Raw genomic sequence first — 57671 nt, 5'->3', positions numbered from 1 at the left:
CGTTTTTCTTCTTTTCCTAAATCATCCAAAAATACGTTCCAAACTGTATATGTAACACCATCACCTATATTTTTATAATCATTCGCTTCATCAACAACAAAATCATTAAAATTTTCGTAACCCTTACCCGCATTAAATTTTTGAATTTCATATAAATAATCCTGATATGCCTGTTCCAACAACATCACATCAGGATTAAAATTCATTATGTGTTTATGTTTACTTTTGTTTTCCAAATAAATCAGCCGCCTTTTTACAAGAACTTAAAAATTCTGTTGAAACCTTATTTTTATTAAATTCGTGTATGAATTTTTTCGTATTATCATTTTTAATTATTTCTATTTTATTAATAGGTTTTGTTAATACCATATCACCAACCTCCTTTTCATTTGAACTATCTTTTTTCTGTGTATTCATTATATCATTCCCTTATAAGAAATTGCAAGCTATTCTATAAATATTATATCGTTATTATAGGAGTAAATCTGAGTATAATAAACAAATTTATTGATGAACTATACACTTGTATTATTCTGTACCATAGAGTACAAAAACGAGTATACAAACGTACGATTTATACTTAGATATTCATTTATACATATTATGTTCTTACTCAATAATTATTTATAAAAAATAGTGATTTTATGCAACTTGTCCTAAAAATTGAAGACACACTAAATACTGAAAAAAGCAGCCTTCTGACCACATCAAAAGACCGCTTTTTACAAATTTATTCAGTTCTTATACACCGATATTTCCAATACTTTATTCATCACCCATTTTCGCCAATTTGGCTGCCTGGTCTGCCGCGATGCAGGCATCGATGATTTCCTGGATATCGCCGTCCATAATCTTGTCCAGCTTATACAGCGTCAGACCGATTCTGTGGTCGGTTACACGTCCCTGTGGGAAGTTGTAAGTACGAATCTTTTCAGAACGGTCACCTGTACCAATCTGGCTTCTTCTCGCATCTGCTTCCGCATCATGTGCCTTCTGAATCTCTAAATCATAGAGTTTTGCACGCAGGAGAGCAAATGCCTTTTCTTTATTCTGAATCTGTGACTTTTCTGTCTGTGAATAAATAACAATGCCTGTCGGATAGTGGGTCAGTCGTACAGCGGAATCCGTTGTATTGACACACTGTCCGCCGTTTCCGGAAGCACGCATAACATCGATACGGATATCTTTTTCATCAATCTGGATATCTACTTCTTCTGCTTCCGGCATAACTGCAACCGAAGCCGTAGAAGTATGGATACGTCCGCCGGATTCTGTTTCCGGCACACGCTGTACACGGTGTACACCGCTTTCATATTTTAAAACAGAGTATGCACCCTGTCCCTTTACCATGAATTCGATTTCCTTCATACCACCAATGCCTGTTTCATCCGCGTTGACAACTTCGACCTTCCATCCCTTTGATTCTACATAATGGGTATACATACGGAACAGCTCTGCCGCAAAAAGTGCCGCTTCATCACCGCCCGCACCCGCACGGATTTCAACGATAATATCCTTGTCATCATTCGGATCCTTTGGCAGAAGTAAAATTTTAATTTCATTTTCCAGTTCTTCTACGCGTTTTTTCGCTTCATTTAATTCTTCTTTTGCCAGTTCCTTTAATTCTTCATCGGATTCTTCATCTAAAAGCTGTAAACTGTCTTCAATTGTCTGCTTACAGTTTTTGTATTCTGTATACGTAGCAATTAACGGAGCCAGACTGCTCTGCTCTTTCATCAGCTTTCTAAAACGGTTCTGGTCATTAACCACATCCGGATTTCCCAGTTCTGCCGTAATATCCTCATAACGGTTTACGGTATCTTCCAATCTGTCAAACATATCCATAATCTATTTTATCCTTTCTTTCCGGTTCTCTGTCTTTCTTTATTTATAATCTGCCCATAACGACTCTGTCAAGTCCCGCCAAATCTTTTACGGTTGACACCTGTGTATAGCCTTCTTTACAAAGCAGTGCTTCGACTGCCGCAGACTGGTCATAACCGATTTCATAAAACAGCCGGCCGCCGGGCTTTAAAAAGCTTTTCGCCTGCTTTGTAATCTTTCTGTAAAAATATAATCCGTCCTCATGTCCGTCCAATGCCAGCACCGGGTCATGCAGGCGCACTTCCTCCGATAAACTGTCAATCACCTCTGTACAGATATACGGCGGATTGGAAACCACAATATCCACGGACTGTTCCATAAGATACTTTCCTGCGTTTTCAAATAAATCGCTCTGAATCAGTGTCACATTTTCCGGTGCAAGGGCTTCTTGATTAGCCTTTGCAACCGCAAGTGCCTTCCCGGAAATATCCACACCGATACCCTTTGAAAGCTTTCGTTCCAGTGCAACAGACAGCAGAATGCAGCCTGAACCGGTACACATATCTACAACTGTCATACCGTCCGTACAGACCTTTAACACCTGCTCCACAAGCACTTCCGTATCCGGTCTTGGAATCAGTACATCGGGACTGACCTTAAATTCATGTCCGTAAAAAAATGCCCTGCCTAAAATGTGCTGCAACGGCTCATGACTGCTTCTACGTTCAATATAGTCAAAAAAACGTTCCTGTTCTACACGGGTAAGCAGCTTTGATCCATTCATCAGATAATATGTCCTGTCCATGCCGTTGATTTCAGACAACAGGGCATAGCTGTCGTAGTCTGCATTTTCAATGCCGCACTGTTTCAGTCTTTTTGCACCCTCACGCACCGCGTCGGATATGGTCAGATTTTCCTGTATCATCATATCCCTGCACATCACTTTTTATCCACTCTCTCTTTGAAAAGAGGAAGTTCCTCTGCGTAATCTTCGTCTTCTTCATCCTCGATAAATTCAAAGCCGTCACCTTCTTCAAGCCCCTTATCGCTTTCTACTGACAGATTACTTTCGGATGCCTGCTGTGCTGCCGTGTCCACAGATTCCTGCGGGTCTTCTATAATTTCAAAGCCCTCCGGCAGTTCATCATCGTCCTCATCATCTTCTCCGGCTTCTGATTCCTGTGATTCTGACTGCTGTTTTATATCTGCATTTTCACTTTCCGGCTCAGACTTTTCTTTATTTTCTACCGGACTGCCGGTTTCGGACTGCTGTTCTGAATTTTCAGTGCTGTCCGGATTCTTTTCCTGCTCTTTTGCACCCTCTGCGTCCGTAATCTGACCGCCTTCTAATATATCCGTATCATCCGGTGCAATATATTCTTTTTCAGGCTGTGTCGTCTGCTGTGTATTTTCCTGTACAACTTCATCCGGATTTAAGGAACGTGTATTCCGATCCGCACCTGTCGTAATGGTCGATGTAATCGCAAGAGAAGCTTCGTTGGCTGCCATTTCCGCTACCGGCTGTTCGGTATCCTTATAATAATCCAATAAAAATGCTTCCCAGTCAAAGACTTCTTCTACTGCTTTAATCGCCACTTCAATCATATCCATATCCGGTTCTTTGGTCGTGAGCTTCTGAAGCCACAGCCCCGGCTTGCTGAGTGCTGTGATAAATACATTTTCGCTTCTGCCCGCCCAGCGGATTAATTCATATGAAACACCCGCAATGACCGGAATCAGCAGGATTCTTAAAACGAGCTGCACCGCCGTATTTTCGATTCTGATAAATATAAAAAATATCACACTGACAAACATCACCAGAAACAAAAAGCTTGTTCCGCAGCGCTTGTGATAACGCGAGCTGTTTTTTACATTTTCCGGTGTCAGTCTTGCGCCATGCTCAATGCAGTTGATACACTTATGCTCTGCACCGTGGTACATAAATGTTCTTTTAATATCCTTCATCTGTGAAATTGCCAGTATGTATAAAATAAATAAGACAACTCTCACAATACCTTCTATAAAATTCAACAAAAATTGAGAAGAAACATAAGGTGTCAGCAGTCTGGATACAAAATACGGAATAAGCATAAACAGTGCTACTGCAAATACAACAGATAAAATAACCGTAAACGCCATTAAAACCGCTTCTAATTTATCTTTAAAAACAGCCCTTCCGATTTCATCGGCTTTTGTACTCTTCTGCTCTGCCGGATCATCATAAAACGAAGCCGAATAATTGATTGTGGAAATTCCCGTTACTAAAGAATCCACAAAGCTGTATACTCCCCGGATTATCGGATAATTCAGCCACGGATGTTTCTTTTGCAGCTGATTACAATCTCTGACTGTTACTTCTATTTCATTATCTGGCTTACGGACTGCAATGGAATACTGATCCTTATTGCGCATCATAATTCCTTCAATAACAGCCTGTCCGCCGATTCCTGATGGTTTCATCGCACACCTCTAAGCATATTTTTTACCATAATAACAAAAAAGTTGAGGTCTGGTCAACCTCAACCTTATGTTCTGATTAATTGTTCTGTACGCCGTACTTCTTGTTGAACTTATCAATACGTCCGCGAACAGATGATGCCTTCTGCTGTCCTGTATAGAAAGGATGGCACTTTGAGCAAATTTCAACATGGATTTCTTCCTTTGTTGAACCTGTAACAAATTCATTACCACAGTTGCAAACAACCTTTGCCTGATGGTACTCTGGATGGATTCCTTCTCTCATGATTTTCACCTCTTTAATATTTAAATAAGTATTGTCATTGTGAGACGAATCTCACAAAGTGATCTCTTTATCTGTGATAAACAGCTTTCTTATTGTATCATAAGGATATTATGAATGCAAGCATTATTTTTAAAATTTTTTTCTGATTTTAACAGACCGGTCCGTCCTTTCATAAACCTCCGGTTTCTATATATAACGGTTCTTGCGGACGGTCTGTACAAATTCTGCATTATTTCTTGTCTTTGCAAATAAGTCTAAGATGCGTTCTGCTGCTTCATCTGTCTTTAGTCCGTTTAACGCCTTCCGCATAATATCTACCGCTTCCTGTTCTTCGCGGCTTAACAGCAAATCTTCACGTCGTGTACTGGACTTTGCAATATCAATCGCCGGGAACACTCTCTTTTCAGACAGCTTTCTGTCAAGTACCAGTTCCATGTTACCCGTTCCCTTAAATTCTTCAAATACAACATCATCCATCTTACTGCCCGTTTCAACCAATGCCGTTGCCAGAATGGTAAGGCTTCCGCCTTCTCTCATATTTCTTGCCGCACCAAAGAAACGCTTTGGCATATGCAGTGCCGCCGGGTCCAGACCACCGGATAAGGTTCGTCCGCTTGCCTGTACAGTAAGATTATAGGCTCTTGCCAGTCTTGTAATACTGTCTAATAAAATAATAACATCCTGTTTCTGCTCCACCAGACGCTTTGCACGCTCGATAACCATTTCAGATACACGTCTGTGACGTTCCGGCAGTTCATCAAATGTAGAATAAATAACTTCCACATTATCCCCTGTAATGGACTCTTTAATATCCGTAACTTCTTCCGGACGTTCATCAATTAACAGAATCATCAGGTGCATTTCCGGGTTGTTCTTGGTTACGGCTGTCGCAATCTGCTTTAACAGGGTTGTCTTACCGGACTTTGGCTGTGATACAATCATGCCTCGCTGTCCCTTGCCAATCGGAGAAATCAAATCTACCATGCGCATTGCCACGGTATTTGTATTTTTCTCTAAATGAATTCTCTCATTCGGGAAAATCGGTGTCAGTTTTTCAAATGCCGGTCTTTTGGTTGCAAGCATCGGATCTAATCCGTTGACAGACTCAAGATATAAAAGCGCTGAAAATTTTTCATTCTGTGTACGGATACGCTTCGGTCCTTTGATAATATCACCTGTCTTTAAATTAAAGCGGCGGATCTGTGTCGGCGATACATACACATCATTTTCACCCGGCAGGAAATTCTCACAGCGGATAAATCCATATCCCTCTGCAAGGACTTCAAGGATTCCGTTTGCATCGGGTTCATCGGATTTCATATCACTTCTGTAGTCCTGACGGTCATTCCTGTATTCCGTTCTGTCGTTTTTATAATCCTGTCTGCCTTCATAGTGGCGGTATTCACGGCGTTCTTCATAATGCGGACGCTCATTGCTTCTCTGTGCATTATCGTTTCTTGTGTAACGCGGTGTTTCTTCACTTCTTCCGGTACGTGCTGCCGGTGCTGCCGTACTTTGAACCTCCTGGTGTTCTTCCTGTCTTTGTGTACTCTGTGCTTCGGTATTCTGTTTTTCCGATGCTTCTGCCTGTGCTTCTTCTCCACCTGAAGCTTCAATAATTGCATCAATCAGCTCTGCCTTGCGCATCGCTGTAATTCCTTTGATTTTTTTATCCTTTGCAAACTCGCGTAATACAACTAAAGATAATGTCTGAAGTTTTTCTCTCATATCTTAATACTCTCCTAAAATAAATTCCATTCCTATAAATAAATATAACAAATATAAACAGGGAATCCGGTTACTGAATCAGCACCACTTATGAAAATCTCATTACTGTTCCTCTATTATACACCTTTTTGTCATAATTTCAAACCTTTCTTTTTCTAAAAATATATTGCCGTCAGATTTTGTATATGGTATGATTTAAAGTATCTTTGGATTTTTAAGAAAGGCAGGTATTATTTATAATGACAAATGCAGAAAAGGCTTTACAGCTTCATGAGGAATGGAACGGAAAATTTGAAACAACACCAAAGATGGATATTGCAACAAGGGAAGACCTTGCGTTAGCTTATACTCCGGGTGTTGCTGAACCATGTAAGGTCATCGCAAAGGATAAGGAAGCAGCTTACAAGTACACCATTAAGGCAAACACTGTTGCCGTTGTATCAGACGGCAGTGCTGTTTTAGGACTGGGCAACATCGGCGCTCACGCAGCCATGCCTGTTATGGAAGGAAAGGCTGTTCTTTTCAAATCCTTCGGCGGTGTCAATGCTGTGCCGATTTGTCTGGACACACAGGATACAGAGGAAATTATCAAGACTGTTGTCAATATTGCACCTGCCTTTGGCGGAATTAATCTTGAAGATATTTCCGCGCCGCGATGCTTTGAAATCGAGTCCCGTTTAAAGGAACTCTTAGACATTCCTGTTTTCCACGATGACCAGCACGGTACCGCAATTGTTGTACTTGCCGGTATTATCAATGGTTTAAAGGTTACAGGAAAGACAAAAGAAGACTGTCAGGTTGTTGTAAACGGTGCCGGTTCTGCCGGCGTTGCCATTACAAAGCTGCTCCTTACATATGGATTTAAGCATGTTACCATGTGCGACAAGTCCGGTATCCTTTCTAAAGGAAGCGAAGGTTTAAACTGGATGCAGGAATCCATGATGGATGTTACGAATCTTGAACATAAGACCGGTTCACTGGCGGATGCTTTAAAGGGTGCTGATATTTTTGTCGGTGTTTCCGCTCCGAATATTGTAACTCCTGAAATGGTTCAGTCCATGAACAAAGATGCGATTATCTTTGCCATGGCAAATCCGGTTCCTGAAATTATGCCGGACGTTGCAAAGGCTGCAGGTGCAAAAGTGGTCGGTACAGGCCGTTCTGACTTTCCGAACCAGGTCAACAACGTTATCGCATTTCCGGGTATCTTTAAAGGCGCACTCGAAGGCCGTGCAACACAGATTACCGAAGAAATGAAGCTGGCTGCTGCACTTGCCATTGCTAATTTAGTTCCTGAGGATGAAGTCAGCGATGTCAACATTTTACCGGAAGCTTTTGATGAACGCGTTGCTGATGTCGTAAGTCAGGCTGTAAAAGACCATATTACCAGATAGTCCATGAAACCTTACTACTATTCACTAAGCGAATATTTAAAGGAAACGTATGGCTGTAAAATGTACAAGCTTTCTTTAAGCGGCGGCATGACCTGTCCCAACCGTGACGGACGGATTGACACACGTGGCTGTATTTTTTGCAGTGCAGGCGGTTCCGGTGATTTTTCAGGAGAGGCACTGATTGGAAACAGTGCCTCTTTACTTGCCGGAGGCATTGTGACACCGCAGCATACTAAAATTCCAGGCATTGCTGCACAGATTGAAGCCGAAAAAGCACTTATCAGCCGTAAATATAACGGCGGTCAGTATATCGCTTATTTTCAGTCATACACCAATACGTATGCACCGGCCGATTATTTAAGACAGATTTTTACCGAAGCAATCCGGCACGATGACGTCCGGATTCTTTCTATTGCAACAAGACCGGACTGCATTACACCAGCGATTGTTACACTGCTTTCTGAATTAAATGCCATAAAACCGGTCTGGGTTGAACTAGGACTTCAGACAATCCATGAAAGCAGCGCCCGCTATATCCGCCGCGGCTACAGTCTTTCTGTATTTGATGATGCCATGAAAATGCTGTCTGATGCCGGAATTGAAACAATTGTGCATATGATTCTCGGACTGCCCTCTGAATCGCAGGAAATGATGTTACAGACCGCAGATTATATCGGACACAGCGGAGCCTCCGGCATTAAACTCCAGCTGTTACATATTCTTTCCGGCACAGACCTTGCACGCGATTATGAAGAAAAGCTTTTTACCGTCATGACGGAAGACGAATATCTTGATTGCCTTGGGAAAATTTTAGAGATTCTTCCGCCGGATATGGTAATTCACCGGCTGACGGGTGACGGTGCAAAAAAACTGCTGAAAGCTCCTTTATGGAGTGCCAACAAAAAACAGGTAATGAACCGGATGAACCGGTATTTTAAAGAGAATAACATTTGTCAAGGACGGTTATATCAATGAATACAGAAGCAACTACTTTATACAAATTGATGGTTTTATATATGTTAAGTAAAGTGAATTTCCCACTTTCCAACAGCCAGATTGCTGATTTTATGCTGGACAAACAATATACAACCTATTTTACACTGCAGGAAGTTTTAAGCTCCCTTGCAGATGATGGCTTTGTTAATGTCCTGACATACCGAAGCAGCACCCAGTACCGGCTGACGTCTTCCGGAAAAGACACCATTTCCTTTTTCAGCAACAAAATATCCAATGCAATCCGTGAAGAAATCGATGTCTATCTGATTGAAAATAAATACGAACTGCGCTGTGAAACCGGAACCCTGTCCGACTACTACCGTTCCACAAACGGCGACTACATCGTACACTGCATCGTAAAAGAAGGCAAAACCAACCTCATTGAGTTAAACATTGCCGTCCCGTTAGAAGAACAGGCCGACGCCATGTGTTCCAAATGGCGCGAAGGCAGTCAGGAAATCTACGATTTCATTATGCGGAAGCTGATGTAAATAAAAACTATATTTATAATAAAAGCCCGGCAGAATAAGTGAATGAAAAAATACTTATTCTGCCGGGCTTCCGCTTCCCTCTCGGGGTTTTTATATGCCCATACTGAAGTCAAGTGCTAACGTTGAAGCAGGGGCATATAGAAAACCCAATCTATAGATACTGCTCAATCGTTTCCCACAGCTCCGGGATTCCCTGCTTCGTCTGTGATGAAACAGGAATTAATATATCATCTTTTTCAAGTCCAAGTCCTGTGCGGACAGCTTTAACATGCTTTGGAATCTGGCTGCGCTTTAATTTATCCAGCTTTGTTGCAATAATAACCGGGTGGTATCCATTTGCAACAATCCAGTCATACATCATTTTATCGTTGGCTGACGGGTCATGACGGATATCAATCAGCAGAAAGACCTGATGAAGCTGTTTGGACACTTTCAGATACTTTTCTACCATTTTACCCCATTTTGCTTTTACCTGCTGATTGGCATTGGCATAGCCGTAGCCCGGTAAATCCACCAGAAACATTGCATCATTGATATTATAATAATTGATTGTCTGTGTCTTACCCGGCTGTGAAGATGTTCTGGCATAAGACTTACGGTTCATCAACGCATTGATGAGTGAAGATTTTCCCACGTTGGATTTTCCTGCAAATGCCACCTCCGGCAGTTCAGTTTGTGGAATTGCGCTTGTAACACCAATGACAATATCCAGATTTACTTTTTTGATAATCATACAACTCTCCATTCTGCTGACATCTCATGCCATACATTTTCACTATTTATCCTGATTCCCGGGAACCAGTGCATGCTCAAGTACCTGTTTCATTTCCGAAACAAAAACAATCTCCATGCCGCCTGTAATTTCTTCATCAAATTCTTCCACGTCACTTCTGTTTTCGGACGGAACAAGGACTTTTTTCATGCCTGCCGTCTTTGCCGCGAGCAGTTTTTCCCTTAATCCGCCAATCGGAAGCACTCTGCCGCGGAGTGTCACTTCCCCGGTCATTGCAACATCGGCATGAACCGGAATTCCTGTCACTGCAGAAAGCATCGCCGTTGTCATTGTTACACCAGCTGACGGACCATCCTTTGGCACTGCGCCTTCCGGAATATGTAAATGAATACTGTGTGTATCAAAATATTCCTGTTCGACCTTATACTTCCTGCCTGATGTAATAGAGCGCACATAAGTCAGTGCAATCCGTGCGGATTCCTGCATGACATCACCCATTTGTCCGGTGAGAATCAGTTCACCCTTACCCGGCATTGTATTGACTTCAATTTCTAACGTATCCCCGCCGACACTTGTCCATGCCAGTCCACGCACAATACCGACTTCATTCTTTTTATGGATATTCTCCGGCTTAAATTTTACTTTTCCTAAGAAATCCTTTAAATTCTTATCTGTAATGCGGATACTCTTTACTTCTTCATTCAATTCTCCGTTGCCGTGATAGAGCTGGCGCACTGCCTTGCGGCATACCTTTGCGATTTCACGCTCTAAGCTTCGCACACCGGCTTCCCTTGTATATCCGTCAATCATGCTTTCAAGCGCCTTATCGGAAAATTTCAGCTGTTTTGCCATCAGTCCGTTTTTCTCAAGCTGCTTTGGCACTAAATGTTCTTTTGCAATGTGCAGCTTTTCATTTTTGGTATATGAGCTGACCTCGATAATCTCCATTCGGTCTAACAGCGGTCTACTGACAGTTGATAAATCATTTGCCGTTGCAATAAAAAGCACCTGTGAAAGGTCTGTCGGCAGTTCAATATAGTGATCGACAAAATGGCTGTTCTGCTCGCTGTCTAATACCTCCAACAGCGCTGAAGCCGTATCGCCCTTATAATCACTGCTGATTTTATCAATTTCATCTAACAGCATAAGCGGATTTTTCACGCCTGCCGCTTTAAATGCCGTAATAATTCTGCCCGGCATTGCACCGACATAAGTCTTTCTGTGTCCGCGGATTTCTGCTTCATCACGTACACCACCCAGACAGATACGCACATATTTTTTATTCAGTGCTTTTGCCACAGAACGCGCAATTGAAGTTTTTCCCGTTCCCGGAGGTCCTACAAGACAAAGAATCGGTGCATCACCCTTGCTTGTAATATTACGGACTGCGAGCGATTCTAAAATACGCTCTTTGATTTTTTTCATGCCATAGTGATCTTCATCCAACACCTGTGCTGCAGCATCTAAATCACGGTTATCCTCTGACATCTTATCCCACGGCATTTCAAGCAGCGTTTCGATATAACCGCGCTCCACGTTCGCTTCTGCTGAACCCTGGCTTAATATTTTATAACGCTTGATTTCCTTGCGGATTTTTTCTTTAATTTCCGCAGCTGCTTCCAGTTCTTTTACTGCATCACAAAATTCTTCAATTTCAGAACCGTCATCTTCGCCGTCTAATTCTTCATTTAAGACTTTTAACTGCTCTCTTAAAATATACTCTTTCTGGTGTTTATCTACTTTTTCTTTGACTTTTTCAGAAAGCTCTTCTTTAATTCTGCTGACATTCGTATCTTCGATCAAGAGTTTGCCCGCATATTCATACATTTCTTCCAAAGAATCCAGTTCCAGCATATGCTGGCGTTCCCTGTACTCCATCGGATAATCGATTGTAAACCGTTCCAGCAGCTTTCTGGCACTGTTCATACCCAGCCATTGCTTTAAAATGTCACGGCTCATCCTTGGATTGGCAAGTGCGTACTGACGAATCAGTTCTCTTAACCCCGTAAGCATGGCTTTATTGAGTGTCGGGTCTAATTCCTGCGGCGGCTGCTCATTTACTGCAACCTCTGCCACAAGCATTCCATCCGCCTGCGTAACACTTTCAAGCGTACCCTTCTTCACACCTTCTACCAGAACACGCACTACGCTGTTTGGCAGCTTTATGAGCTGTTTAATCTTTACCAGTGTACCTACATGATATAAATCTTCGTATTCCGGGTCAGAAACTTCCGGGTCAACCTGTGTTGCCAGAAAGATTTTCTGGTCTTTTTCCATTGCCTTTTCTACTGCATGAATTGATTTTTTTCTGCTTATATCAAAATGTATGACCATGTCCGGCAACACGGTCATACCTCTTAATGCAATCAATGGCAAATTTATATTTTTCATTTCCATATAAACCTAACCTTTTAGTTTTTTACATTGCAACATTTTCTGAGCGGTACTCAATCAAAGGCTTTGCTGTTCCATCTACGGCATCCTTTGTAATTACACATTTTGCAATCGTATCATCTGACGGAATTTCGTACATCACTTCATTCATAACTGCCTCTAAGATAGAACGAAGGCCACGGGCACCCGTCTTTCTTTCAAAACTCTTTTTAGCGACTTCTTCAACCGCTTCGTCTGTAAATTCCAGTTCTACCTCATCTAAAGAGAACAATGCCTGATACTGCTTTAAAATCGCATTTTTCGGTTCCTTTAAAATTCTTACCAGTGCAGCTTCATCTAAGGAATCCAATGCAACAACCACCGGCACACGGCCTACAAATTCAGGAATCAGTCCGAATTTAATCAGATCCTGCGGAAGTACCTTATGGAACATCTCACCGACTTCTGCTTCAATCTTTTCATGGACATCTGCATTAAATCCGATAGAACTCTTATCCATACGGGATTCAATAATCTTTTCAAGACCGTCAAATGCACCACCGCAGATAAATAAAATATTGGTTGTATCAATTGGAATCAGTTCCTGCTGTGGGTGTTTTCTTCCTCCCTGTGGCGGAACGGAAGCCACCGTACCCTCTAAAATTTTAAGAAGTGCCTGCTGTACACCTTCGCCCGATACATCTCTTGTAATGGATACATTTTCTGATTTCTTTGTAATCTTATCTATTTCATCAATATAAATAATACCATATTGTGCTTTTTCGATATCATAATCTGCTGCCTGAATCAGCTTTAATAAAATATTTTCTACATCTTCACCGACATACCCCGCCTCTGTCAGTGTGGTTGCATCTGCAATTGCAAACGGCACATTTAAAAGTCTTGCCAGATTCTGAGCAAGAAATGTCTTACCGGAACCTGTCGGACCCAGCATTAAAATATTACTTTTCTGTAATTCTACATCAACGTCTTTCCCTGATAAAATTCTCTTGTAATGATTATAAACCGCTACAGCCAGTACTTTCTTTGCCTCGTCCTGTCCGATAACATAGTCATCTAAAAATTCTTTTATTTCTTTTGGCTTTAACAGATTAATTTCCATATCTTCTGCCGGATTGCCGTCATCTTCTTCTTCTTCAAATTCTTCATCAAGAATATCACTGCAAATACTTACACACTGGTCACAAATGTAAATTCCGTTCGGACCGGATATCAGCTTTTTTACCTGATCCTGTGTCTTATTGCAAAATGAACATCTCAACTTTTCATCTATACCTCTGCCTGCCATGAAATCCTCCAACAATAATAATGTAATTTATAAAAGGACTGTTGCGAAAAGCAACAGTCCCGTCATTTAAAACTATCTCTTTTCAACTACGCTGTCAATAAGACCATAAGCTACAGCTTCCTGTGCTGTCATATAGTTATCACGCTCTGTATCACGAGATATTTCTTCTACTGACTTGCCAGTATTGGCTGCCAGAATTTCATTCAACCGATTTCTAGTCTTTAAAATATTTTCTGCAACGATTCTGATTTCTGTTTCCTGTCCTTTGGCACCGCCTGAAGGCTGATGAATCATAATTTCAGAATTCGGGAGAGCAAGTCTTTTGCCCTTTGCACCGCCCGCAAGCAAAAATGCACCCATGCTTGCTGCAAGTCCCATGCACATCGTAGATACATCACACTTAATATACTGCATTGTATCATAAATTGCAAATCCGGCAGATACAGAACCACCCGGACTGTTAATGTAAAGGTGAATATCCTTGCTTGGATCTTCTGCCTCTAAAAATAACATCTGTGCAATAACAATATTTGCAGATACATCTGTCACTTCTTCTCCTAAGAAGATAATTCTGTCTTTTAAAAGTCTTGAATAAATATCATATGACCGTTCTCCACGGCTGGTCTGTTCAACGACATAAGGCACTAAACTCATAATTTCTGTCCTTTCTTACGCGAAAATTACTTTTCTACAGTTGAATTTACGATAAGATCTACTGCCTTCTGGATAGCAATATCACTTCTGATCTGCTTTCCTTCAAATTCTCCCATAAATTCTTTAATCTGTGAAAGTTCCATCTTATACATATCAGCCATCTTCTGAAGCTCTGCATCGAATTCTTCATCGGATACCTGAATATCTTCTGCCTTTGCAACTGCTTCAAGTACCAGTCTTGTCTGGATTCTCTTAACAGCTTCCGGCTTCATTTCTTCTACAATCTTATCTGCTGTCATACCTGTGTACTGGAAGTACTGGTCGATAGATAAGCCCTGCTGCTGTAATCTCTGTGCAAAGTCTTCTACCATTCTGTTTACCTGTGTATTAATCATAGCTTCCGGAATGTCCATCTTAGATGTTTCTACAATCTTAGCGATTGCTTCGTCTTCCTTCTTAGCCTTTGCTTCATTTTCCTTGTGAACGGAAATTGTCTTCTTTAAGTCTTCCTTGTATTCAGCAAGTGTATCGAAATCTGATACATCCTGTGCAAAATCATCATCTAATTCAGGAAGCTGCTTTTCCTTGATTTCCTTTACGGATACCTTGAATGTAGCCGGCTTGCCCTTTAATTCTTCTGCATGATATTCTTCCGGGAATGTTACGTTGATTTCTTTTTCTTCGCCAATGTTCATGCCGATTAACTGTTCTTCAAAGTTGTCGATGAATGAATGAGAACCGATTGTTAAAGGATAGTTTTCACCCTTTCCGCCTTCAAATGCAACACCGTCAACAAAACCTTCAAAGTCAATAACAGTCATATCGCCGTCTTTAACAGCTCTGTCTTCTACTGTTACTGTTCTTGAGTTCTGTTCCTGAACCTTCTTTAATTCTTCTTCTACGTCTGCATCTGTTACTTCTGTATCAGCCTTTTCTACTTCAACACCCTTGTATGTGCCAAGTTCTACTTCCGGCTTTACAGCTACTTCTGCTGCGAAGATGAATGGCTTGCCTTTTTCTAACTGTACAACAGAAATCTTAGGCTGTGAAACGATTTCTAACTTGCTTTCTTCAGCTGCTGTGGCATATGCTTCAGGAATGATAGCGTTTGCTGCATCTTCGTAGAATACTTCTGCACCATACATCTGCTCAATCATCTTACGAGGTGCCTTACCTTTTCTGAAACCTGGGATAGAAATCTTGTTCTTATCTTTATTATAAGCCTTATTTAAACCTGCTTCAAACTCCTCTGCTGTTGACTCGATTACGAGTTTGACCATGTTCTTTTCTTCCATCTGTTCTACTTTAAAACTCATTGTTACTATTTCCTCCTTAAAGATATATGTAAATTTTTCTAGCGTACAACGTACATATTAGGCATTATAACATAACTTTTTTTACTTTACCAGTAAAATTTTTCTTCAATTTATTTATTTTTTATTTCACGAACCGCCTGTGTTTATGTTATAGTAAGAATACTATCAAATCTGTCCGGATGACAGATAAAAAAAATGGGAATGGGGATTTATATGAATGAGATAAAAGAAAAATCAGTTGAAGTTTCCCGCACAGAGGTTTCACATTTACTGTGTAACCGTGATATGAACGGTGCCGGAAGACTTTTTGGCGGACAGCTTTTAATGTGGATTGACGAAGTTGCAGGCATTGTTGCCAAACGCCACTGCGAATGTAACGTTACCACGGCAAGCATTGACAACTTACAATTTAAGGAAGCATGTTATCTAGGTGATGTCATCGTTTTAATCGGCTATCTGACCCATGTTGGCAATTCTTCCATGGAAGTACGCATTGACACCTACGTGGAAAAGAAAAACGGCAAACGTTATCCTGTCAACCGCGCCTTCTTTATTATGGTTGCCCTTGATGAAAACGACCATCCTGTCCGCGTTCCGCGACTGTCAGTTTCTTCCATTGAGGAGCAGGCAAAATGGGAGGCTGCCGAACGCCGCGTTGCACTGCGCAAAACCCGGCGCGAAGAAGGCTTTTAAACTCTTATACAACATAAAGAAATGCCACAGCATTTCACGGTGATTCAAGGTTTGAATTTCCGTGGGAGACCGTTTCAAGTTTTGTGTAAACGTTAAAAACTGATATAAGATTTGTGAATAGTTACAAATGGGCAGAGCCGATTTTCCGGATTCTGCCCATATCTGCATTATACAGGAGTTTTTTGGCATGTCAATAAAACCTGCCTAAAACAAGCTGTTTTTACAGGTTGTGTCCGATTAGACGTTCTTCAAAATAGATTTCCAGCTGGGAATGGATCTGCCCCCAGTCCTGCCTGTGTCCGGTCCATTTTTTCGTGATATCCATAGTTGCCAGATACAGCATTTTTAAAAGGCTATCATCTGACGGAAAAACTGTCTTGCTTTTGGTCACTTTCCGAAGCTGACGGTTGAATCCTTCAATGGCATTTGTGGTATAAATCAAACGTCTTACAGCTTCTGGATACTTGAAATAAGTGGACAGTGTTGCCCAGTTATCATGCCAGGATTTATAGATTTTCGGGTACTTGGAATCCCATTTATCTTTGAACAATTCTAACTCATTTAAAGCTGTTTCTTCCGTTGGAGCCGCATATACAAGCTTCAGATCAGCCATCAGTTTTTTGATATCTTTGTAGGAGACAAACTTCGTTGAATTGCGGATCTGGTGAATGATACACTGCTGAATCTCTGTTTTTGGATAAACCGCCTCGATTGCCTGTGGAAATCCATTTAAACCATCAACGCATGCAATCAGGATATCCTCAACACCTCTGTTTTTTAATCCATTCATGATAGAAAGCCAGAACTTTGCACTTTCGTTTTCCCCAACATACATTCCAAGGACATCTTTTTTTCCATTCATGTCGATACCAAGAGCAATGTAAACCGCACGTTTTACAATACGTCCTTCACTGCGGACATGATAATGGATTGCATCCATAAATACTACAGCATACACTTCTTCCAGAGGGCGTTCCTGCCATTCTTTTACAATCGGCAGGATTTTATCTGTGATCCTGCTGATTGTACTGTCAGAAATATCAATATCGTATAATTCACGCATGTGGGATTCAATGTCTCCGGTTGTCATTCCCTTGGCATACATGGAAAGTATTTTTTCTTCCATGTCCTGAGTTACGGTATTTTGATATTTTTTAATCAGCTGTGGTTCATAATCACCGTTACGATCCCTTGGAATCGCCACATCCATATCTCCATAACTGGTGTGCATGGTTTTGCTGGAATGACCGTTTCTGCTGTTGTCTGTTTCTTTGTTACGATAATCATACTTGGAATATCCTAATTCCTCATCCAGTTCTTCATCCAAAGCACCTTCCAAAAGGACAGACATCATGTCACGCATGATGCTATTTACATCGGTACCATCTTTGATGCTGATATCATTATTTTTCAGATAGTCAAGCATCATTTCTCTCATTGCTGCTTTTTGTGGGCTGTCTTTTCTTCTTGCCATAAAAATAACCTCCAAACTGAGTAATTTTATCTTACATCAGTTTGGAGGTTTACACAAACTTTGGGATACTCCCTTCCGTGGAAACTGTGGCTTTTCTTTTTTGTGTCACCGGCACAATCTTCTTTTTACCGACAGATTACTTGCCCTGTGACATCTGCTCTTCCTGTCTTTTAATCATCTTCTTAACCATGTTACCGCCAACAGAACCTGCTTCTGCTGATGTTAAATCACCGTTGTAACCTTCTTTTAAGTTTACACCGATTTCTGAGGCAACTTCCATCTTGAATCTGTCAAGTGCGTCCTGTGCTTCCTTCTTTGTTTTTGAATTAGAATTAGAGTTTGTCATAATACTGCACCTCCATGATATTTGTTTTAGATAAGAACTTTTTTCGTTGCTTATCTTGGTATTAGTATGTGCAGCCGTAAATCAATTATTATGACAATTTTTGTAAAAACTACGGCAGATAGGTTTTATAAATTTCAAAATCATCAAAAATGACGTGCCATTTGTAAGATGCCCCGGCTGTCAATGCAACATAGTGATGCCCGTTCTTTTGTGCATAGCTTACAAGGCAGTTTCCCGCCTCCTGCGTATATCCTGTCTTTCCTGCCATGATGGTCACATTCTCGACTTCATTACCATACATTCTGCTAAACATCGTACTGGAAAGCTTAATTCCCTCCGGGTGCTGAGCCGTCGGTGTCGTGGTATACTGGTACGTTGAAAGCACCTCTGCGCATGTCGGATTCTGCATTGCATACTGCATAATCATTGCCATTTCAACCGGTGTTGTATACTGCTGTTCGTCATACAGCCCCGATGCATTCATAAAATGTGTATTTTTCAAGCCGATTTCACTGCATTTCTGATTCATTAAATCCGCAAATGCTTCTTCTGAACCGGCTGTCATAATTGAAAGGGCTACCGCCGCATCTGCACCTGACGGCAGTACAAGTCCATACAGATAATCCTTTGCCGTAACCATTTCACCCGGATCAAATCCCGCCCGGGATGCCTGCTCACGCACCAGCGGGTCCAGCAGCTCATACGACAGCGCATAGGTCTGGTTTAAATCCTGAAGCTGCTCTACCGCAACAATCAGTGTCATGACCTTTGTCATGGAAGCCGGATAAATCTTTTCGTTGTATCCCCTTCCTGCAATTACCTGACTGTTTTCTACGTCGAGTAATGCAACATACGGACTTTTGACTTCTTCCGAAACGATTTCTTTATAATTTTCACTGACGGACGGATATTTGAATTTCTGTTCCGGTTCTGAAATCTGTGCCAGTGCCTGCATGGCATCCTGCGCCATCTGCTGTGAATCAATGCCATCTGCCTGGCCACCGCCTTCGCCGCAGGTTGTATACAAAATACAGCATACTGCAATTACGACGGCAACAGCAGCCGTTATCGCTCCCTTTATCATTTTTAAACGCTTCTGCCTTCTGCGCTTCATCTGCCTGGCATGACTTCTTCTCTCTCTATCCGCTCTTTTGGCTCTTTCGTAACTGTCTAAGTATTCATTTTCCATGATTCTTATGCCTGCTTTTCCAGATACTGCACAGATCGTCCGATTTCCTGTGCTTTTTCTTCACTTATCAGTAGTCTGACAAGTTCAAGTCCGAGTTCAATAGAAGCCCCCATGCCTCTTGCCGTTGTAATATTGCCGTCTGTCACCACTTTGACTGGTGCGGTAAGCACTTCTGCCCCTGTTAAATCCTTTTCAAAGCCCGGAAATGCCGTTGCCTTCTTTCCGTTTAATATGCCAAGGTGTCCTAAAATACTCGGTGCTGCACAGATTGCAGCAATCCGTCCGCCTTCTGCGTGGTGCTTTTCAAGCAGTTTCAAAAGCGGCTTACATTCATTATACTGCTTATGTCCGGGACCTCCCGGCAAGAATAAAACGTCTTCTTTACAAACCGGCTGAGCCTTAAATAATGTATCCGCCTTTACTGTAATATTCTGAGCCGAACATACTTGTTCATTTCCGGTAATGGATACCGTTTCCACTTCAATACCCGCTCTCCTTAAAATATCAATAACCGCCAGTGCTTCCACTGTTTCAAACCCATCTGTTAAAAATGTATATACCTTCATCCTTTTCCTTCCTTATCTATGCTTACAAATCCACTGGTATAAATCCTCAAATACATCTTCCTGTATCAGTTCATTGTGCAGCTCATGTCTGCAATCCTCATACAGCCGCAATTCCACATCGTAAAAATGCCTGCTGTAAGTCACAAACAGCTTTTTGACATCTCTGCCATAACCGCCCACCGGGTCTTTTGTCCCTGCTGCCAGTATCACCGGAAGATCTCTTGGTACTTTACGGATATTGGATACTTTCTTTACATAGGCAATCGTATCCAACAGTCCAAGATATCCGTTTACTGTAAACAGATAGCTGCATTTTTCATCTGCCACGTATTCTTTAATCACCTCAGCATTGCCACACACCCAGTCTTTATCCGTTACCGGATTGACAACTCTTGCATTGTAACTGCCAAACATCAGATGATTTAAAAACGGACTGCGGTAACGCTCACCCTTAATCAGTCTTACCAGTTTTGCCAGCAAAATTCCCGATTTTACAACAATATCGGGCTGATTGCCTGTACCAAGCAGCAATACACCGTTTAATTCATAGCCATATTCCGTAATATATCTTCGTGACAAAAATGATCCCATGCTGTGTCCAAGCAGAAAATACGGAACATCGGGATATTTCTTTTTCATAATCGCCGTCAGCTTATGCATATCTTCAACGACACAACGGCTTGCATTTTTTTCCGTAAAATATCCATAATCTTCCTTTGTCAAAACAGAATCACCATGTCCCAGATGGTCATTTCCTGCAACGACATAACCTTTTTTTGCAAAATATTCTGCCATCGCCGTATAACGTTCAATATAATCAATCATGCCGTGTGCAATCTGAATGACACCCTGCACGTTTCCTTCCGGCTCCCAGATTTTCACGTGGATGTGATTCTTATGGTCTGCCGATAAAAAATGTCTGTCTGTAACCTTCATATGCCGCCTCCGTTCTCATTTATTCTTTGCTTTATTCTTTGATGCTTTTTGCGCCCCACGGACTACCCGTCAGTTTTCCGTCATATGCAAGCTGCTCCACATCTAAAAATGCATCCTGTCCGATTTCTTCCACACCGGAATTAACAGACAATTCCAGCTTTGTACAGCCGTTAAATGCCGCATAACCGATTTTTTTAACAGAAGACGGCAGCTCCAGCTTTGTCAGGCTGCTACATCCTGAAAATGCATAATTACCGATTGCTTCTACCCGGCTGTTCAGCGTGATTTTTTCCAATACCGTGTTATCATAAAAGACACCCGAGCCAATGCTCACAACATTTTCCGGTACTGTATACTCTGTAAGGTTTTCTTTCACCGCAAGTAAAATATTATTGACAATAATTTCATTGCTGCTTTCCAGACGACTCTTCTCCCAGCGTGTATTGGTTACAACATGTGTCCCCACATTTTCCAGTGACTGTGGAAATGCAATGGTCTGTAACATGGTACAGTTTAAAAATACATTGTCACCGATACTTTTTACGCCTTCTTCAAATACCACTTCGGTTACATTGTAGTCATCACGAAATGCTTCTCCCGCAACTGCTGTTACCGTACTGCCGTCAAGCTGTGCCGGTATCGTAAGCTTAGAATCCGCTCTGCCTTTATCGGTCAGCCCCGTTATCGTAATGGTATCATCTTCGTTTTTTTCATACGTAAATACCGGTATTACTTTCTTATTTTTGCAGCCTGAAAGCGGCATCAGCATAACTGTTGCCAGCAGCAATACCATTGTCAAAATTGTCTTTTTTCTCACGTTTTTCCCACTCTTTCTTAATTCATTGCCCACAAGTAACAGTATGCCTGCGTTCTTGCCGCAAAATGCTTATTTTTCAATAAATTCTTTACTTCTTCTTTGGTATACCAGCCTGCCTGAATTTCTTCCATCGTAGACGTACTCGGCGCAAATGTGCCTGCTGCTGTACCGATCACAACAGCATTGGTTTCATTGGAAAATCCGATGGCGCTGTAGCTGTCATAAAGCTGGTCGGCAATCTCAACAATCTCAAGTCCTGTTTCTTCCCTTAATTCCCTTGCCGCCGCTTCCTTCGGTGTTTCACCACTGTCAATCAGCCCTGCCGGGAAGTTGTATACACACTCCCCGACAGCCATGCGGAACTCCTTATTTAAGAGAATTTTTTCACCACCGGCATCTGTCATAATAATTACAACGCCGTCTGTATGCGGATTATGCAAATCCTCCAGTGTCTTTAAATCCTTATTTCTGCTGATAATCTCATAGACCTTTTTCCGTTGATCCTGGGTTGTATAACTTACATTATACCGGTCAATAAATGCACCTTCATGCACCTTTTCAATCTTATCAAATCTCATACCTGTCCAAATCCTCTTTTAATCAGGTCATCCACCTGTTTTATTAATAAACAATGCGCCGCGCACTCCCGTTGCCACCCTCTCCCGCATTTTTTGCAGAAAAAAGCCGAAGTTAAGTGACAACGTTGAGGCGTTTTCTGCAAAAATGCAAGTCTAGCGGTGCATCGCAAATGCTTCCATATCTACAGATTCCAGATTTTCATGAACACCTCTGTCATCTGCTTCTGCAATCAGTGTGTCGCGGTCTTTCTTAAACTGCATCTCGCTTCTGTGCTGGCTCGGTCCGCCTACACATCCGCCTTCGCACATCATGCCTTCTACAAAATCTGCCTGAAGGCGTCCGACCTTCATCAATGTTAATGCTTTCTTTACTTCTGCCGCACCGGCACATTTTTCAACTGTCAGTCCCGATGTATCTGTGCCTGTTTCTTCCATGCTCTTTAACACTGCCGCTGTTACGCCGCCGCCGTTTCCGAAACGCTTACCGTATACACTTGCCTGCTGTGAATCATTTTCTTCCGGCTCAAACTGCACGTCTTTTGCACGCATCATTGCACGGAATTCACCGATTGTTAATACATAATCTGCATTGCCCTCAATGTCATTATCCTTGACTTCGCTCTTTTTGGCAATACAAGGTCCTACAAATACCGTTACCGTACCCGGATCCTTTGCCTTTAACATACGGGATACCGCACACATCGGCGAAACCGTTGTTGAAATGTTGTCTGCCAGTTCCGGATAGTGCTTGCGGATCATGTTGACAAATGCCGGACAGCAGGAGGTTGTCATCTTTTTGCCCTGCTCGTGTGCTTCGAGCCACTCTGCCGCTTCAGCCGCCGCTGTCATATCACCGCCGAGTCCGACTTCCACCATATCAGCAAATCCAATCTTTTTGCAGGCAGTACGAATACTTGACATTGTGATTTCCCTGCCAAACTGTCCCTCAATTGCCGGTGCAAACATCGCAATGACTTTTTTACCTGCCAGCATATCTTTTATAATTGCCACAATGTCGGTCTTTGAACCGATCGCACCAAACGGACATCTGTGAATACACTGTCCGCAGCGGATACATTTTTCTTCATCAATCACGCAGATGCCATTTTCATCCATGGTAATTGCGTTGACGGGACAGACTTTTTTACATGGACGGATTAAATCCGCAATCGCATTGTACGGACAGTTTTTTGCACACATGCCGCACTCCTTACATTTGTCCGGGTCAATATAGGCTCTGTCCCTGCCCATTGAAATTGCCCCGAACTTGCAGGACTGCTGACAGGCCTTTGCCATACATTTACGGCAGTTATCCGTTACAATATAGTGGGATAACGGACAGTCTGCACACGCAGACTCTATTACCTGAATTACATTTTTAGAACCACTGTGGTCACTCTCTGTCGGACATAAACCCTCCGCCAGTCTTACTCTCTGGCGGACGATTTCTCTTTCCTTATAGACGCAGCAGCGAAACTGCGGCTTCGGCCCCGGAATTAATTTATAAGCAAGTTCGTCTTTTTTCTCATCAAATTCACCTGCATAGGCAAGCTTTGCCACCTGATACAGAACTTCGTGTTTTATTTTTAAAATTGTTGCGTCATTTGTCAGCATAATTCTTCCTCTTTTCTACATATTATTGTTTTGATATATCCTTTGCCAATGGTTCAACCTGTAAAAGCATATTTCTGATGTCATCAAACACCGCTGTCTTTATGTTATCACTTTTTTCAATATCTTCAATACAAGAAAGCACTTTATCATAATATGTTCTGGATAACACTACAAAATCAGAAATTTTTTCCACTTCTTTCGTTGAATCCTGAATTGCATCTGCAATGTTGTTCTGCACCTGTCCGATTGCATCTGCCTTCCCTTTAATTTCCTCAAAAATGTCATGCGCCGAATTTACATTTTCCGTATTCTCGTCTAAAATCTGTTCTGACTCTCGCAGGGAACGGCTTAATTCTCCTGTGCCGTCCTCTACATTCTTGATTCTTTCACTGATAACCTGAATCAGATTTTTAATTTCGTCTGCAAGTTCACGAACCTGTTCCGCAACAACCGCAAACCCTCTGCCCTGCTCACCGGCTCTTGCCGCTTCAATTGAAGCATTTAACGCAAGCATATTGGTCTGGTTTGCCACATCAACGATTCCCTGTGTACACTCTTTAATTTCTCCGACTGCCTGCTCCAGATTCTGGAATGTCGTATCCATTACATGAAAGCTGTCTGTTACACGCGCAGAGTCCGCTTTTAATTCGCGCACCTTTTCCTGTGCCGTATCTACAGATGCAATAATGCCGTCACGCACACTGCTGAAATTCTCCGATGCATTCTGTATTCCCGAAAATGTATTTCCGAAATTCTGAATCTGTACAGATAACCGGTCCATCTCTGTTAAAACATTATCAAACGCCTCTTTAATCCCGACAATCTGATTGCTGACAACCACTTCTTCATCGGAAAGATTTTCAAAGCGCTCTGATATATAATTTGCCGTATAAATAATCGGATACGCCTTATCTTCCAACGAAATCTGCGGCTGTTTTACTTCCTGTACAGCTTCTTTTTGTTTATTTTTATGAAATAATCCCATATGTACCTCTTTTCTAACGTTCCTGTCATGATACCGCTCATCTGCCATTAAAGCTATTAGTGTTTACTCAAATACCACTGCTGACATTGTCTGATTCGTATGCTGTCCGTTATAATGCTCCCCCAGTCCGACAAGTCCTGCATGACTGCCAAGCTTTCCCATTTCTTCAAGATATTCGTTCACAAAACCTTTCTGCTGGAAATACAGATACCGGAACAGGCAGTTTACCGAAAATACGCCCGAAATCTTTGAAAAATCTTTATGGATACTTTCAATGGTTTCCTGTAAAATCTGCTTGTGATCTCCCGCCTGTAAAAAACAGATGTTATCCTTTGGGTTTACTTTTCTGTAGCAGGAAAAGCTGCCGTTTCCGGTACGCTCTTTAATCGAAATAATATAGGTTTCATCACCGATAACACGTCCAAGCGGATTTACCATGGTCTGTTCCGTAATATTTTCCGGCGAAATACCCAGTTCTTTTGTATAAACGTCTTCCGCCCGTCTGCCGTCAATTTCCTGAATCGTATAAGTACGCGGTTCAGACTTCGTAACAATATGCTTTACTGCATCTTTACGCAGATAAATATTTTCTTTATAAACCTTAACCCTGCCGGATTCATTTTTAACCAGTGCATAAGCGCAGGCATCTTCATAAACCTGTCCGTTACAGCATACCAGTCCTTCCCATGCCGTTCCGCCGGTCAGCTGAATCTTTTTGCTTTTCAGAACGGATTCCATCGTTGCCAGCACACATTCATCATTGCCGCTGCAAAAATCAATTAACACGGTATTATCCGCTGATGCACTGATATTTGTAACATTCTGCTGGAATTTTCTGATACATTTTACCGGCATTGTGGATACATCAGTAAAAACATCCGCTGCCGCACGGATTCCACCGGAAAATCCAACAACCATAACACCATTTTCAAGCACCTGTGTCTTTCCGTAAAACTGTCCCACACACCCAATACTTGGCACACCCGGAAACATTTCTTCCAGCTGTGATACGCTTTCTTTAAAACGTTCTTTACTGCTGTCAAACAGTATTAAAAACTGAGGATTTTTTAATCCTTCGGCAGCTTCTTTTATGCTGCCTGTTTTGCTCATTCCAACAAACTGCTCCATACGCTTATACCCCTTCTTTCGTTTTTATAAATTATTTTTTACTCACCGGTGCATTTATATTTTTTCATCACCTGTCAGCAAAAATGACTTTTTATATTCTGACTTTTATATCATATCATTGTTTATGTATCTTTACCAGTATTTTAAACACTGTCTTTGGGATTTTATATGACATAACTGCCCATTGCTTTATCCTGATATTTTGCGATTTCATCAAGGTATTTCTGTCCCAGAAGACTGATGGCAACACCTTTTCTATACAAATATCCAATTGACATTTCTTCATTGGATTTGAGTTTGACTGCACAGTATTCCGAACCGTTTAATTCCTCACAGATAATACCGGAACACAATGTAAATCCATTGAGTCCCACCATCAGATTTAACATGGTTGCGCGGTCATTTGCCTTAATCAGCCGCTTATACTGATAGGTGCTTAAAACTTCCTCTGCAAAATAAAAGGAATTGTAACTTCCCTGCTCAAAGGACAGGCACGGATACTCCGCCAGTTCTTCCATATCAATTTCTTTTTTATTTGCAAGCGGATGTCCTTTCCACATATATACATATACACCACACCGCAGAATTTCATGGAATTCCAGATTATACTCGGCAAAAAGCTTGGTCAGCACTTTCCGGTTAAATTCATTCAGATACAATATACCGATTTCACTGCGGAACGTTCTGACATCTTCAATAACTTCATACGTCTTTGTTTCATGCACTGCAAATTCATACTCATCCATGCCAAACTGTTTCACCATCTCCACAAAAGCATTGACCGCAAAGGTATAATGCTGCATGGAAACACTGAATTTTTTCTTTACTTTTTCTTTCTGTACATACTTGGATTCAATTAACTGATACTGCTCTACGACCTGTTTGGCATATCCAATAAATTCTTCGCCGTCCGGTGTCAGTAAAATACCGCGGCTGCTACGCCGGAACAGTTCCACACCGATTTCCTCTTCTAAGTCCCGTATGGCAAGCGACAGGCTCGGCTGTGAAATAAAAAGTTCCTTTGCCGCCTGATTCATGGAACCTGCTTCCGATACGGTAATCGCATATTTTAATTGTGTCAGTGTCATTGCTTACACCCCTTCACTTCCAAAAATATACTAATATTTTATCATTTTCATCTTTTTCTGTAAATTAAAAAGCGCAGTGTCTGTTGTATCTTTCTCTGTCTGACAGGGAAATTGTATACCATACAGCACTCCGCTTTTGATTGGATGTTTATTTACTTTTCCGCTTTTTCAAGCTGTCTGAGCTTTTCCGCCATTTCCTGTAACTGACGTCTGGCAGTTTCCAGTTCTTCTTTCTGTGTGTCAATGGTTTCCTGCTTTGCTTCCAATTCTTCTTTCTGAATATCAATTGTATCCTGCATTTCATCTATCATGTACTGCACTGTGTTTCTATCCAGTTGAATCAATTCCTTTGAAAACATTTCCATCACCTTTTCCACATTCTGACACATGACATAGATTTCTTCGTACATCTCTTTAAACTCCGGGTATTGACTGATTAATTCAATGATAATCTCCGGTTCATCTGTACTTAAAAATGTCAGCCACGCTTCTGTTTTATTCCAGCACCTGTTTGCACTGTTCTTACCGTTGCTCTTACCATCATTGTGGTAGATTCCGCGGAAAATGTCAAGCGGTATAAACACATATTTTTGCAGTAATTCAAGCTCCAATCCCGTGTCTGACTGCTGTTTAAATTTGTGAATATAGTTTTGGGGATATTCGTGAAATTCTTTGATACTTGTTTCAAAGAATACGATCGTATAGACGGATTTTATATCCTTATAACTGAAGGCTTTTTTCTTTTCGCCTTTGACCCTTTTATACTGTCTGAGCAGTAAATCCGAGGAATAACAGGCACTTCTCTGTCCCGGAAATCTGTACCCGATTTTCTGGACAGAGACATTGGCAAGACTGGTATCGGAAAGTTCAACCAAGATGTCCATAATCAACAGCGACTGTTCATCGGCAAGCCTCGTAGAATCGCCCGGAAGCACTCTTTTTATCGTAACACTCTGTCCTAACAATAATGATAGTAATTCATTGAGCCGCTCCGGTGTGTTTTCGGGATTCATGATTTCTTTAAAGAACGCATCGTATAAAATTTTGACACCTTTTACTCCCGTGCAGTAATCTAAAAATTCTTCCTGCTGTTCTTCATCCCATTCCCGATATTTTTCTAATAGCTTCGGATTCTCACAGATTTCCTGCTTGATGTCCTCCCGCTCGCGAATCATCGGAAAGTATTGTTTTAATTTACTTGTGCTTTTTGGCAATCGCATCGCCCCTCTCTTTCGCATTTTGTTCATCGTTCAATAACATTTATTAATATACATCGGTGCTTATAAATATTATTGATGTATTTACTATACTTCATATAATACCACTTGTCAATATATTTTTTCAATTATTTATATAATATCCCTAATTTCATATATCTTCTCAACTACATTGTTTCCATATGGATGCCCATTATCATTCGGATAATTCGTTACATCATCTGCCGGTACTCCTGACGGCTCTCCTGTCGTATATTTATTCGTATGCCAGATACCTGCATCACTCCCCGGTGCTAATACTGCCATTCCAAATGTGGTTATCTTTCCATCCATTTCCAGTGCTGTGCTGTCACCATTCCAGTATGCTGTTAATTTTTCTGAATCTGTTGTGACTTCTGTCGGAAATGCTAAATTATAATGACTGTCATATCTTCCATTTTCTCCTATATGTTCTGTAAATACTGCCCTGCCTAACCAGTGTGGTACATTGTAATAACTTGGTACTTCCAGTTGTGAGGTACTGTACTCACCTGATTCATACTCTTTTACTTCCATGTCATAGTATTCCATGAAATATCTTGCTGTGCCTAATTTATATCTGTAATGCTGTGATAAATATTCTGTGGTTTCTTCCTCTCAGGACTCATCCTTTACATCAAAATGGTCTATAACCATATAGCTCGGTTTAAGTCTTCCGTCTTCTGTATATTGACTTCTTGATTCATATATGTAATCTGCTGAACCATATTTTTCACGTATTAACTGCAATAAATCTTCATCATTATCACTCACTGTATAATACTCTGTTGTTGCAGATACATTATCTCCATTACTGTTGGTTTCTTTGACCTCTGTAGCCTTCTTACATATATCACCATTCTCCAGTCCTTTTGGTATTTCATAAAATGTCTTTTTGTGTTTCGTCACAGTTGTTTTTACTGTTGCTGCATGGTCATCTACAAGATACCCATTGTCATCAAGCACACTTGTTATCATCAGGGGTTCTACTACAAAAATCAGATTTCCATTTCTTCTTAATGTATTATAAACATTACTGCCCCAGTATGTTTCAACTATTGCTTTTAACTTTTCACCATTGTTTTCCTTTAAACCCTCTGTGATTTCATATGTATTTGATATGTAAATATTATTTCTTACATCTACATATTCTTTTTCAAATGGATAACTATTTTCAGTAAAAATACTTTCTGCTGTTTTAAATGCTGTTTCTTTACTTACATCCTGGTCATAATAATCACTTGCTATCTGATTGTATAAACCTGCCGACTGGCTTCCTAAAAAATCTATGGCATCAAATGTATTTCCTTCATACTCTCCCTGTATAAATTCATCAGCTTTTATATCATAAATATATGCCCTTACACTGTCTGCTCCCAGTTCACCTACATTAAATTCAGTATTATATGTAGGTCCAAGTCTTTCACTGCTTCCATTGGATTCTCCCTCAACAGTTCCAAGACTTGGAAGGTCTGTTGCATATACATTTGATATTGGCAGGATTGTTGTGATAAACAGTGTACCTGTTAATACAATGGATACTGCCTGTTTTATTTTTTTTAATATTCACCATATTTTCTACTCCTTCCCCATTTTCAATTAAAAATATTTTTTTTCTTTTGTATACTTCTCATGTTCTGAAACAGGATTTTTCTTTTGTTAAACCCTAAAAAAATTTGTTATCTAAAATTGAATCCACCATCTCCTGTATTATACTTACTCCAATCTATTCCAGAACCTTCATGTGCTTGTAAATGTTCATAATCAGAATTTGAACTACTGCTTTCTGATGTACTACTACTTCCACCACTACTGCTTCCACCACTGGTCACAGAACCTATTTCCCTTACTCCACCTGAACTTTCTGTTCTGCTTTCCAATTTCTGGTTTATATCATTTACATACTCTTCTTTCTGCTTTTTTATAACTTCCATTACTTCTTCTTTTGATGTGGCATCATCTATCATGTCATAATATTTTTCATTATCTATATTAGAAAATTTTGGAAGGTTCTCTTTCACTTCCTCCTTTACCTCTACTTCTTTCTGTCTTTCTGCTTCTTCTATCTCTACCTTTTTCTTTTCATATTCCTCATTCGTTCTTATCTCTTTTAACTCTGTTGTGTATTTACTTACTTCTTCCTCTCCTATATATCCCCTCTCTCCTATTCCCTCTATCAACTCTGCTTTTTCTTCTTCTATTGCTTCTCTTAATACTTCTGTTTCTTTTTCATATTCTTGTTTAATTGGGTCTAATTCTTCTTGGGTAGTTACCTTTTCTATTCTGGCAGTATAGATATCTTTGTTTTCTACATTCATGCCATCATTTTTTATGTAATTAATTAATTCTTCTTGTGACTGTATGAGTTCCTGTTTTATCTGTACTTCTTTTTTCTTCTGGACTACTTTGATTCCCAATATCAATGTGATAATGCAAAGTATAATGACTGCTGTTGTTATGATGATTGGTTTTTTCTTTTTCATGGCTTTCTCCTTTTTGAAAGACTGGTTTTATGGTACTTCATTATTTTATGATGTTGTGGTTTGGGTATGAGTGATTTGGGGATGTTGTGTTGCTTTTTTCATATGTATGTGCTTTATTTTTAATGTCATAACTACTTTTTGTAATGCTGTCTGCATATTACTTTCTTTTTTTACATGTTTTTGCATTCATAATAATTAATTTCATAATTATTATGAATATCAAAATCATGTCTTTTTTACGGTCGAGGTGTACTTACACTTTATCCCGGTCACTGTCTTGTGGGATTTCATATTAATAGCTTTTTTTACAACATCTCCCATAATTTCTTTGTTTTTTAGCATTTATCCTGTATAAAAATTGCATTTGTATTTTACAAAGTCCTGCAACATTCGCGGCTTTTTATTGCCGGTGAATGTTACAGGACTTTTCACTTTTAATACAATACGTTTAGTTTATCTTTCAACTAACTATTAATTGAATCAATTGAATATTCCCCTACAGGAAATTCTTTTAAATCGTTACTAATATTAATAATCATTAACTTTTCGCTGCAATTATTATCTTCTCCTAACAATTTCATATTGAATGCAATACACATTTCATTATGTATTGCATCCTCCATAAAATCATCCTCATCTTCTTCCATCTGTACTGCAAATCGAATTTTTTCCTGACTATTCGGAAGCATATTAACTACACATTCTTTTTCTGTTTTTTCATCTGCTACCATATACAGTCTGGCATACCGTAATGGTTCAGAATCATCCGGTTTTTTATAGTACACTTTCAAATTACTAATTTTTATACTTTTTACTAAGCATTTACCAATATTATTAACATCAAACGAAAATACATAGCAACTATCAGCATCTTCTTCATAAGTGTCTTCTACATAATCAAATGTGTTATATAAACCTGTATATTTATAATCGTAATGTTTCACTTTCACTATATTTTTCACAAAATCTATAATAGGTACATCAGCATTTTTATTCATATCCTGCAATATTCTATTTGCTTCTTGCGTATTATCAGACACCTCTTTAATATTTTCTCTAATGCCATCCACTTTCTGTATCACTATTTTCTCCCCTGTCGTAACCTCTGACATTAATGACTTCATATACTCTGTAACAAACTTTTTATATTGTTTGCATAATTCTTCTTTGTCAACTTCTTTAAAATTTTCTGAATTTTTCTGCAATTCTTGGTATGTTCTTTCAAACATATCATTCAGCTCATCTTCACTATATACACTTGAATCTGATTTCCAATTTTCTATAAATTCTTTTAACTGTTTCTGATTCGCACCAGTGCCTTCTTTCTCTGCCTGTGTAAGTGCTCTGCAATAATTCCATTTTTCAAAAAAAGTTTTTGTAACAGCCCCCAGCATTGTTCCGGTTAGCTGTTCGATGCCGTCTTTTGTAAAATCCTCTGCACATTCTTTAATAAAATCATCTGATAATACTTTTTTTAAAACTTCTTTAATTGACTCCATATCTAATCTCCTCTCGTCTGTCTGTATTTATTTTGAATTATCAACTTGTAAATATAATCTCTACTCACTCCCTCTTTCATTACAACCAATGTTAATGTATACACAGTATTAGTATACTTGCTATTTTTTACCTTTTTGCCCATTATATATGAAAAAAAAAAAACAACCTATAATAATAGTTTTTCTATATATTTACACACCTGCCACAAAATTCACAAAAATCCACAGAAACAGCCGGATTTACACCTGCCGTTCCTGTGGATTTTCGTTCTTTCTATATTCTTTCCGCCATTTCCCGATACCGCTGATACCGTCTGCCGGCATCTTCCTCTGCCTTTGCAAACAGCGCCTTCGCTTCCTTAGGATACTGCGCTTCAAGCACCGCATAGCGTAACTGGCTTCTTAAAAATTCCGTAAAGGAAGCCTTTGGCGGTCTGGAATCCAGTGAAAACGGATTTTTCCCTTCCTTTATAAGCTGCGGATTATACCGGTACAGATGCCAGTATCCGGCATCTACCGCCTGTTTCATGCTTGCCATGCTCTTTCCCATGCCCTCCTTAATACCGTGGCTGATACAAGGTGCATAGGCAATTAACAGGGAAGGACCATCATACCGCTCCGCTTCCAGAATCGCTTTTATCGTCTGGTTTTTATCCGCGCCCATGGCAATCTGCGCCACATAGACATTGCCGTAGGTCATCGCCATTGCGCCGATATCTTTTTTTGCCGTCCTTTTACCGTCGGCGGCAAATTTTGCCACGGCTGCTGCCGGTGTGGACTTTGATGCCTGCCCGCCGGTATTGGAGTAAATCTCCGTATCAAAGACAAGGACATTCACATCTGCACCGCTGGCAAGGACGTGGTCTAATCCGCCGTACCCGATATCGTATGCCCAGCCATCCCCGCCAACAATCCACTGTGAGCGTTTCACCAGAAAATCCACCCGCTTCTGAATTTCCGACAACCTTTGAATCTGCCGTAACGTCCGTTCTGCCTGTTCCGATACCGCCACCGGTACATCTGACCGCGTTACCGCCTCTTTCAACCCCTGCGCCAGCTTCTCACGCACCTCTTCTGCCGCCGCAGTGCAGGCTGTTGGATTATCACGCACTGCAAGCCAGTGTTCCAGCGCTTCTGATATCCCGCTTCCGCTGTCTGCAATGCCGTCATTTTCCACGCCGCTTTCACACTCCCTGACAAATTCTTCCGCCAGCCGTATCAGCGTTTCCCGCTGTTTTTTTGCACCGAGCAGCATACCGTAGCCGTATTCCGCATTGTCCTCAAACAGGGAATTTGCCCACGCAGGACCTTTTCCGTTGGCATTGCACGTATATGCCATGGACGGTGCGGAAGCACTCCAGATTGAGGAACAGCCTGTCGCATTGGCAATCACCATGCGTTCCCCGAAAAGCTGTGTCACAAGCTTCATATACGGGGTTTCACCACACCCGCCACACGCACCGGAAAATTCCATGAGCGGCCGTGCAAACTGACTGCCTTTGACCGTTTCTTTGGTCATCAGCTCCGGCTTATCCGCCACCGCACTGACAGCAAACGCCCAGTTGTCTGCCTGTTCTTTTATCTGCTTTGCGGCAGGCTGCATGACAAGCGCCTTTTCCTTTGCCGGGCAGATGTCCGCACAATTGCCGCAGCCTGTACAGTCGAGCGGACTGACCTGTATCCTGAACGTATGTCCTGCAAGCTCTTTTCCTGCCGCCGCCTTGCTTTCAAAATTCTTTGGTGCAAGCGCCTGTTCCTTTTCATTTAACAGAAACGGACGGATACACGCATGCGGGCAGATATACGAACACTGGTTGCACTGGATACAGTTCTTTTCAATCCATTCGGGAATAAATGCCGCAATACCGCGTTTTTCATATGCGGTTGTACCGGCAGGAAATGTGCCGTCCGCCAGCGGATAAAAAGTGCTGACGGGAAGACTGTCCCCCTTTGCCTTTTCCATAGGTCTTAAAATGTTTTCAATAAATTCGGGTTCCTGCACATTTTCCCGTTCTTCTCTTGTGGACTGGAGCAATTCAACAGGCACAAGCTTTGTTTCCAGAAAACCGTATTCTGCCGCCTTTATATTTTTTTCCACAATGTCTGCACCTTTTTTTCCGTATGCCGCCTGTATGGAATTTTTCAGACAGGCAAGTGCTTTTTCCTGCGGCAGAATCCCGGTCAGATGAAAAAATGCGCCCTGCATAATCATATTAATGCGGTTTCCCAGTCCCAGACTGTGTGCCAGCTTTCCCGCATCAATCAGATAGAGCCGTGCATTTTTTTCGATCAGCGCATGAACCATTTCTTTGGGCAGTTTTCCGCCAATCTGCTCTGCGCCATACTGCGTATTCAATACAAATATGCCGTTTTCTTTCAAGCCTTCTGTCAGGTCGTATCCGCTGTTTAAAAAGGATTCATTGTGGCAGGCGATATAATCTGCTTCCTGTATCAGATATTCCGAACGGATCGGTGTATCACCAAAACGCAGGTGGGAAACCGTAAGTCCGCCCGACTTTTTGGAATCATACGAAAAATATCCCTGCACATAGGGCTTTGCATATTCCCCGATGATTTTGACCGCCTGCTTGTTTGCACCCACCGTGCCGTCCGAACCCAGCCCCCAGAATTTGCACTGCATAAGCCCTGCCGGTGTCTGTATCGGAAAATCCGGATGAACGGCAAGCGAATGATGTGTCACATCATCTTCAATTCCGATTGTAAAATGATTTTTCGGCTGTACGTCCGTCAGGTTGTCAAAGACTGCGGCAATCTGCGCGGGTGTCGTATCCTTTGAGCCAAGTCCATACCGCCCTCCGATAACCAGCGGTGCATTTTTCTTTCCGTAAAGCGCGCCGCAGATATCCAGATACAGCGGTTCTCCAAGTGCGCCCGGTTCTTTTGTCCGGTCTAACACGGCAATCCGCTTCACGCCCTCCGGCAGTTCCTTTAAAAAATCTTCTGCACTGAACGGGCGGAACAGATGCACCTGAATCATGCCGTATATACCACTGTTGTCCTGCATGATGTCGTCCTGCATACCGGAACTGCCGGTATCACAATCCGTATCTGCACAGTTCATCTGCGGCAGGATTTCCCGTATGGTTTCACACACCGAACCCATGGCAATTACTACGTACTTTGGATTTTTAGCACCGTAATACTGGAAAAAGCGGTATGTTCTGCCGGTTCTTTTCTCAATCTGTGCCATATATTCTTTTATAATTCCCGGAATTTTTTCATAAAAAAGATTCGCAGCTTCTCTTGTCTGGAAATAGATGTCCGGATTCTGCGCCGTTCCGCGCATAACCGGGTGATTTGGTGACAGCGCGCGTTCCCTGAACGCCTGCACCGCTTCTTTGTCAAGCATTTCTTCATAATCTTCATAGGACAATGCTTCTATCCGCTGGATTTCGTGGGACGTGCGGAAGCCGTCAAAAAAATGGATAAAGGGCAGTCTTCCTTTGACTGCCGATAAATGTGCTACGGCAGCAAGGTCGCAAACTTCCTGCACCGATGACGATGCGAGCATGACACAGCCTGTCTGGCGTACTGCACAGACATCCTGGTGGTCACCAAAAATGCTAAGTGCCTGTGCCGCCAGCGCACGTGCGCTCACATGCAGTACCCCCGGCAGAAGTTCTCCCGCCATTTTGTAAAGAGTCGGCTGCATTAACAGCAGTCCCTGTGATGCCGTAAATGTGGAGGCGAGTGTTCCCGACTGTAAAATGCCATGCATTGCGCCTGCCGCTCCGGCTTCGGACTGCATTTCCACCACATCTGCCGTTTCATCAAAAATATTTTTTCTGCCCTGTGCTGCCCAGTTATCCACCGTTTCTGCCATCGCCGATGACGGTGTAATCGGATAAATCGCTGCAGTCTGTGTAAATGCGTAGGCGGTATAAGCGGCGGCAGTATTCCCGTCTACGGTCATAATTACTTTTCCCATAACATCCTCCATTTATAACCGGCTGCCGTTATCCACCCATTCTTTGGCATGGAGGGCAGCATTTTCATCAATCACCGGAACTTCCGCCGCCGTATCTGTTTGTTTTATATCGTTTTGGGCTGTATTTTTTTCACCCGCTCTTTCCTGTGTACTGTGTAACCGTGCATTTTTTCTGCCGTCAAGTGCCTGCTGAATGTCTTCTTTCATCGCATTGCTTCCTTTCGATGTTTTTATGACATTCAGTATTGCCTGTGTGCCGCCGATTATTCACCATTTACGGCTTATTTTCTCCGTATCCTGTGGAACTGCGGCTTTACTGTGATTTCCGTCACTACCAGCCCCTCTCTTTGTGCCAGTGCAAATGCCGCCGCTTCCGCCACTTCTTCGGGCAGCAGGTATGATGCTTCTTCTTCTCCTTCACAAAAGTCTGCATTGCGGTACAAATCGGTCTTTGCCATATCCGGCTGTATCGTAATCACCCGCACACCGTATTTGCGCACCTCGTCAAACAGGCTCTTTGCAAAGCCGGACAGCCCTGCCTTTGTCGCACCGTATGCACAGCCGTGCGGATTGGACTGCGCTGCCGTAACAGAGGATATATTTAAGACTGTCCCCCTGTTCTTTTTTAATGTTCGCAAAAGCTGCTGTGTCAGAATCATCGGTGCTTCCAGATTCGTGCGCACCATTTTCTGAATCTTTTTCGGATTTAATTCTTCATGCAGACCGTAATAACCGACCCCCGCATTATTGACCAACACCGTGACACGGTAATTCTTATCAATCTCTTTAATATGCGCACACAATGCCTGCGTGTCCGTAATGTCACAGACCACCGCATGAAATTTTTCCGGCTGTTCTTTGCAAAACTCCTGTGCTTCTGCTCTTTCAAAATTTCTTCCAAAACCAAAAACTTCATACCCATTTTTGACAAGCATACGGCTGAGTGCCAGTCCGATTCCGGAAGACGATCCCGTTACAACCGCCGTATCTGCCACATTTGCCATATCCGTGTTCTGCTCTATTCTTCCCATAAAAATATCCTTTCTTTTGGCAGTCTTTTTTCAAGCTGTCCGGTCAGAAATCCCTCCATGCGCGTCAGCAGTTCCGGCGGATACTGATACACACCGCCCACATTGGTATACGGAAACTGCACCACTGCCGCATGCGGCTCTTTCTTCCGCATATTTTTTAAATATTCCTTTGAAATGCGGAAACTTCCGACACTTACATCCACCAGCCGTTTCCAGTCAATCTGTTCGTCAACGCATTGAAGCATTTCTGCATAAACATTTTCCCAGTCCTTACAGTAAATCATCGGGTCAAATGCCAGACGCACGGAAAATCCCCGCTGTACTGCTTCTGCCGCACACGCAATCCGCGCCTGCATATCCGGCGTAAAATGTTCATATGCCGCAATGACCGGCTGAGGCGACATGGTAAATGCAAATATTACCCGCTCTGTGACTGCCTGCTGTTTAAAATAATGCACATTGGCGCTTTTTGTCCGCACTTCAATTGTAAGATTTTCATGTTCCGTCGTAAACCGCATCCACTCTGCCGTATAACCGATGACCGGTTCGACCGCAAGCAAATCCGTATCATACGACACACACAGGTAAACGCTGTGCTGTTCTAACAAACGCTCCACTTCTGCAAAAATGTCTTCTAAATTTACAAATAGCACTACATTTGCAGAAGGATACATGCCTTTCAGATAGCAGTATTCGCAATCGTAAATGCAGTTCATCATGCAGGACGTATAATAAAACCAGTGATTACCAAAGCTTTGGCAGACCGGCGCGCCCTGATAAATGAGATTGTTTTTCTTTTCTGCCAGAATGAGATTCTGCGTTTTATGCTGTCTGACCACGCTCTGTCCCCTGCGGCAGAAGACATCTTTATAATGATGTACCGGTATCACCTGTGCCTGCGGAAAGCGGGACAGAATTTTTTGTGTTCTCGGATGATTCCAAACCGCTTCTTCCACATAAATATGCGAAAACCGTCCGTTATAACAATTCTTTTCTAAGCTGTTCAAGACACCGCTTCCCTTCTTTTTTATCCTTGCACGGCAGACTTCCTGCCGCATAACCGTCCCGGATTATGTCTTCATAATCTATACCCGATAACCGGCAGTACTTTAACAGCTGGAACAGTTCTGCTTCCATGACGGCGGAACAGTGCATATCATGACTAAGACGTTCTGCCTGCCGCTGTTCCTCTTGTGATAACACCTGCTGTTCCCGCGCATAATCTCTTTCTGCCGCTGCAAACCGTTCCACGGCTTGCGCAATCTGTCCAATCTGTGCCTGCACCAGTTCACGCACGGTATCTGCGGACATTTTTTCCTGTACACCGTTATCGGATATGATTTTTATAAAAAACATCTGATGCGGACCGAAAAAATGATGTGCCGCCTGATACCCCGCCGCCGCTTCCATGTCATATAATTCTATATTATATAATTCCGTGTCACATAATTTCACCGGATTTGCCGTATCCGTATTTTGCGGCATATCCGCTTTCTGACATACATGTTCCTCTGACACACTTGCTTTCCGCCGCACGTTCATTCCTGTTACAACCGCAGCTTCGGGAAACGGATGCCTGTATAAAATATCCGGGTAAAATGTCTTTTGTGTCGCTTCTTCCGTAATTTTGCTGCACAGATAAGCCACACCTTTTTTCTGTTCTGCGCCTGCGCATATGCCGCACTGCACAAAGATATCTCCCGCTTTCACATGTCCCATTGCACAGACAGCCGCGACAACTGTCGCGGCTGTAATTTCTCCCGTTCCCGTAATTGTAAGGCATATCTGCTGTTCCTCACAGCGATACATTTCAAACGGAAGGGAATTTATTTCTTTTTTCATTTTGTAATACTGCAAAAACGGATAGGCTTCATCATACAACGCTGTAAATAAATAAATCATCGCTTCTCCTCATTTTTGATTTCTTACTAATTCTGTGCCTTAACCTGTTCAAATTTTTCAAGCACTTCCTGTTCTGGTCCTCCGGTTACAAGGCTGACAACAACAATAACTGCTACAGCTACGATAAATGCCGGAAGCAGTTCATAGATTGCAAATACGCCGCCAAGCTTTGCGATGACATATTTCCACAGGAAAATCATGACACCGCCGGATACCATACCCGCAAGAACACCGTAACGGTTCGCACCCTTCCAGAATAAAGATACCAGTACAACCGGTCCGAAGGTTGCGCCGAAGCCTGCCCATGCAAAGGATACAATATCAAATACAGAGCTGTCCGGGTTGCTTGCCATAAATACACCGATAACGGCAATCACAATAACAGTGATTCGTGCCACTACAATGGACATTTTCTCGGTAATCTTAATGTGAAAACAATCTTTTACGAGGTTTTGTGATACTGCGGAAGCCGCCGCCAAAAGCTGTGAATCTGCCGTAGACATTGTTGCCGCGAGCATACCGGCAAGAATCAGTCCGCCGATAATCGCCGGAATCGCACCGTATGTACTCAATAAATGTGCCACCCGTACAATAATCGTTTCAGAATTGCTGCCTGTCAGCACTTCAATTGCGCCTGCCTTTGACATGCTGTAACCTACAATACCGATAAATACACCAATTGTTAAAGAAATCACAACCCAGACGGTTGCCACACGTCTTGAAATCTTTAATTTATTTTCATCTTCAATTGCCATGAAGCGAAGCAGAATATGCGGCATACCAAAGTAGCCCAATCCCCACGCCATTGTAGAAGCAATACTTAAAAAGCTGTATTTTTCCGCAGATTGTGTTTCTACCGAATAGCTGTGGAAGAAATCCAGATAACCCGGAAGCTGCCTTGCATTATCTATTACCACATCTAATCCACCCGCAACATTGATACCGAATACCACTACAACCACCAGCGCGATTGTCATAACAATACTCTGAATCAAATCGGTTGTACTTGCTGCCAGAAATCCGCCCAATGCACAGTAGCCGACAATGACTGCTGCACTGATTATCATAGCTGCCATATAATTCACCCCAAACAGGCTGGAAAACAACTTACCACAAGCTGCAAAACCGGAAGCCGTATACGGAATGAAGAAGATAATAATCATCAGTGCCGCAATGCCTGTCAGGATTCCTTTCTTATCACCGAATCTTTTTGCAAAGAAATCCGGCACGGTAAATGCCTCATAGGCTTTGGAATACACACGGATTCTTCTGGCTACAATCAGCCAGTTGACATATGTACCGATTGCAAGCCCAATGGCTGTCCATGCTGCACTTGCAACACCGGAAAGATAGGCAACACCCGGAAGTCCCATTAACAGCCAGCTGCTCATGTCTGATGCTTCCGCACTCATCGCTGTTACAAACGGGCCTAATTTTCTGCCGCCCAGATAAAAATCATCGACGCTGTTATTCTGCTTCGAGCAGTAAAAACCAACACCTAACATTGCCGCAAGATATATAAGAATCGCGGCCATAATAATAATTTGTGACATAATTCTACCTCTTTTTTTCGATTTAAACCATAAAATTATAACACAAATTAAAATTTCAGTAAATAAATATTCGACAAATCAACAAAAAAGCCGCCGCTTTTCAATCTGTGTATCTGAATTTCCGACTGGGTTCTGTCCGGATTTCAGGTTTTGATTGATGAAAGCAGCAGCTTTTCTATTTTATTCTATTACTTTTTATGTATTATTCGTATAACGGATACTTGTCTGTTAATCCCTTAACCAGTTCCATAGCCTTTGCCTTATTTGCATCGACATCTTCTACAAGCATTGCGATTGCATCTGCTACAATATCCATATCCGCTTCATTAAAGCCTCTTGTTGTAACAGCTGCCGTACCCAGTCTGATACCGCTTGTTACAAACGGAGAAGCCGGGTCATTCGGAATCGTGTTCTTATTACATGTGATGTTGGCTGCATCTAAGAGCTTTTCTACTTCCTTACCTGTAACTCCCTTACTGATTAAGTTTACAAGCATTAAGTGGTTGTCTGTACCGCCGGAAACGATATCAAATCCTCTGTTCATTAATCCGTTGCAGAGTGCCTGTGCATTCTTTACAACATTTTCTGCATACGTCTTAAAGCTTGGGTCTAAGGCTTCCTTTAAGCAGACTGCCTTACCTGCGATAACATGCATCAGCGGACCGCCCTGAATACCAGGGAATACGCTCTTATTGAACTTGAACTTTTCAGCAGCTTCTGCTGAACTTAAAATCATACCGCCTCTTGGTCCGCGCAGTGTCTTATGGGTTGTTGTTGTAACAACGTCTGCATACGGAATCGGGCTTGGATGTGCACCGCCTGCTACAAGACCGGCGATGTGTGCCATATCTACCATTAAATATGCACCGACTTCATCACAGATTTCCCTAAACTTCTTGAAGTCAATAACCCTTGCATATGCACTTGCACCTGCAATAATCATCTTCGGCTTGCACTCTTTTGCGATTCTTAATACTTCATCATAGTCGATAAAGCCTTCTGCGGTTACACCGTAAGGTACGATGTGGAAATACTTACCTGAAATATTAACCGGTGAACCGTGTGATAAATGTCCGCCGCAGTCAAGACTCATTCCCATAACGGTATCTCCCGGCTCTACCATAGCAAAGAATGCTGCTAAGTTAGCCTGTGCACCAGAATGTGGCTGAACATTGGCATATTCACAGCCGAATAACTTCTTTGCCCTTTCTATTGCCAGTGTTTCTACTACGTCAACATACTCACAGCCGCCGTAATATCTCTTTCCCGGATATCCTTCTGCATACTTATTGGTAAGCGGACTACCCATTGCTGCCATAACTGCCTTACTTACGAGATTTTCTGATGCAATCAGCTCGATGTGGCTTCTCTGTCTTGCGAGTTCGTCATCCATCGCTTTTGCAAGATCCGGATCAAAACTTGATACTTCATTGAATGAATACATGAATACAACCTCCATTTTTTTATAATTCTTACGATACCAGGGTCAAAAGTTCATTCACCCACATGAGCTAGCTCATAAGTGGGTGAGTGAATTTTTGACCCGCCCAATATGAGCCTAAAAGTGGGATTTCAATCCCACGATATGCGAATATTGGGTAGGATTGTGAGAGTGCACAGCACGGAACAATCCGTAGGTATCGATGTTGGGGGCTTTTGTTCCCAACATCTTTCCTATGATTTTATAATTAAATCTTAAATAAGTCAATGGCTTCTGACAGATGACGTGCATTTGTTAATAAATCTTCTGCCGCCGTATTCAGTCCTTCCACTGCGCCGAGCTGTCTGTTGGCTGTTTCGGTTACTTCTTCGGAAGATGCTGCTGTTTCCTCGGATACTGCCGAAATACTCTGGATAGAATCAATTGTAACGGATTTTGCTTCGGCAATTGTATCAATACCGCCTGTAATCTCATTTAAGTTACTTAACAGTTCTTCAAACCTGCTCTGAATCTGTGCAAAAACCTTCTCTGCATTTTCAAGGGATTCGCCCTGTACCTCTACAACATCTTCGGCTTTCTTTGCAATCCTAACGGTATCATTGGTCTTGTCATTAATCGTACCGATGATTTTCTGAATCTCATTTGCTGAGTTTACGGACTGCTCTGCAAGCTTACGGATTTCAGAAGCTACAACTGCAAAACCACGTCCTGCTTCGCCAGCTCTTGCTGCTTCAATCGAAGCATTTAACGAAAGCAGATTGGTCTGTTCTGCAATCTCATTAATCGCATCAACAATTTTTGCAATCGCCTTGGACGATTCTTTTAACTGTGCAATTTCCTCAATAACCTGATGTGTAATCTCAACCGTTGAACCGGCATTAATCTTTAACTCACTAATTGAAGCCATGCCGCTTGCTACGATACCGGTTGTCACATCAGCAATCTTTGCAATCTTATCCGAATTATCAGATACGATATTAATCTTATCTGATAAAGCATCCATCTGTCTTAAACAATGCTCTGAATCTTCTGCCTGCTGGACAACGCCCTGTTCAATCGCTTCGATAGAAGCTGTAATATCCTGTGTTTCAGCTAACAGCTGTTTTGCACTGTCCGAAACGGTTGATACCGAAGTATCCACACGTTCCGATACTGTCTTTGTCTTTTCAATCAGCTGCTTTACATTATCAATCATGCCATTGGTACTTGCCGCGAGCCTTCCAAATTCATCTTTGCTTTTAACATCAATATGTACGGTTAAATCACCACCTGCTGCCAGTTCCAGCTTATCCATAATCTTTTTAATCGTCAGACTGAATGAATAAGCAAGATAGCCGCCGATTACCATCGCAATCAGGAATGCAATCACTACAATGGTAATGGTTACAATACGGATTTTCTGTGCCTGTGATACAATCACGCTCTGCGGAATCAATGCACATACGGTAAATCCATCGTCTGTCTTGGAGTAGATAAACAGCTGCTTTCTGCCATTATATTTTACATAAGAGCTTCCGCTTACATCTTCACTGTCTGCAAGCTTTGTAAAAAATTCCTGATTCGTAAAATACTGCTGTCCATCCTGAATATCCATATAATTAGATACTACGATTTCACCGCCGTCCGGCGCAATCAGACCGATAATGCTCTTTGAACCCATATCAATATCTGAAAGCGGCTCCGTAACATAATCAACATCCAAGTCAAAGAACATATAACCAATTGCCTTTTTAGATGTTCCGAGCAGCTGCCTTGCAAAGCTTACAGAATAATCTGCCGCGCCGCCTGCCGCATCCAATACTTCACGGCTTGAAAACCATGTAGAACGCTTCTGGTCAATTGTCTTACCTTCTGCAGAATTTTTAATCTTGTCTATATATCCTGCACTGTCAGCATCTTTTATCGTTGCCGTGTATAAAGGCTTTCCGTAATTACCAAAAATGTAAATATTTGAAATTGCCTTATTTCCCAGTGCTGTAGAGGTTAAATTGGCACGCAGTGTTGCATAATTATTGCCCTCTGTAATCGGATCGCTGCCGTATACACCGGAATAGTATTCCTGCACCATGGAATTATTAACCATATCCGTTGCCGTTGCCTTTACATTCGTAAACATCAGGTTGTAGTAATCTGCCGTCTTGGTAATCGTCGACTGCGATGACTGTGTATAACTCTTTGTAATTGCTTTAGAAGCAGTTGTATAAGAAGCCACACCCAGAATAATAATCAATGCAATCGGTATGATAAATGCACCAATCAGCTTAAATTTAATGCTCGACATTATTTTAACAAGCAGTCTGCCCTGTGGAATCTCCGGTTTTTTGATCTTCTTTATGCCCTTCCTTTTATTCCCTGCATGAGCCGCTTCACTGTCCGGCTCTGCATCTTCCTGGGGTACATCTTCAAACATTATGCCGTCTGTGTCCATGGGTTCCGATTCCTCAACATTATCCGTTCCCACATATCCGGCTGTATCCGCAATTTCAGCTGTTTCTGCTGTTTCTGCCTGCACTGCTGAATCTGTTGAATCTGCTGTTTCTGCTGAATCTGCTGTTTCTGCCTGCACTGCTGAATCTGCTGTTTCTGCTGTTTCTGCTGTTTCTGCCTGCACTGCTGAATCTGCTAAATCTGCTGAATCTGCTGAATCTGCTGAATCTGCTGAATCTGCTGTTTCCTGTATACCGTTATTATCAAGAGTATCATATTCTTCCACGGCTGCTTCTGATGACGGTACTGCCACAGACTCCCCTGCCGTATTCTCCCCCGGCAATTTATAATTGCCTTGTTGTGTTTCTTTACCACTCATTATAATACTCCTTTATTTTTCCTCCAATATTTTAACTGCACGATAATGTCTGCAATTTAGATGATATTATCATACATTATTTGTACGTTTTTTTCAACTCTTTCCTGTAAAAATTAACCATAACAAAAAGATATACAAAAGTGTTTTTGTGTATTTTCACAAAGTGTAAGCCCGCCGCAGGAAAAAATTATCCAAAAGCCGCCACCCGGATCATACGGACAGCGGCTTTTGCCAATTTTTTAAAATTATTTAAACTTCCTGTTCTTCTTCAATGGCAATCGATAATTCTTCAAGCTGCTTTGCATCGACCACATCCGGTGCGTTTGTCAGCAGGCAGGAAGCATCCTTTACCTTCGGGAAAGCAATTACGTCACGGATACTATCACATTTTGCCATAAGCATAACAAGTCTGTCCAGACCATAAGCCAGTCCTGCGTGCGGCGGCACACCATACTTAAAAGCATCTAAGAGGAAGCCGAACTTCTCATTTGCCACTTCATCAGACATGCCCAGTGCCTTAAACATTCTTGCCTGAACGTCTGCCTGATGGATTCTGACACTTCCGCCACCGATTTCCGTACCGTTTAAGACGATATCATATGCCTTTGCGCGGACTGCGCCCGGATTGGTTTCAAGCTGGTCAAGGTCTTCGTCCATTGGCATTGTAAACGGATGATGCATTGCCACGAAACGGTTTTCTTCATCAGACCACTCAAACTGCGGGAATTCCGTTACCCAGAGGAACTTATATTCGTTCTTGTCTAACAGACCCATCTGACCTGCCAGTTCAACACGAAGTGCGCCTAAAACATTCCATACAATCTTGTTGCGGTCTGCGGCAAACAGCAGTAAATCGCCTGCCTGACCATCCATAGCCGTAACGATTGCCTGCATTTCTTCATCTGTCATAAATTTTGCAAATGAAGACTTTAACGAACCATCTTCATGAATTGCAATGTAAGCAAGACCCTTTGCGCCGTAACCCTTTGCAAAATCCACAAGTGCATCAATCTTCTTTCTCGGCATTGCACCCTGTCCCTTGGCATTGATACCACGGACTGTTCCGCCGTTTTCAATGGCTGATGTAAATACGCCGAAGCCGCAGTTTTTCACAAGCTCCGTAATATTCTTTAATTCCATGCCGAATCTTAAATCCGGCTTATCAGAACCGAAACGATCCATTGCTTCCTGCCATGTCATACGCTGGATTGGCAAATCCACATCAATGTCTAACACTTCCTTAAACAGATAAGCTAACAGACGTTCATTGACATCAATCACGTCATCTACGTCAACAAATGATAATTCCATATCAATCTGTGTAAATTCCGGCTGTCTGTCCGCTCTTAAATCTTCATCACGGAAACATCTTGCAATCTGCATATAACGGTCATAACCGGAGCACATTAACATCTGCTTGAATAACTGCGGTGACTGCGGCAGTGCGTAGAACTTACCCGGGTGAATACGGCTCGGTACAAGGTAATCTCTTGCGCCTTCCGGTGTACTCTTTGTAAGCATCGGTGTTTCAATTTCAAGAAAGCCTTCATTTGCAAGGAATGCTCTTGTGAGTGTCGCAACCTTACTGCGCATCATAATGTTCGACTGTAAATCCGGTCTTCTTAAATCCAGGCAGCGGTATTTTAATCGTAAATCTTCCTTTGTATTGATATTCTCCTCAATTGGGAACGGCGGTGTTTCAGATTCTGATAATACACGAATCTGTTCTGCAACCACTTCAATATCACCTGTCTTTAAATTCTCATTGACTGCGCCGGAACGCTTCTGTACCTTTCCGACTACTGCAATAACATATTCGTTACGGATACCGTATGCTTTCTTAAAGCCTTCGCTTCCGACCGTATTTTCATCAAATAAAATCTGTAAAATGCCACTTCTGTCCCTTAAATCCACAAAAATGAGTGCGCCCAGATTTCTTCTGGTCTGTACCCAGCCCATTACGGTTACGGTTTCCCCGATATTTGCGGCAGAAACTTCTGTACATCTGTGTGTTCTTTTTAAGCCAACCATTGATTCAGCCATGTTGTAACTTCCTCCTAAACTCGCCTATTGCGGCTTTTCTTCATTCAATAAATCGTAAATATCCAGATTCTCAAGCCGGATTTTACTGTCCTCTATAAGCTTCAGCGTGGATTCTTCGTGAATCATGCGCTGAAATTCCAAAAACACGCGCATATCCATGTTTTTGATTTCTTCTATTATTATATCCACTGCGGTATCAATGTCAAATGCTTTTCGATACGGACGCTCAGAAATCAACGCCGCAAATTCATCGGTAAGCCGCAGTATTCTTGCGCCAAACGGAATTTCCTCCCCGCTTAAATTATTCGGATACCCGCTTCCGTCAAAACATTCGTGGTGATACAGCACCGTTTTCATAACCGTATCTGAAAAATCATACCGTTTCAGATATTCATATCCGATTTTGGAATGCATCCGCATATACTTCATTTCTTCAATGGATAACCCGTCACTGTTACGTCCGTACAGGTATGGGGAGAGCTTTAATTTACCAACGTCGTGAATCATTCCCGCCAGCTTTAACTCATACGCTTCATCTTCGCTCATGCCCAGCCTTTTTGCAAGCGCATAAGTCAAATTTCCGACCAGTATCCCGTGAGAAATACCATCTTTGAAATCATTGATAATATTTTCTTCCAGTCCGCAGTCCTGCATATGTTCCTCCAGTCCATTCATTAAAAATTATTTTCACTGAAAAACTTTCGTTTCCGCTCAATCATTTCATCAATCCGCTGTATGTAATTCGTGACATCCTTTACATTTTCAATCCGCTCAATGCGTCCTGCCTGTCCGCCTTCTGTTTCATTCTGAAAAACAATCTTTGTAGAAGCGCCTGCACCCATTGCGATAATTGTCTGCTTTTCTTCCATAATTAAAATGTTGTAAATACACTCAAGCCCCGGCTTGCTGTAACCCACATTTTCAAAGTTGCCCGCCATATTCTTCTGCCTATACATATAATATGGCTGATGTCCCATCTGGTGTGCATAATCTGCCGCCATGGATACGATTTCGTCGCTGTTGTCCATTTGCAAATCCAGATATTTTTCGCGCCAGATATTTAATGCCGCCGCACGCTTAATCGCAAGCGAATGAACGGTCAGGCTTTCCGGTGCAAGTGCTTTTATTTTTTCAAGCGTATGCTGTACCATTTCTTTATTTTCGCCCGGCAGTCCAAGAATCATATCCATATTGATATTGTCAAGCCCGGCTTTTCCTGCCAGTGCAAATGCTTCTTCAATCTGCTCCACCGTATGTCTGCGCCCGATTAAATCCAGTGTCTGCTGGTTCATTGTCTGCGGATTAATGGAAATGCGGTCTACATGGTGTGCCTTTAATACACACAGCTTCTCATAGGTAATACTGTCCGGTCTGCCCGCTTCTACGGTCAATTCCCGGCACGCTGACAAATCAAACTGCCGCTCCAGCTCTGTCAATAACATATCCAGCTGTCCTGCGCTTAACGTCGTCGGCGTTCCGCCGCCAAAATAAACCGTATCCAGTCTCCGTCCACGCATCGCTTCCGATACGTATTTCATTTCCTTTAATAAAGCTTCCAGATACGGTTGTACTTTGCTTTGATATGCCGCCAGCGAATAAGATGTAAATGAGCAGTACAGACAGGTTGTCGGACAGAACGGAATCCCGATATACAGGCTGTATCCGTTCTTATAATCCATTTTTTCCAAAATGCTTTTCTCTGTCTGTGCAACCTGTAAGGCAAGCTGCGCCTTTTTCTCACTGACAAGGTGCTTTTTTGTAAATTCTTCCAAAATCTGCTCGCGGTCTGCACCTTTTTCCAACAGGGTATAGGCGATTTTACTTGGGCGCACACCCGTAAGATAGCCCCACGGCAGTGTCTTGTTTAACTGTGCAGATAACTTTGTATACAGTCTACATTTAAACGCTTCGTGGAGTTCTTTCTTGGAACGCCCGTCTTTTTCCGGTACTTCCGGTTCAATCACAATATCCTGTGCTGTGCGTGTCTGCTCTGCCTGCTCCTGATACTGCATGACCTCTGTCCGCGGATAAAAGGATTTAATAAGCACCACTGCATCATCATAAAAATCCATGTCGGATATTTTTATATATATCATGTTTCATTCCTAACTTACTGTTTGTTGCATTTTTATATCTTTAAAATTTTCACTGCAAAAACGGATTGTATTTCTTTTCATATGCCACACTCGTCGATTCTCCGTGTCCCGGAAAAACTTTTGTGTCATCCGGCAGGACAAGAATCTTTCCTTTAATGGAACGCACAATGGCACTCATGCTGCCGGTCGGAAAATCGGTTCTGCCGACAGATGCTGCAAACAGCGTATCTCCTGAAAACAAAATGCCCGCTTCTGCGATATAATAGCAGCTTCCGCCCGCAGTATGTCCCGGTGTGTGAAAGACTTCAATATCCAGTCCCGCAAGAGATAAATGCGCTCCGTCCTTATGGTACACATCTGCATCAAGCACCGTACTGCGCCCGTAGCCCTGCGAAAGATTCATCTGCGGACTGTGCAACAGTTCTTTTTCATCTTCGGATACATACACCTGCACGTTATGTCTTTTGCGTACTTCCTCTGCCGCTAAAATATGGTCGTAATGTCCGTGTGTTAAAAGGACTGCACAAAGCTTACAGCCGGATGCCGCAATCATTTCATCAATCCTGTCCGGCAAATCCGGCGCATCAATTAATATACATTCTTTGGTTTCCTGATTGCAAAGCAGGTAACAGTTCGTCCCCACATCTCCCAGCACCCTGAAATCCAGTTCAATCTTACCCATGTATAATATACTCCTTCCAGCAGTCCTCATACCGCCAACACCACGTAAAATTGTGCCGTTTGCGGCACAATTTTGCTATTTGAAAAATCTTCGGTATACGGATTTTTCAAATTCCGAAAAGCTTTAGCACCGCCATTTCACCGCAGTATTGCTCTGCAATACTGCTATGTTCAAAAGCTCTCATATATGGCTTTTGAACATTTAGCCGGTGGCTCTTATGATATCCGTCACGCCTTCGATTTTCCTTAACTTATCAACCAGACGGTTTAATTCTTCTTTTCCGTGGATATCAAATCCCATGTTAATCGTTGCCAGTCCTTTTTTATTGACACGGCTGTTCATAAACATCACATCAATATTTGCTTCCGTAAATACACGGGAAATATCAATAATTAGTCCTGTTCTGTTATTGGCAAAAATGTTAATCTCTGCACCGTATTTTTCTTCCTTAGAACCTGTAGACTCCCATTCTGCTTCAATCAGTCTTGCACGCTCGCTGTCTGGAAAGTTCAAAATATTGATACAGTCTGTCCGGTGAATGGAAATACCTCTGCCTCTTGTGACAAAACCGACGATTTCATCACCCGGAACCGGATTACAGCACTTTGAAAAACGAACCGCGACATCATGGATGCCTTTGACAACAATACCACCCTTATTCTTTTTGGACGTTTCCTTATTGGCTTTGGCTTCATTCTGGACGATTTCTTCCAGCACCTGTGTATCGGTAATTTCTGCCTTCTTGCGCTTTTCGTATTCTTCGGACAGTTTGTTGATAACCTGTCCTTCTTTTAATCCGCCGTGTCCGACAGATGCCAGCATGGACTCCCAGTCCTTAAAGCCATATTTGCGCAGCGCTTTTTCGATAATCTCCGGCTTTGTAAGTTCTGATAATACAATGCCCTTCGTCTTGCAATATGTTGACAGCATTTCTTTTCCTTTTAAAATGTTGTCTTCTTTTAATTCCTGCTTAAACCACTGGTTAATTTTATTGCGTGCCTGTGTACTTTTGACAATGCTTAACCAGTCACGGCTCGGTCCTTTGGAATTCTGTGATGTAATAATCTCAATCCGGTCACCGCTCTTAATCTGATAATCAATATTGACAAGCTTTCCATTGACTCTTGCACCGACCATCTTATTACCGACAGCACTGTGGATACTGTATGCAAAATCGATCGGACAGGAACCTGCCGGAAGATTTTTGACATCACCGGATGGTGTAAAGCAGTACACACTGTCTGAAAACAGATTGAGGTCATTTTTAATAGACGATAAAAATTCCTTGTTATCGGACATTTCCTTCTGCCATTCCAGAATCTGGCGCAGCCAGCTCAACTTTGCTTCTTCGGATTCGTTGCCCGTTTCTCCGCTCTTGCCTTCCTTATATTTCCAGTGTGCCGCAATACCGTATTCAGCAGTACGGTGCATTTCATAAGTACGAATCTGAATTTCAAACGGCTGCCCGTTTGATGCAATCAGTGTGGTATGCAGGGACTGATACATATTCGGCTTCGGCATGGCAATATAATCCTTGAAACGTCCCGGAATCGGCTTGTACATTTCATGAATAACACCGAGTGCCGCATAACAGTCTTTCACGGTATCTACAATAATACGTACGGCAAAAATATCGTAAATCTGGTCGAGTGTCTTATTCTGATTGACCATTTTTCTGTAAATGGAGAAGAAATGCTTGACACGTCCGTTAATCTCTGCTTCTATGCCCGCATTGCTGATGTGCATGCCGACTTCTTTGATAATGCTGTCGATAAATGCTTCTCTGCCTGCTTTATTTAAGTTAATCTTTTCAACCAGATCCTGATAAACATCCGGCATCAGATACTGCATGGATAAATCATCCAGTTCCACTTTAATCTTGGAAATACCAAGACGATGTGCAATTGGTGCATAGATTTCCATCGTTTCACGCGATTTTTCAATCTGCTTTGCCGGTGTCTGATACTGCATCGTCCGCATATTATGCAGGCGGTCCGCCAGTTTAATCAGGATAACACGGATATCCTTTGCCATGGCAAGAAACATTTTTCTTAAATTTTCTGCCTGCACTTCAATCTTATCATGCTGGTAATTTAACTGGGTCAGCTTCGTAACACCATCAACAAGCAGTGCCACTTCCGCACCGAATTCCCTCGTAACGTCTTCACTCGTCATCACAGTATCTTCTACCACGTCATGCAAAAGTCCCGCAATAATTGTTTCTTTATCAAGTTCCAGCTCTGCAAGGATAATTGCCACGCAGAGCGGATGGATAATATACGGCTCACCTGATTTACGTTTCTGTCCTTCATGGGCGTCCCTTGCTATCTTATAAGCCCGTTCAATGTCGGATAAATCCGATGACGGGTGGTATTTACGGATTTCCTGTATCAAATCCTCATATAACACTTCAGGACTGGTAAAATCCGCAGGTGTCGCAACCTGCTTCTCCAATCTGTCTGATTTCTGATTTGCCTCGTTTACTCGTACTATTTCTTCTGGCATACGCTACCTCCGCGTTCACTGTATAGGAAAAATTATTACCATTATATATTCTGATACAAAAAAATACAACCCCTATACGGAAGCGTAAGTTTTTTCCATAAACTCTTTTGTAGCCGCCGCATTTTCCGGAACGGTATTTTCAAGCGTACAGTGTACATACGGCTTATGCTCTTTAATCTTCTTTAAAAGGAGCGGATAGTTCAGGCTTCCGGTTCCTGCTGCAATCGACTTTAACTCATTACCTTCGACCACATAATCCTTGCAGTGTACGACTGCAATTTCATCACCAAGCAGTTCAAATGCCTGATTGATAATCTCATCCTGTCTGTCAATGTTATCCACGCAGAGCAGATTTACCGGGTCAAAGATAATCTGGAGATTTGGAGAATCAATCGCATCTAAAACCTTTCTTGCGCGTTCCACGGTACATACAATGTGCTTCCATACCGGTTCAATGGCGATAATCACACCGAACTGCTCTGCGCACTTTACAATTGGTCTTAAATTTTCAATAAAGGTCTGTAACGCTTCTTCTGTATGGTTTGCAGGCTCGTACTTGTATTCGGTATTAACCGCGCCTGTTTCTGTTCCAACCACACCGCAGCCTAAAATGCTTGCAAAACGAATCGATGCAATATATTTATCCACGATTTTTTTGTGCTGTTCCGGGTCCGGGTTGCAAAGATTCAGATAACAGCCAAGGACTGCCACATCCACATCATTTTTTCTGCAGATTTCTTTCATATACATCGCAAGTCCCGGTGTCATCGTTTCGATTTCCGGCTTAAATTCCTTGATAGACTTTGCCAGCGCAATGTGCATACAGTGAAATCCCATATTGTGGATATTTGCCACCATTTCATCCAGCGGTGCATATTTTGTATCATGTGCTCTAATACCTAATCTCATAGCTTATTCTCCATTCTGACATCATTTTTCTTTTATTTTACTACGCAATGCCCGCTTTCGTCAAATCACCATCTCATATCATTTTCAGACAGTGCTTTATAATAAGTAATTAAAGGTATAAAACTCTGTGCAAAGCCTTTAGTACTGGAACCTGCACCAATAACGGCATCTTCTTCCTCACGTTTTTGTCCGTTGATAGTCGACGGTTTTTCATAAATGGCTCGTTTAAAGGTTTCAAGTCCCGGCGCAAGGTATTTTTTATCCCCGGTTAATTCATAAGCAATCGCAAGTGATTCCAACAGCAGTGTATTGTTGCCAAGACGTGCAAGACTTGGCAATTCCTTATAATAAAACAGTCCGTTATCCATGAGGCAGTTCTCTATTAAATCATCCACCGCACGGATAAGCATTTCTTTGATGTCTTCCTGTGGAAATTCCCGGTAATAGCGCATAACACTTCCAACCGCAACGGAAATCATAAAGCCCACACGGATTGCAGTGTTATCCGTATACGGCGCCAGCCAGCTTCCGTACTCATCTTCCCACACTTCAAAGCTGTGAATAATCCAGTCACATTTTTCCACCCATTTTTTGTCGTGAGTTTCTATATAAAGTGCTGTCAGCGTACGCAGCGCCCAGCCGGTTTCTCTTGCATTGGCTTCCCCTGCATGGGCATACATCGGTGTATCCAAAAGACGCAATACATTTTCACCGATACCAATGGCACTTGCCAGTCCCCGCTCATCTCCGGAAAAATGATAATAATCTAACAAGCCTTCCACCCACTCATGCGAACATACCATTACGCCGTTGGCACAATGCCCTGCCGTATGCTCCCACTGTCCGCCGATGCGCAATGGATTTTTGCTGTAATGGCAGATATCAACGTCCATCCAGTGTTTTGCCGTTACCAGAAGATAATCCAGATACCTTCTTACCCCCGTGCGCGCATACTGTAATGCGCAGGAATGCGGAAAGTCGTATTCATTATTTGACCACACAACTCTGCCGTTACCCCTGCCCTGCATAGTGTAACCGGAATCCCACGTATCACCCCAGTTTAACATTCCATAACAGCGTGCATGGGCATCCGCTTTTCCCATTAATGCAATTTCCACATCATTATTGAGCTTTTCCGGGAAAACATCTAACATAACACCTGCTTCCTTAAAAATGCGAGGTGCAATGCATGGTCTGTCCGGCATCTGATAAATTAAACTCCGGTTATCCAGCTCCCAGACAGGTTCTTCCGGTGCATGAAAATGCATTAAGAACTGCTGTTCTCTTGCCATGCCCGGCTGCATCACAACATTTCCCACACCTTCCGGCACAAGCATCACACTGATTCCGTTTTTATCGGCACGCACCGCCTTCGGGTAATTCTGCTGTGCCTGATAAACGGTAATACAAAGTCCGTCCTTCTCATCGGTGCGGTCTGCCATAAAGGTTCCGTATAATACTTCTGCAAAATGCTCATTTGCCTCTTTTAACAAATATTTTGCATCAATCACTTTATTGACCGGCTCACCGTCTTTTCCAATAAAGAAATCCGTTTTATAGTTAGAACTTCCAACCAGTGTCCGCACAGTTTCCGGCGGTGTCTTTTTTTCAATAGCTTCAAGTTCCAATATGCCCCTTGTATGAAAAAGAGGACCTTCATTTGCCGAATTGTCTGTCAGCGTATCCCCACAGCCTGTCGAATCCGTTTCCGCATCAAAATTCATCGGAACCAGTGTGTCCGACACGGCTTCTTTACCGGCCTTATAATGAAATACCAGCGACTTTACCGCAAGCGGCTCATCTGTCGTATTAATAATCCGATACGATACCTCTGTCCACGGTTTGCCCGCATATGCCGTAAGCCGCAGCTCAAATCGGATGTTTTTTGCACCACCCGTACCGCTGTCTGCATTGACCGTATTTGTATCGGCTGTATCGTCTGCCCTGCTGCATAGACTGCTTCCTTCTGCCGATAAAATCACACAGACCGGACCTGCTTCCACCACGCGCCATGTATCAATCTGCATATCATAGGTATCTCCGTTACCATCCTTTAAATACGGTCCTTCAAAATCTGCGGCTTTGTATATTTTTCTGCCGTCATCGAGTTCTTTAAAAATGCTGCCGCAGTGGTTGGCAACTTCATATTTTAAACACCCTGTATCTACCCGGAAGCCGTCTGCAACCTTTTCTACTGTTGCTGTCATTCCTTTTCCGGCCGTTTTATTTATGTTACTGTTGGTTCCGGCTTTTGCTTTAACATCAAATTGCAATACTGTTGCTTTATTTGCCGGTAAGTCCGCCAGAAAACGCAAAAACAGGTAGCGGATACTCCCATCATCGTAACGTGCTGTCACCTTTGGCTGGATTAACACCGGACTGCCGTTCTGCAAAACCGCCATATCCTCTGTTTTCGTATATGCTCCTTTTTTGAACGGAATTGTCACACTGACCGGTTCCTCGATTCTTGAATATTTATATAACTTCTCACAATAAATTTCTATCATAATTTTCCTCCAATCTTTATGCAAGCACAGCTCTTTTTTCCACTTTTTACAGGCTTATTCGCCGTGCAGTGGGAAAGCTTCGCTTTCCCACTGTCGGGCATTCGCCCTATCGTATGAAACCGTCTAAAAGAGCTTTGTGCAAGCACAGCTCTTTTTTTCGCTTTTTACAGGCTTATTCGCAGTGCCGCGGGAAAGCTTCGCTTTCCCACTGTCGGGCATTCGCCCTATCGTATGAAACCGTCTAAAAGCGCTTTGTGCAAGCACAGCTCTTTTTTCCGCTTTCATACGGCACTGCTCATTGCTTACGCACATTATAACATATTTTCTGTATGTTTCTACTGAATCGGCGGTTGGCTTTGGGGAAACTACAGATTTTTTATTCAAGAATGTGGTCTTATTTGCTGCAATAAATTTACACTGGTGATTTTGTGCTTTTTCTGATATACTAATGTGATAATGTTGGGCGAAAACCCACAACTGTAACGCCCGCACGGATTTTTACCGCTGCTTCGCGACAAACCGCTCAATATAAGGCAGGCGGCACCGAAATGCCTGCGGAAATGGGGATTAATATGAACTACGCTGAAATTAAATACTGTGATATTGCCAACGGACCGGGAGTGCGCACTTCTTTGTTTGTAAGCGGCTGTACACACCACTGTCCGGGATGTTTTAATGAAATCGCATGGGATTTTGAATACGGAAAGCCGTTTACGCAGGAAACCATCGATGCTATACTGGCTTCATTAGAACCCGGTTATATTGCCGGGCTGACACTGCTTGGGGGCGAACCGTTTGAATATGCCAACCAGCAGGGGCTTCTTCCGCTGTTACAGCAGACCAAAAGCCGCTTTCCGCAAAAAAATATCTGGTGTTTTACCGGATACCTTTTTGACAAAGACATCTGTGAACAGATGTGTGAAAAATGGGATGTCACCCGCGAAATGCTTTCCTATATTGATGTCCTTGTGGACGGAAAATTTATGCAGGAACTCAAAAGCCTGAATTTAAAATTTAAGGGCTCTTCCAACCAGCGCACAATTCTGGTACAGGAATCCCTTGCCAAGGGAAGTCCCGTTTTACTTTTCTAATAAAAAAATAACGAATGGAGATTATCTTATGAACACAATTGTAAAATTAAAAAAACTGACACCAAATGCCATTATTCCGACTTACGGTACTGCCCAGTCTGCCGGTGCAGACCTTTATTCCGGCATGGAACAGCCTGTAACAATTGAACCGGGAAAAACTGAATTTATCCACACCGGTATCGCCATTGCCATTCCGGAAGGACTGGTCGGTCTGGTGTATGCACGAAGCGGCATGGCATGCAAAAAAGGCATTGCCCCTGCCAACAAGGTTGGGGTCATTGATGCCGATTACCGCGGTGAAATCATGGTTGCACTCTATAACCACGGAAATGAAGCTGTTACCGTTGAACCGGGCGACCGCATTGCACAGCTTGTACTGACACCATTTATTACCGCCGCTTTTGACGAAGCCGATTCTTTAGACGAAACAGACCGTGGAAACGGCGGTTTTGGTTCTACCGGAACAAAATAGATGCAACGAAACTGCTTTGAAATGAGGTTCTATGTATTTTGAAAATATTCCTGTTTTTAGCGAATTGAATTTATTTTCTATTTTATTGAGAATTGCGCTTGCCCTGATTTTAGGCGGTGCACTGGGAATTGAACGCGAGCAGAAACAACACCCCGCCGGATTTCGTACTTATGTGATTGTGTGTCTGGGTGCAACTCTTGCCTGTATCACCAATCTTTATATGTGTGAACGGCTTGGCGGCACAGACCCTGCCCGGATTCCGGCACAGGTTATCAGCGGTATCGGCTTCCTCGGCGCTGGAACGATTCTTGTCACGCACAACAATCATGTCCGCGGTCTGACCACTGCCGCAGGGCTTTGGTGCTGTGCCACGATTGGCATTGCCGTAGGCTCCGGCTTTTACTGCGGTGCTGTTTTATGTACGGTTATGATTATATTTTCCCTGCGTATTTTGTCGCGTGTTGACAAACGGCTGATGCGTTTTAACAAGTA

Annotated in this window: 50 protein-coding genes (2 of these 50 cut by a window edge); 7 read left to right on the top strand and 43 right to left on the bottom strand. The window is 42.3% G+C overall.

The window, feature by feature from the left end; translation table 11 throughout:
- The 7 genes from LI288_RS03860 to rho all read right to left on the bottom strand — a co-directional run.
- On the bottom strand, positions 1 to 236 hold the 5' end (the start) of the coding sequence (locus LI288_RS03860) for a hypothetical protein (RefSeq protein WP_227089499.1). It extends 433 nt beyond the left edge of the window; the window shows 236 of its 669 coding nt (coding positions 1-236); the start codon lies at positions 234 to 236; its stop codon lies off the left edge, out of view.
- The gene (locus LI288_RS03855) at positions 220 to 417 is read right to left on the bottom strand and encodes a hypothetical protein (RefSeq protein ID WP_227089498.1); all 198 of its coding nucleotides are present in this window, start codon (positions 415 to 417) and stop codon (positions 220 to 222) included. Before LI288_RS03855 ends, LI288_RS03860 begins: the two co-directional genes overlap by 17 nt.
- Positions 418 to 765: 348 nt before the next feature.
- The gene (prfA, locus tag LI288_RS03850; protein WP_227089785.1) at positions 766 to 1839 is read right to left on the bottom strand and encodes a peptide chain release factor 1; all 1074 of its coding nucleotides are present in this window, start codon (positions 1837 to 1839) and stop codon (positions 766 to 768) included.
- A 49-nt stretch (positions 1840 to 1888) separates the two neighbouring features.
- Positions 1889 to 2752, bottom strand: a complete 864-nt coding sequence (gene prmC / locus LI288_RS03845) for a peptide chain release factor N(5)-glutamine methyltransferase (protein ID WP_227089497.1) — start codon at positions 2750 to 2752, stop codon at positions 1889 to 1891.
- 11 nt (positions 2753 to 2763) lie between these two features.
- Positions 2764 to 4284 carry a DUF1385 domain-containing protein gene (locus LI288_RS03840; RefSeq protein WP_227089496.1) on the bottom strand — a complete coding sequence of 507 codons (1521 nt, stop codon included), beginning with the start codon at positions 4282 to 4284 and terminating at the stop codon, positions 2764 to 2766.
- 76 nt (positions 4285 to 4360) lie between these two features.
- Positions 4361 to 4567 carry a 50S ribosomal protein L31 gene (gene rpmE, locus LI288_RS03835; RefSeq protein ID WP_022433098.1) on the bottom strand — a complete coding sequence of 69 codons (207 nt, stop codon included), beginning with the start codon at positions 4565 to 4567 and terminating at the stop codon, positions 4361 to 4363.
- 186 nt (positions 4568 to 4753) lie between these two features.
- Complete coding sequence (rho, locus tag LI288_RS03830) at positions 4754 to 6295, bottom strand: transcription termination factor Rho (protein WP_022433097.1); 1542 nt, start codon at positions 6293 to 6295, stop codon at positions 4754 to 4756.
- A 239-nt stretch (positions 6296 to 6534) separates the two neighbouring features.
- On the opposite strand from rho, the gene LI288_RS03825 reads away from it, so the two are divergent.
- Genes LI288_RS03825 through LI288_RS03815 form a run of 3 tightly spaced genes read left to right on the top strand, consistent with a single transcriptional unit; the run spans position 6535 to position 9176 of the window.
- Positions 6535 to 7689, top strand: a complete 1155-nt coding sequence (locus LI288_RS03825; protein ID WP_022433096.1) for an NAD(P)-dependent malic enzyme — start codon at positions 6535 to 6537, stop codon at positions 7687 to 7689.
- 3 nt (positions 7690 to 7692) lie between these two features.
- Complete coding sequence (locus tag LI288_RS03820) at positions 7693 to 8664, top strand: TIGR01212 family radical SAM protein (RefSeq protein ID WP_227089495.1); 972 nt, start codon at positions 7693 to 7695, stop codon at positions 8662 to 8664.
- Positions 8661 to 9176 (top strand): DUF4364 family protein, encoded by a 516-nt coding sequence (locus LI288_RS03815; protein WP_022433094.1) that lies wholly within the window; start codon positions 8661 to 8663, stop codon positions 9174 to 9176. Before LI288_RS03820 ends, LI288_RS03815 begins: the two co-directional genes overlap by 4 nt.
- A gap of 151 nt (positions 9177 to 9327) precedes the next feature.
- Here LI288_RS03815 and yihA read toward each other — a convergent pair whose 3' ends face one another.
- The 5 genes from yihA to tig all read right to left on the bottom strand — a co-directional run bounded on the left by yihA (position 9328) and on the right by tig (position 15561).
- Positions 9328 to 9909: a ribosome biogenesis GTP-binding protein YihA/YsxC gene (gene yihA, locus LI288_RS03810; protein WP_227089494.1), complete on the bottom strand. Its 582-nt coding sequence runs from the start codon at positions 9907 to 9909 to the stop codon at positions 9328 to 9330.
- A 42-nt stretch (positions 9910 to 9951) separates the two neighbouring features.
- Positions 9952 to 12306, bottom strand: a complete 2355-nt coding sequence (lon, locus tag LI288_RS03805; RefSeq protein WP_227089493.1) for an endopeptidase La — start codon at positions 12304 to 12306, stop codon at positions 9952 to 9954.
- A 22-nt stretch (positions 12307 to 12328) separates the two neighbouring features.
- Entirely contained in the window at positions 12329 to 13591 is a 1263-nt protein-coding gene (gene clpX / locus LI288_RS03800) for an ATP-dependent Clp protease ATP-binding subunit ClpX (protein WP_227089492.1), read from the bottom strand.
- Positions 13592 to 13663: 72 nt separating this feature from the next.
- Positions 13664 to 14245, bottom strand: coding sequence for an ATP-dependent Clp endopeptidase proteolytic subunit ClpP (gene clpP, locus LI288_RS03795; protein ID WP_022433090.1), 582 nt, complete (start codon positions 14243 to 14245; stop codon positions 13664 to 13666).
- A gap of 26 nt (positions 14246 to 14271) precedes the next feature.
- Positions 14272 to 15561, bottom strand: a complete 1290-nt coding sequence (gene tig / locus LI288_RS03790) for a trigger factor (protein ID WP_227089491.1) — start codon at positions 15559 to 15561, stop codon at positions 14272 to 14274.
- 213 nt (positions 15562 to 15774) lie between these two features.
- Between tig and LI288_RS03785 the strand changes: the two genes are divergently transcribed.
- On the top strand, positions 15775 to 16254 hold the full coding sequence (locus LI288_RS03785; RefSeq protein WP_022433088.1) for an acyl-CoA thioesterase: 480 nt from the start codon (positions 15775 to 15777) through the stop codon (positions 16252 to 16254).
- A gap of 220 nt (positions 16255 to 16474) precedes the next feature.
- On the opposite strand, the gene LI288_RS03780 is transcribed toward LI288_RS03785, so the two are convergent.
- The 31 genes from LI288_RS03780 to LI288_RS03630 all read right to left on the bottom strand — a co-directional run bounded on the left by LI288_RS03780 (position 16475) and on the right by LI288_RS03630 (position 55616).
- A complete protein-coding gene (locus tag LI288_RS03780) occupies positions 16475 to 17692 on the bottom strand; it encodes an IS256 family transposase (protein ID WP_227089784.1) in 1218 nt (405 codons plus the stop codon).
- A 172-nt stretch (positions 17693 to 17864) separates the two neighbouring features.
- Positions 17865 to 18074 (bottom strand): alpha/beta-type small acid-soluble spore protein, encoded by a 210-nt coding sequence (locus LI288_RS03775; protein ID WP_022433087.1) that lies wholly within the window; start codon positions 18072 to 18074, stop codon positions 17865 to 17867.
- A gap of 109 nt (positions 18075 to 18183) precedes the next feature.
- Complete coding sequence (locus LI288_RS03770; RefSeq protein WP_227089490.1) at positions 18184 to 19263, bottom strand: D-alanyl-D-alanine carboxypeptidase family protein; 1080 nt, start codon at positions 19261 to 19263, stop codon at positions 18184 to 18186.
- Between the two features lie 5 nt (positions 19264 to 19268).
- Positions 19269 to 19829: a DJ-1 family glyoxalase III gene (locus tag LI288_RS03765; RefSeq protein ID WP_227089489.1), complete on the bottom strand. Its 561-nt coding sequence runs from the start codon at positions 19827 to 19829 to the stop codon at positions 19269 to 19271.
- A gap of 12 nt (positions 19830 to 19841) precedes the next feature.
- Positions 19842 to 20765, bottom strand: coding sequence for an alpha/beta fold hydrolase (locus tag LI288_RS03760; protein ID WP_022433084.1), 924 nt, complete (start codon positions 20763 to 20765; stop codon positions 19842 to 19844).
- A gap of 31 nt (positions 20766 to 20796) precedes the next feature.
- The gene (locus LI288_RS03755) at positions 20797 to 21582 is read right to left on the bottom strand and encodes a leucine-rich repeat domain-containing protein (protein WP_227089488.1); all 786 of its coding nucleotides are present in this window, start codon (positions 21580 to 21582) and stop codon (positions 20797 to 20799) included.
- A 17-nt stretch (positions 21583 to 21599) separates the two neighbouring features.
- A complete protein-coding gene (locus tag LI288_RS03750; RefSeq protein ID WP_227089487.1) occupies positions 21600 to 22160 on the bottom strand; it encodes an NUDIX hydrolase in 561 nt (186 codons plus the stop codon).
- A gap of 153 nt (positions 22161 to 22313) precedes the next feature.
- Positions 22314 to 23774, bottom strand: a complete 1461-nt coding sequence (locus LI288_RS03745; RefSeq protein WP_022433081.1) for a 4Fe-4S dicluster domain-containing protein — start codon at positions 23772 to 23774, stop codon at positions 22314 to 22316.
- 22 nt (positions 23775 to 23796) lie between these two features.
- Entirely contained in the window at positions 23797 to 24759 is a 963-nt protein-coding gene (locus tag LI288_RS03740; protein WP_022433080.1) for a methyl-accepting chemotaxis protein, read from the bottom strand.
- A 63-nt stretch (positions 24760 to 24822) separates the two neighbouring features.
- Positions 24823 to 25887: an FIST signal transduction protein gene (locus LI288_RS03735; protein WP_227089486.1), complete on the bottom strand. Its 1065-nt coding sequence runs from the start codon at positions 25885 to 25887 to the stop codon at positions 24823 to 24825.
- Between the two features lie 164 nt (positions 25888 to 26051).
- Positions 26052 to 26975, bottom strand: a complete 924-nt coding sequence (locus tag LI288_RS03730; protein WP_022433078.1) for a LysR family transcriptional regulator — start codon at positions 26973 to 26975, stop codon at positions 26052 to 26054.
- A 152-nt stretch (positions 26976 to 27127) separates the two neighbouring features.
- On the bottom strand, positions 27128 to 28195 hold the full coding sequence (locus tag LI288_RS03725; RefSeq protein ID WP_227089485.1) for an Rpn family recombination-promoting nuclease/putative transposase: 1068 nt from the start codon (positions 28193 to 28195) through the stop codon (positions 27128 to 27130).
- 129 nt (positions 28196 to 28324) lie between these two features.
- Positions 28325 to 28762 (bottom strand): hypothetical protein, encoded by a 438-nt coding sequence (locus LI288_RS03720; RefSeq protein ID WP_227089484.1) that lies wholly within the window; start codon positions 28760 to 28762, stop codon positions 28325 to 28327.
- 66 nt (positions 28763 to 28828) lie between these two features.
- On the bottom strand, positions 28829 to 29188 hold the full coding sequence (locus tag LI288_RS03715) for a hypothetical protein (RefSeq protein ID WP_227089483.1): 360 nt from the start codon (positions 29186 to 29188) through the stop codon (positions 28829 to 28831).
- A 701-nt stretch (positions 29189 to 29889) separates the two neighbouring features.
- Positions 29890 to 30693: a hypothetical protein gene (locus tag LI288_RS03710; RefSeq protein WP_227089482.1), complete on the bottom strand. Its 804-nt coding sequence runs from the start codon at positions 30691 to 30693 to the stop codon at positions 29890 to 29892.
- A gap of 464 nt (positions 30694 to 31157) precedes the next feature.
- Positions 31158 to 32192: a hypothetical protein gene (locus LI288_RS03705; protein WP_227089481.1), complete on the bottom strand. Its 1035-nt coding sequence runs from the start codon at positions 32190 to 32192 to the stop codon at positions 31158 to 31160.
- Positions 32193 to 32466: 274 nt separating this feature from the next.
- Positions 32467 to 36141, bottom strand: a complete 3675-nt coding sequence (gene nifJ / locus LI288_RS03700; RefSeq protein WP_227089480.1) for a pyruvate:ferredoxin (flavodoxin) oxidoreductase — start codon at positions 36139 to 36141, stop codon at positions 32467 to 32469.
- Positions 36142 to 36153: 12 nt separating this feature from the next.
- A complete protein-coding gene (locus LI288_RS03695) occupies positions 36154 to 36348 on the bottom strand; it encodes a hypothetical protein (RefSeq protein WP_022433073.1) in 195 nt (64 codons plus the stop codon).
- A 74-nt stretch (positions 36349 to 36422) separates the two neighbouring features.
- Positions 36423 to 37172: an SDR family NAD(P)-dependent oxidoreductase gene (locus LI288_RS03690; protein WP_022433072.1), complete on the bottom strand. Its 750-nt coding sequence runs from the start codon at positions 37170 to 37172 to the stop codon at positions 36423 to 36425.
- Positions 37160 to 38179 carry an SPL family radical SAM protein gene (locus LI288_RS03685; protein ID WP_227089479.1) on the bottom strand — a complete coding sequence of 340 codons (1020 nt, stop codon included), beginning with the start codon at positions 38177 to 38179 and terminating at the stop codon, positions 37160 to 37162. The genes LI288_RS03690 and LI288_RS03685 overlap by 13 nt, the downstream gene beginning before the upstream one ends.
- Positions 38151 to 39074 (bottom strand): hypothetical protein, encoded by a 924-nt coding sequence (locus LI288_RS03680; RefSeq protein WP_227089478.1) that lies wholly within the window; start codon positions 39072 to 39074, stop codon positions 38151 to 38153. Before LI288_RS03680 ends, LI288_RS03685 begins: the two co-directional genes overlap by 29 nt.
- Positions 39075 to 39100: 26 nt before the next feature.
- Complete coding sequence (locus LI288_RS03675) at positions 39101 to 40627, bottom strand: sodium/proline symporter (protein ID WP_227089477.1); 1527 nt, start codon at positions 40625 to 40627, stop codon at positions 39101 to 39103.
- 202 nt (positions 40628 to 40829) lie between these two features.
- A complete protein-coding gene (glyA, locus tag LI288_RS03670) occupies positions 40830 to 42071 on the bottom strand; it encodes a serine hydroxymethyltransferase (RefSeq protein ID WP_227089476.1) in 1242 nt (413 codons plus the stop codon).
- Between the two features lie 244 nt (positions 42072 to 42315).
- Positions 42316 to 44874 (bottom strand): methyl-accepting chemotaxis protein, encoded by a 2559-nt coding sequence (locus tag LI288_RS03665; RefSeq protein WP_227089475.1) that lies wholly within the window; start codon positions 44872 to 44874, stop codon positions 42316 to 42318.
- A gap of 249 nt (positions 44875 to 45123) precedes the next feature.
- Positions 45124 to 46917 (bottom strand): aspartate--tRNA ligase, encoded by a 1794-nt coding sequence (gene aspS / locus LI288_RS03660; protein ID WP_227089474.1) that lies wholly within the window; start codon positions 46915 to 46917, stop codon positions 45124 to 45126.
- A gap of 24 nt (positions 46918 to 46941) precedes the next feature.
- Positions 46942 to 47571: an HD-GYP domain-containing protein gene (locus tag LI288_RS03655; RefSeq protein WP_022433065.1), complete on the bottom strand. Its 630-nt coding sequence runs from the start codon at positions 47569 to 47571 to the stop codon at positions 46942 to 46944.
- A 20-nt stretch (positions 47572 to 47591) separates the two neighbouring features.
- Positions 47592 to 49013, bottom strand: coding sequence for a coproporphyrinogen dehydrogenase HemZ (gene hemZ / locus LI288_RS03650; protein WP_227089473.1), 1422 nt, complete (start codon positions 49011 to 49013; stop codon positions 47592 to 47594).
- 49 nt (positions 49014 to 49062) lie between these two features.
- The gene (locus LI288_RS03645; protein WP_227089472.1) at positions 49063 to 49695 is read right to left on the bottom strand and encodes an MBL fold metallo-hydrolase; all 633 of its coding nucleotides are present in this window, start codon (positions 49693 to 49695) and stop codon (positions 49063 to 49065) included.
- Between the two features lie 201 nt (positions 49696 to 49896).
- Positions 49897 to 52200: a RelA/SpoT family protein gene (locus LI288_RS03640; protein WP_227089471.1), complete on the bottom strand. Its 2304-nt coding sequence runs from the start codon at positions 52198 to 52200 to the stop codon at positions 49897 to 49899.
- Between the two features lie 72 nt (positions 52201 to 52272).
- Positions 52273 to 53109 (bottom strand): sugar phosphate isomerase/epimerase family protein, encoded by an 837-nt coding sequence (locus LI288_RS03635; protein WP_022433061.1) that lies wholly within the window; start codon positions 53107 to 53109, stop codon positions 52273 to 52275.
- Between the two features lie 65 nt (positions 53110 to 53174).
- Complete coding sequence (locus tag LI288_RS03630) at positions 53175 to 55616, bottom strand: hypothetical protein (RefSeq protein ID WP_227089470.1); 2442 nt, start codon at positions 55614 to 55616, stop codon at positions 53175 to 53177.
- Positions 55617 to 56188: 572 nt separating this feature from the next.
- Between LI288_RS03630 and nrdG the strand changes: the two genes are divergently transcribed.
- The 3 genes in view from nrdG to LI288_RS03615 are tightly spaced (at most 31 nt apart) and all read left to right on the top strand, a layout consistent with a single transcriptional unit that may run on beyond the window.
- Positions 56189 to 56707: an anaerobic ribonucleoside-triphosphate reductase activating protein gene (nrdG, locus tag LI288_RS03625; RefSeq protein WP_227089469.1), complete on the top strand. Its 519-nt coding sequence runs from the start codon at positions 56189 to 56191 to the stop codon at positions 56705 to 56707.
- A gap of 28 nt (positions 56708 to 56735) precedes the next feature.
- Positions 56736 to 57179, top strand: a complete 444-nt coding sequence (gene dut / locus LI288_RS03620) for a dUTP diphosphatase (protein ID WP_022433058.1) — start codon at positions 56736 to 56738, stop codon at positions 57177 to 57179.
- 31 nt (positions 57180 to 57210) lie between these two features.
- Positions 57211 to 57671, top strand: the 5' portion of a protein-coding gene (locus LI288_RS03615) for an MgtC/SapB family protein (protein WP_022433057.1). Its footprint extends 229 nt past the window's final position; 461 of the gene's 690 nt are visible here — the first part of the coding sequence; the start codon lies at positions 57211 to 57213; its stop codon lies off the right edge, out of view.

The organism is Lachnospira pectinoschiza (assembly GCF_020564355.1).
Classification (GTDB): Bacteria; Bacillota; Clostridia; order Lachnospirales; family Lachnospiraceae; genus Lachnospira; species Lachnospira intestinalis.
This window is presented reverse-complemented; position numbering and strand designations above follow the sequence as displayed.

Excerpts from the sequence above, each read along its gene's own strand:
- LI288_RS03855 (WP_227089498.1), bottom strand. The coding sequence starts at position 417 with ATGAATACACAGAAAAAAGATAGTTCAAATGAAAAGGAGGTTGGTGAT.
- prfA (WP_227089785.1), bottom strand. The coding sequence starts at position 1,839 with ATGTTTGACAGATTGGAAGATACCGTAAACCGTTATGAGGATATTACG.
- prmC (WP_227089497.1), bottom strand. The coding sequence starts at position 2,752 with ATGATGATACAGGAAAATCTGACCATATCCGACGCGGTGCGTGAGGGT.
- LI288_RS03840 (WP_227089496.1), bottom strand. The coding sequence starts at position 4,284 with ATGAAACCATCAGGAATCGGCGGACAGGCTGTTATTGAAGGAATTATG.
- rpmE (WP_022433098.1), bottom strand. The coding sequence starts at position 4,567 with ATGAGAGAAGGAATCCATCCAGAGTACCATCAGGCAAAGGTTGTTTGC.
- rho (WP_022433097.1), bottom strand. The coding sequence starts at position 6,295 with ATGAGAGAAAAACTTCAGACATTATCTTTAGTTGTATTACGCGAGTTT.
- LI288_RS03825 (WP_022433096.1), top strand. The coding sequence starts at position 6,535 with ATGACAAATGCAGAAAAGGCTTTACAGCTTCATGAGGAATGGAACGGA.
- LI288_RS03820 (WP_227089495.1), top strand. The coding sequence starts at position 7,693 with ATGAAACCTTACTACTATTCACTAAGCGAATATTTAAAGGAAACGTAT.
- LI288_RS03815 (WP_022433094.1), top strand. The coding sequence starts at position 8,661 with ATGAATACAGAAGCAACTACTTTATACAAATTGATGGTTTTATATATG.
- yihA (WP_227089494.1), bottom strand. The coding sequence starts at position 9,909 with ATGATTATCAAAAAAGTAAATCTGGATATTGTCATTGGTGTTACAAGC.
- lon (WP_227089493.1), bottom strand. The coding sequence starts at position 12,306 with ATGGAAATGAAAAATATAAATTTGCCATTGATTGCATTAAGAGGTATG.
- clpX (WP_227089492.1), bottom strand. The coding sequence starts at position 13,591 with ATGGCAGGCAGAGGTATAGATGAAAAGTTGAGATGTTCATTTTGCAAT.
- clpP (WP_022433090.1), bottom strand. The coding sequence starts at position 14,245 with ATGAGTTTAGTGCCTTATGTCGTTGAACAGACCAGCCGTGGAGAACGG.
- tig (WP_227089491.1), bottom strand. The coding sequence starts at position 15,561 with ATGAGTTTTAAAGTAGAACAGATGGAAGAAAAGAACATGGTCAAACTC.
- LI288_RS03785 (WP_022433088.1), top strand. The coding sequence starts at position 15,775 with ATGAATGAGATAAAAGAAAAATCAGTTGAAGTTTCCCGCACAGAGGTT.
- LI288_RS03780 (WP_227089784.1), bottom strand. The coding sequence starts at position 17,692 with ATGAGAGAAATGATGCTTGACTATCTGAAAAATAATGATATCAGCATC.
- LI288_RS03775 (WP_022433087.1), bottom strand. The coding sequence starts at position 18,074 with ATGACAAACTCTAATTCTAATTCAAAAACAAAGAAGGAAGCACAGGAC.
- LI288_RS03770 (WP_227089490.1), bottom strand. The coding sequence starts at position 19,263 with ATGGAAAATGAATACTTAGACAGTTACGAAAGAGCCAAAAGAGCGGAT.
- LI288_RS03765 (WP_227089489.1), bottom strand. The coding sequence starts at position 19,829 with ATGAAGGTATATACATTTTTAACAGATGGGTTTGAAACAGTGGAAGCA.
- LI288_RS03760 (WP_022433084.1), bottom strand. The coding sequence starts at position 20,765 with ATGAAGGTTACAGACAGACATTTTTTATCGGCAGACCATAAGAATCAC.
- LI288_RS03750 (WP_227089487.1), bottom strand. The coding sequence starts at position 22,160 with ATGAGATTTGATAAGATTGAAAAGGTGCATGAAGGTGCATTTATTGAC.
- LI288_RS03745 (WP_022433081.1), bottom strand. The coding sequence starts at position 23,774 with ATGCTGACAAATGACGCAACAATTTTAAAAATAAAACACGAAGTTCTG.
- LI288_RS03740 (WP_022433080.1), bottom strand. The coding sequence starts at position 24,759 with ATGGGATTATTTCATAAAAATAAACAAAAAGAAGCTGTACAGGAAGTA.
- LI288_RS03735 (WP_227089486.1), bottom strand. The coding sequence starts at position 25,887 with ATGGAGCAGTTTGTTGGAATGAGCAAAACAGGCAGCATAAAAGAAGCT.
- LI288_RS03730 (WP_022433078.1), bottom strand. The coding sequence starts at position 26,975 with ATGACACTGACACAATTAAAATATGCGATTACCGTATCGGAAGCAGGT.
- LI288_RS03725 (WP_227089485.1), bottom strand. The coding sequence starts at position 28,195 with ATGCGATTGCCAAAAAGCACAAGTAAATTAAAACAATACTTTCCGATG.
- LI288_RS03720 (WP_227089484.1), bottom strand. The coding sequence starts at position 28,762 with ATGGAATACTATGACATGGAAGTAAAAGAGTATGAATCAGGTGAGTAC.
- LI288_RS03715 (WP_227089483.1), bottom strand. The coding sequence starts at position 29,188 with ATGATAACAAGTGTGCTTGATGACAATGGGTATCTTGTAGATGACCAT.
- LI288_RS03710 (WP_227089482.1), bottom strand. The coding sequence starts at position 30,693 with ATGAAAAAGAAAAAACCAATCATCATAACAACAGCAGTCATTATACTT.
- LI288_RS03705 (WP_227089481.1), bottom strand. The coding sequence starts at position 32,192 with ATGGAGTCAATTAAAGAAGTTTTAAAAAAAGTATTATCAGATGATTTT.
- nifJ (WP_227089480.1), bottom strand. The coding sequence starts at position 36,141 with ATGGGAAAAGTAATTATGACCGTAGACGGGAATACTGCCGCCGCTTAT.
- LI288_RS03695 (WP_022433073.1), bottom strand. The coding sequence starts at position 36,348 with ATGAAAGAAGACATTCAGCAGGCACTTGACGGCAGAAAAAATGCACGG.
- LI288_RS03690 (WP_022433072.1), bottom strand. The coding sequence starts at position 37,172 with ATGGGAAGAATAGAGCAGAACACGGATATGGCAAATGTGGCAGATACG.
- LI288_RS03680 (WP_227089478.1), bottom strand. The coding sequence starts at position 39,074 with ATGATTTATTTATTTACAGCGTTGTATGATGAAGCCTATCCGTTTTTG.
- LI288_RS03675 (WP_227089477.1), bottom strand. The coding sequence starts at position 40,627 with ATGTCACAAATTATTATTATGGCCGCGATTCTTATATATCTTGCGGCA.
- glyA (WP_227089476.1), bottom strand. The coding sequence starts at position 42,071 with ATGTATTCATTCAATGAAGTATCAAGTTTTGATCCGGATCTTGCAAAA.
- LI288_RS03665 (WP_227089475.1), bottom strand. The coding sequence starts at position 44,874 with ATGAGTGGTAAAGAAACACAACAAGGCAATTATAAATTGCCGGGGGAG.
- aspS (WP_227089474.1), bottom strand. The coding sequence starts at position 46,917 with ATGGCTGAATCAATGGTTGGCTTAAAAAGAACACACAGATGTACAGAA.
- LI288_RS03655 (WP_022433065.1), bottom strand. The coding sequence starts at position 47,571 with ATGCAGGACTGCGGACTGGAAGAAAATATTATCAATGATTTCAAAGAT.
- hemZ (WP_227089473.1), bottom strand. The coding sequence starts at position 49,013 with ATGATATATATAAAAATATCCGACATGGATTTTTATGATGATGCAGTG.
- LI288_RS03645 (WP_227089472.1), bottom strand. The coding sequence starts at position 49,695 with ATGGGTAAGATTGAACTGGATTTCAGGGTGCTGGGAGATGTGGGGACG.
- LI288_RS03640 (WP_227089471.1), bottom strand. The coding sequence starts at position 52,200 with ATGCCAGAAGAAATAGTACGAGTAAACGAGGCAAATCAGAAATCAGAC.
- LI288_RS03635 (WP_022433061.1), bottom strand. The coding sequence starts at position 53,109 with ATGAGATTAGGTATTAGAGCACATGATACAAAATATGCACCGCTGGAT.
- LI288_RS03630 (WP_227089470.1), bottom strand. The coding sequence starts at position 55,616 with ATGATAGAAATTTATTGTGAGAAGTTATATAAATATTCAAGAATCGAG.
- nrdG (WP_227089469.1), top strand. The coding sequence starts at position 56,189 with ATGAACTACGCTGAAATTAAATACTGTGATATTGCCAACGGACCGGGA.
- dut (WP_022433058.1), top strand. The coding sequence starts at position 56,736 with ATGAACACAATTGTAAAATTAAAAAAACTGACACCAAATGCCATTATT.